Below are 51,906 nucleotides of genomic sequence, written 5' to 3' on the forward strand. Positions count from 1 at the left end.
GAGTGAAAGGCATCCGCTATTATCTTTCTTACAGTGTAAAAATTTATATTGGAGGAATGTAAAAATGGACTTATTAAAAAATGTGTTTTCTTTAGGATTAGGTGCAGCCGCTGCTACAAAAGAGCAAATTGAAAAAGCGGTGGACTCTCTTGTCAAAAAAGGCGATATCAGCAAAGAAGACTCCAAGATCCTTATTAAGCAATGGGTCGAAAAAGGGGAGCAAGCCCAAAAGCAGCTGGACGATTCCGTCAAGGCCAAAGTCAATCAAGCGCTCAATGGCCTAAACTTGGCAACTAAAGAAGAAGTCGAGGAATTGGAGCGCCGCATCGTAATTTTGGAGAAACAGAACCAAAACTTACAACCGTGACAGGAGGTACTTGAATGTTTCGCAAGCGACTGAAACACGCACATCGTTACCAAGAAATCATTAATGCCTTTTTGAAAAATGGGTTTGGTTACTTCATCTATCGCCTGGGATTATCCGAGAGTAAAGCGGGATCGAAACTCCAACCCGATGAAAACCTGAACCTCCGCTCAATCGGAGAGCGGCTGCATACGATATTACAAAGCTTGGGACCTACATTCATTAAACTTGGGCAGATTGCAAGTACGAGGCGTGATTTCGTACCTGAAGAAATCGTCCGCGAGCTTGAAAAGTTACAGGACCAGGTCACCCCCTTTCCATTTGATAGGGTCCGTAAAATTGTCGAGGCCGAATTGGGTGATTCTTTGGAAAACATTTTCCTTGAATTTAATGAAACCCCACTGGCAACCGCTTCGATTGGACAGGTCCATACAGCTCGGCTTCCATCACTGGAAGTCGTAGCAATCAAAGTGCAGCGGCCAGATATTCTTCCGACTGTGGAAACGGATTTGGAAATTCTCGATGATTTGGCAAGACTTATGGAAGCACGCATATCTTGGGCAAGACGCTACCAAATCAGAAAAATGATTGATGAATTCGCTAAATCACTCCGCGCAGAACTTGATTATAACTCCGAGGGTCGAAACGGGGAAAGAATAGCCAAGCAATTCATCGATGATCAAGGGTTTAAGGTACCAAGGATTCATTGGGAGTTTTCCACAAAAAGGGTCCTGACAATGGATTTCATTCAGGGAATTAAGATCAATCATTATAAACAGCTTGATGATGAAGGTTATGATCGCCGGCAAATCGCGGAAAGATTAGCGAACTCCATGCTTCATCAAATATTGATCGATGGCTTTTACCACGGTGATCCCCACCCAGGCAATATCATCATATTGCCTGGGAATGTCGTCGCACTCATGGATTTTGGAATGGTGGGACGTCTTGAGGAAGAAACGAAATATCAGTTCGCCTCGCTTGTCATCAATCTGAAACGCGGAAGCACCAATGGATTGATCAAGACGCTTTCAGATATGGGTCTCTTGACGGACGAAATCGATATGGCCCCATTAAGGGGGGATATTGATGAACTGCGAAATAAATATTATGATATCCCATTGAGCCAAATCAGCTTAGGCGGAGCAGTCAATGACCTGTTCACGGTTGCCAATCGTCACCAGGTCCAAATCCCACCCGAATTCACGATGCTCGGCAAGGCTTTGCTTACCATGGAGGCCATTGTCGAAGGATTAGATCCGAATTTCAGCATCATGAAGGCAGCTGAACCTTTTGGGGAAAGGCTTTTTAAAGAACGCTACAACCCAAAAAACATTGCGAAGAACGCCTGGAATCAATTCATCGAGTCTGCTGAAGCCATTGCCGAACTGCCCAAGGATATCAGGGAAGTGACAGGTATCATTAAAAAAGGGAAATTGCGGCTCGATATCAACATCCCCGAACTTCAAGTTTTTTTACATAAGCTTGATCAAATCTCGAACCGGCTGTCGTTCAGTATCATCCTGCTTGCATTCAGCATAATCATGGTCGGTCTCATTATCGGTTCTGCAATAGGCGGGGAAACCTTGATCCTTTGGAAGATACCGGTTATCGAAATTGGTTTTGTCGTTGCAACCCTGATGTTCTTACTCATGCTCTACACTATTTTCAGATCCGGAAAAATGTAACTCACTTAAAACGGGATTCAGATTGGTCTCATCCCGAACGTGGAGTAGGAGGCACTGGAAACCATAGCCTAAGAACCAACGGTAAGCCATATTTGTTTCAACATCTTCAATTGTTTTACGCATTGAACGAATTCCGAAGCCATATTGAATGAAAGTCAGTTTAACTAATATAACTGAATCAATACTTGGGCCTTCTACCTTTGAATACATGCCTCCAAATCATAAATGAAAGAGAAGTCAATGGCAGGCTCCATTTTAAGAACTAAGTTGCGCTGGCACCAGTTGATCTAGAGTAATCATTTCAAGTTGATCTCGCTGAATAGAATCATGTTTAGAAAGCATCCTCATCAAGGTTTTAATACTTCTATTTTAAAACAAAAATGACTCTAGGGAAAAGTGGTCTACCTAAAAGGTAAGACACAGTTAATTGGAGCGGGTGTATGAGACTCCTGCTTAGAAAAGCCCGTCTAGGGGAGAACCCGCAGGCGAAAGCCGAGGGCCGACCGCCCGCGGAAAAGCGAGTGCCCTACGTTCCAATCAACGTCCAAATTGTACAAGCCATAAAAATAGACAAACTCGATTTTCATCGAGTTTGTCTACATTCAAGGGAATCCCTTTGGAATAGGGGGCTTTTCTTGATTTGATTCATTGGTTATTTATCCGACGTTCATATGAAACGGCATACGCACTATGGCGAAAATGCAAAATCCGGTCTTCCGAGCACTCGATTCCTTCAGGAATATTGGTTGGATCAAACAATAAAGTATCTTTACACACTTCCGATTTTTTGGAAATCGTTAAATGCCCTATCGTGATTACCTGTTTATCTTCCGACCAAGCAATAGTCGGATCGTCAGTCGGGTCATTTTCCCCTCCTATTTGGATGTTCAATTTAAAGCCCACCGGTCCTTCTTTAAGCCTCTTTTCCATTTCTTCATCCAGATACTCCGGTGAATGCTCGGCAACCTCCCCTTTTTCTAACATACTAAGGCCGGCATCTGGCACCCACTCATACTTGATTGCCTGCCGCTTTCCTTCCTTGTTAATGAAATAGAATGCGTGAATAGAGTAATATTGGCACGTTGAAAAACTGGCTGGAGAACGCATTTCTTTAAGCATTTGCAAGCTTGCCTTGCTTTCAGGGTATTTCCACAGGATTTTTGCAAGCTCTTTCAGATTGGGGAAACCTTCCTTTACAGATTGGAAAAAGCCAGCAATATCAACAAACGCTTGCGGTGTTTTCGCAAAGAATAACGGAATGGTCACAGTAATAAGATCTGACACCTTTCCATTCGGCAAATGAAACTTGACTGCCATGCCCTTTACAGGGGAAATGGCATCAGGATGGCTTGGAATCGGTGAGCTATTTGAAAACCGAATGATCACCGGCACGGCTTCATCCTGAAGATGCGAAGCCACCGTTAATGGGGACGCTTTTCCGTTTGGGGTAAAAACCCCCTCATAAACATATCCCCTTGCATGCACACGACGATAACCAGGATGTGTTCCTGCTACATTTTCAATCACATTTACTGCTTCCCTGGCCAGTTCAGGTTTGTAGTCGTCGGTTCCTTCCATGATACTCACCCCACCTTTTCAGATTATTATCCATTATTACATGTACCCCTTATTCCATTAGCTTATTCTTTCTTGAATCACCGAAAGCATTGATTGCAAAAAAACACCTGGCGCTGCAAACATATGTCATATCTTTATGGACACGTGATTTTATCCTTTAATTCTAGAACCAATCAAAATGATCGGGATCTCTTTTTCTTCCACTATAAAAATACTCATTCCTGTTCCGGCTCCACCTGTGAAAGGATCACATGGGTAACCGTTGCTGCAAAAGGAATGGTCCGATTGATGAATTCCTCCACTTCTTCAAGGCTCCGAGTATGGATTTTCAGCATAAAGCAAGCCTGCCCGGCAATGCGATAACAAAAGTCAACATTCGGCACCTTGGAGATATACTTTTTGAATTTCTCATATTCCCCATTTTTTATCGTAGCTTCCACGATACACTCAATTGGAAAACCGATCTTTTTATGATCAATCTCGGCAACATACCCTTTAATGATCCCGAACGACTCCATTTGCCGAATCCGATCGGCAACGGTGGGGGCCGAGAGGTTTACTTTCTTTGCCAATTCCCTCATGGAGATTCGGCTATTTAACGTTAATTCGGCAAGGATGCTCTGGTCTTTCTCATCTATTTTCATTTTTAAATTATTTCCCTTCTTCTCTTTACATTTGTTCATTATTAAACCACATTTCTTTACAAATGGAATTAAAATTCCTGGATTTTTATATTAGGATTATCTCAAAGGAGAGATGTTCATGACAAGAATAAAAAAATCATCACAGGGCTCCAGTCCATTTCAAAGATTATTTCATTCTGAAGAGATTTCGCATAAATGGTCGGACCTCTCAGATTGCATATCTGCAGATGGGAAACTTTCGGAGAAATTGAAGGAAAACGTCAGAAGGGTGCTGGCATACGGTAATGGCTGCTCATACTGTCAGGCAAAAGGGACTCCGCTAAAGCCGGAAGATATGAAAGAAAGCTATGCAATTGCCTTTGCGGAAGTATTTCTCTTGCAACGTGAAAAAACGGAGGAAAAGTTTTTCCAAGTATTGAAGGAAGTGTTCAGTGATGAAGAGATTTCTGAACTATTGGCATTCATTTGTTTTACAACCGCCCAGCAATATTTCGGGGCTTTGATGGATTTAAAATAACACAAAAAAGGAACAGGCCTTCCGCCTCGTTCCTTTCTGTAAAAAACCTACATTCTACCCTTCATTAGTTTGAACGGTACCGAACCCCTTTACCAGCATCAGTTGAATGACCGCCTAGGATTTCGCACCATGATCCTCCATTTCATTGATCCTTGGAAGAATGGAGCGGGAAGGTACCGGGGATGTCAAAACCACAGATGTATTCAGATGTCCATAGGGTATTAATCGATCTATCAGTAATCTCATGCTGTCCATATCAGCTAAAGCCGCTTTCAAAAAATATCCAACTGTTCCTGTTACACGGTGGCACTCGATAATGTCTAAATCATTTTTCACTAATTGCTCAAAATCGGAAACAGGAACCTTAAGTTCACTCACCTGAATGAACACAAGTACACCCCTTCCTATTGCCAAAGGGGAAACCCTGGCGCTGAACCCCTCAATGATCCCCTTTTCTTGCAGGCGGTACATTCGTTCAGAGATGCTAGGTCGACTGAGAGCCAATTTCTTCGATAGTTCACTAATCGTAATGCGTCCATCTTTTTGTAAAAGTTCCAGTAAACTGACATCTATTTCATCCATGAAGCAACCGCCTTTCATAATGAAGGAATATAAGCATATATTTCTTTAAAATGTTGTATGGATAGCGAAAAATACGTTCTTTTTTGTATGTAATTTTAACAGTTAATATTCTATCATTAAAATAATCAAATAGAAAAAGAAAATTCAGAACTTTACCAAAGGGAGGAACCTGCATTGACCTTTACGAAAATCCCGGTTCGACAAAACATCGAAAGCATTAGCCCATATGTTTCCGGCAAACCAATTGAAGAAGTGCAACGTGAACTTGGTCTTGAAACGATCGTTAAATTGGCATCCAATGAGAACCCATTCGGTTACTCACCTCTAGCAAAAGAAGCCATGCTTAACGAAATGGAGCAAACCTCCTTTTATCCTGAAGGCATGGCGCCTGCATTAGCTGAAAAACTGGCAAGAAACTTGAATATCAATAAAGATTATATCATTTTGGGCAATGGATCTGATGAAGTGATACGTTTGTTGACACGAACCTATATCCAACAAAATGATGAAGTCATCATGGCTGATGTGACATTTCCACGCTATGAAACGAATGTATTGATTGACGGCGGCACACCTGTAAAGATTCCTCTTACCAATGGTGTACATGACCTTCAGGGTATGTATGAAGCCATAACAGAAAAAACGAGAATGATATTCGTCTGTAATCCCAATAATCCGACAGGAACGATCGTTCAAAAAGAAAAGTTACGCTCTTTCATCGAGAAGGTGCCGAAGCATATTTTACTGATCGTTGATGAAGCATACTATGAATATGTCGATGATGCAGAATATTTAGAAACCTTACCGCTTCTCAATATGCATTCAAATCTGGTTATCTTACGCACTTTTTCAAAGATTTATGGACTGGCTGCTTTAAGGATCGGATACGGTTTAATGGATGCTTCCATCATACAAGAGCTAGTTAAAGTGAAGGAACCCTTCAATACCAATCGTTTGGCACAGGCTGCGGCATTCGCATCCCTCGACGACCAACCATTTGTTGAGAATTGTGTTCGTAAGAATGAGGAAGAAAGAAGATATTTAGAAAATGAACTAAGCAAGATGGGTTTGACATTCTTCCCTTCACATGCCAACTTCTTGATGGTTAAATTGAACCAGCCTGGCAAGGACATTTTTGAGAAGTTATTAATTCAGGGTGTCATCATCCGTTCAGGTCATTTGCTAGGCTATGAAAATACCATCCGCGTGACAATCGGCACTCCGCTTGAGAACGAGAGATTCATAGCATCCTTACAACATATAATCAAGAAAAAATCTGGAGATGACCAATCGAAATGAAGTTGCAGAATATCAGTGATCAGTAATGAAAGACACGACATGGACGCCTTTGCCCATGTCGTATCTTTTATGTTGATTTATTTAGCGATATTTTTTTCTATTATAGGTGTTTCCTGTTTGTTCACTCTTTTAAATTTAAAAATTGAAATCAAGATTAAGGCAGCCAACACAATCAGGCAAGTAATGATACTGATTCGATTCTGATCACTGAATACGAACGTGACACAAATGATGCTTAACGTGATTACGGTGAACAAGGTTATATATGGAAATCCCCACAATTTAAAACTGGGAGCTTTGGGATATGAATTGCGAAGTTTAAGCTGCGCTAAACAGATGCTGATCCATACAAGTGATACTACAAAACCCGGAAACGCCATTAATAGAGTAAATGCCTTGTCCTGTGCAACGAAAGTAATCATGGAGCCGACGACCAATACACCTGCACTTAATAGCAAACTGTACAAGGGAACGCCATTTTTTGATACATAAGAGAACGACTTGGGAGCTTCCCCTTCTGCAGCTAAAGAATGCAGCATTCGGGTACACCCATATATTCCAGAGTTAGCGGCAGATAAAACGGCCGTAATCAAAATGAAATTCATGATATGTGCAGATCCCTGAAAACCTGACATTGACAAAACCTGTACAAACGGACTTGCCTGGTCGCCAATTTCATTCCACGGAATCAAACCGCAGATTACAAGTATCGGTAAGGTGAAGAATAATACAACTCTCCAAATATAGTTTTTAATGACCTTAGGTAAAATGCGTTCTGCATCCTTTGCTTCCGTTACCGTCACCCCTATTAACTCGGAACCGCCATAGGAGAACATGACGATCAGTAATGCCGAAAAGATGGACATCCACCCATTCGGGAAAAATCCTCCATGCCCTGTGAAGTTTTGCAGATAATTAGATCCGCCGCTTGGGATCACACCAAATAAAATACAGGCTCCCAATATGATGAATAAGATGATCATTGTAATTTTAATGCCGGCAAACCAAAATTCGAATTCACCATAATTTTTGACATTCATCATGTTAATCCCAATGATGAAGGCCGCACACCCTAAACTTAATATCCATAGCGGGATTGCCGGGAGCCAATACTGCAAAAAGCTTCCTGCCACCACTACCTCAATGACACAAACGGACAGCCACATGAAACAATACATCCAGCCTACGATGAAGGAAAGGCGCTTACCGAATGCTTTCTGAACGAAGCCTTTCATATTCGTATTTGGATAGACAATTGCCATTTCCGCTATGGCACCCATGACTACTAGCAATAACAATCCTGCAAAAATATAAGTGAATATGACTCCTGGCCCTGCTAACGATATGGTTTCGGCACTTCCTTTAAAAATTCCAGTACCTATTGCCCCTCCCATTGCCATCATGCTAATATGCCTCGGCAATAATTTCTTTTGCAATGACCCACCATTTGACTCCATTACATTTGCCTCCTTCATTCCATAATTTTCTCGTATAAATTAAACCCATTTAATCGTTGAATGGCGAATAGATTTGTTATCTCATCAACCGTTATGGTTTAGGAGTGGAAGGATCCAAAGCCTTATTGAAAACTCTATACTTCCCCAAAGTAAAAATGATATCAATATGCCGATGGTTTTACAAGAGGGAATCATTGCAGGCCAATACGGCCCCTGTTTGATCAAACGCCGGGACATAATTCCAAATGGAGTGAATTTACTGATAGAAGATAAAACATTCTAATCGGGGACTACATTGGTAATCCCCATGAATTTACCTTTTCCTATTTATTTACGATGTGAATTGCATGTCCCAAAACTGCTTCAGCCGCTTCCAGCCACCCCTCGGTCAAGGTCGGATGAGGATGCATGCTGAGGGCTATATCTTCGACCCGAGCCGCCAGCTCAAGGGCAAGGACCCCTTCACCTATAAGGTTGGAAGCATCAGCACCTACCATATGCATTCCAAGCAATATATGACTATTGGCATCCACGATGACTTCTGCAAACCCCTCCGTTTCATTCGTTGCAAGCGCCCTTCCGTTGGCACTGAACGGAAATTTGCCAACCTTTACGCTGTATCCCTGTTGTTCAGCTTCTTCACGGCTTAAACCAACACCAGCTATTTGTGGTTCCGAGAAGATTACATAGGGAACATAAGGCGAGTCAACGGCACTTGGCAGCCCCGCTATCACTTCAGCTGCCACGATTCCCTGTTTGGACGCTCGATGGGCAAGTGCCGGACCAGGCGTAGTATCACCGATGGCAAAGATGTGCGGCACATTTGTACGGCATTCCATATCCACTGCTATATGGCCTTTCTCACCAACCGTCACTCCAGCCCGATTCAGGCCAATTTCTTCCGTGTTAGGAATCCTTCCAATTGTAACCAGGGTCTTTTCGCTCACGACCGCTTCCGCACCCTGTTCTTCCGAGGAAACAAGAAGATGCACTTGACCATCCACTACACTCGCTTTCTCTACCCTCGAGGATGTTTTGATATTGATCCCAAGCTTCTTGGCATTCCGGGTGACGTCCTTTACCAGGTTTTCAGCAACTTGAGGGAGTATGCGATTGGCCATCTCAATGATGGTCACTTTAGTCCCTAACTTTGCAAATGCCATACCCAGCTCGATTCCAATATATCCTCCGCCAATGATCGACAAGCTCGCTGGAACTTCATTCAGCTGCAAAGATGATGTTGAATCCAATATATATTCTCCATCGACTTTTATGAAGGATGGAATGAAAGGCCTGGACCCTGTCGCAATAATTGCCTGTTCAAACTTGTAGGTTTCAAAATCGCCACCGGTTTCAACTCCAATGCGGTCATCAGATAAAAAAGTTGCTTGGCCTTTAACCACCGTCACTCCGTTTTCCTTACACAAATGGGCAATACCATGCCCCAACTGGGATGTGATGCCCCCTTTCCAATCCTGCCAAACCCCCAAGTCCATAGTGGTTCTTTCCTGAGGCAGCCGGATTCCCATTTTCCCTAAATCGTTAAGCCCATGGTATTGATCAGCTGCGTGAATCAATGCTTTTGAAGGTATACAGCCCCGATTAAGGCAGACCCCGCCCAACTTATCCTTTTCAACCAGCACGACAGATTTACCTAACTGGCCGAGACGGATAGCCGCAGCATATCCTCCCGGACCTCCTCCCATGATGACAACATCCGTCTCAACAGCAACTTCCCCTACTACCATTTATCTCATCTCCACAACTAAACGAATTGGATTTTCCAGCAATTCCTTGATTTTATTGGTAAAGTGCACCGCTGTTACCCCATCAATCAAACGATGATCGAAAGAAAGAGACATATTCATCATTAAACGGATAACACCTTCCAAATCGCGAACGACCATGCGATGTTCCATTTTATGCAAAGCTAATATGGCAGCTTCCGGATAGTTAATGATCGGGGTAGCGTGCATCCCTCCGATCGGTCCTACATTGCTGATGGTAAATGTACTGCCTGTGATTTGGTTTATACTCAACTTCCCTTCACGGGCTTGGGTTGCCAATTGCCTGATTTCATCAGCCAGTTGGAAAATGGTTTTTTGATCGGCATGTTTGATCACAGGAACAATGAGACCCTCTTTTGTATTCGTCGCAATCCCAATATGATAATAATTTTTCAGGATGATTTCATTGGTTCTTTCATCAATTGAAGCATTTAATGTTTTGAACTCCTTTAAAGCGATGACAATGGCTTTAACGAAAAACGGCAAAAAAGTCAATTTTATATCCTTATCATCCGAGTACTCCTTTAATTGACTTTTAAATTCCTTCAATCGGTCCATTTCCAATTCATCTACATGCGTTACATGAGGAATGGTCGAAACGGACTTTACCATATGTTCAGCGATTTTTTTACGAATGCCTTTAAGCGGAATCCGCTCTTCCCGCTCATTTTCCAAACCATTTGCCAGTACGGCATCCATCATCGGCGCCATCTCTTGACCAGTCTTGTCATCATGCTGTTTGGCATCTTCCCGTGTAATCGAATCATTTTCTTTAAACTGCTTCAGGTCACTTTCGGTAATTCGCCCAGCCGGACCGGAACCTTTAACCTTCTCGATATCAATCTTCATTTCCCTGGCCATTTGACGCACGAATGGGGTTGCCAACGCACGCACTGCCTGATGGTGCTGTTTAGTCGTAATATGCTCCGCATTTACTTTTACATCACCGGATTGCCCGACTTGGTTTTCTTCTTCACTAATGTTTGTATCCGGAACTGGCACATCGTTCTCTTCCTGAATTGTGAATATAGTGGTTCCCACTTCCACGATATCCCCAACGGAAAAAAATATTTTCTTGACCACTCCCGCTGCCGGGGCTGTCAATTCCGCATTGACTTTATCCGTTTGCACCTCAACAATGGGTTGGTCCTGTTTTACCGCATCCCCTTCTTTGATGAGCCATTGGATAATTTCCCCTTCATGCATCCCTTCCCCTACATCAGGAAGTTTAAATTCCATCATGCGTCATCCTCCTTCTCTTTCTCCCTAAATCAATTAAAATGATAACGTATCGACAATTCCTTGTTTTACACGGTCAACAGTCGGTAAATAATGATCTTCTATTGTAAACGGCGGAACCGGTACATCAAATCCTGTTACACGCTTAATCGGCGCTTTCAGGTAAATAAGAGCTTCATCATTAATGATGGAGATAATTTCCGCACCTAATCCGGCCGTCTTATGGGCTTCATGGACGATCAATGCACGACCTGTCTTTTTAATGGATTGCACGATCGCATCCCTATCTAAAGGGTATAAAGTTCTAAGATCGACCACTTCACACTTCCAGCCTTTTTCTGCTTCAATCTTTTTCGCGGCATTCAATGCCTCCCTTAACATGGCCCCCCATGCAAAAATGGTCAGGTCGCTTCCCTCCTGGACCACTTTTGCCTGACCGATTGGTATTCGGTACATTTCATCGGGAACTTCTTCCTTGAAGGCCCGATACAATTTAGTCGGTTCCAAAAAAATCACTGGATCTGGATCTTCGAGCGCTGAAATGAGCAGCCCTTTTGCGTCATATGGATTACTGGGTGCAACCACCTTTAAACCCGGAGTATGGGCAAAGAAGGTTTCGACACTTTCGGAATGAAGTTCAGGACCCCTGATTCCGGCACCATATGGCGTACGGATTACGAGGGGCACCCCAAATTGCCCACGAGTACGATACCTCATACGGGCAGCATGGGAAATGAGCTGCTCGAACCCCGGATAAATAAAGGCGAGAAACTGGATCTCCACTATGGGCAGCATTCCGTTAAGAGCCAAACCAATGGCAGAGCCGATGATTCCGGATTCAGCTAATGGCGTATCCACAACTCGATCTTTTCCATACTTCTCATAAAGTCCTTCCGTCGCTCGAAAAACCCCGCCATTCACACCAATATCCTCACCCAAGATCATCACGCGATCATCATGATCCAGCATTTGGTCCAGCGCTTCCGTAATAGCCTGGAGCATCGTTAAATTTTTGCCCATCATTGCCTCCCGCCTTTCCTTAAGATTTGGTTCAATTCCTGCTTCTGTTCCTTAAGATGCCATGTCTCCTCAGCATATACATGGTTAAACATTTCGAGCGGGTCGGATTTCGGATACGCTTCGGCCCTTTTAAGGTGAGCATCGATCAGTTCGTTGAATTGCTTTAACACCAATTCTTCCTGCTCTTCATTCCAATGACCCTCTTTATTCAAATACTTTCTAAGGCGTGTAATAGGATCGCGGTTTTCCTTCCAGAACGTTGAAATTTCGTCCTGATCGCGATATATGTTCGGATTGTCTGCAGTAGTATGGGCGCCATAGCGAAAGGTAACGGCTTCGATTAATGTAGGCCCTTCCCCTTTAAGCGCTCTTTCGACAGCCTCCTTTACAGTCATCCATACGGCAAAAATATCATTTCCATCCACCCGCACCCCATGGATGTCATAAGCAGCAGCACGCTGGGATATTGTTTTTGATGCCGATTGCTTTTCAAAAGGGACACTGATTGCGTAGCCATTATTTTGGCAGAAAAAGATTGTCGGGGTTTTATAAACGCCGGCAAAATTCAGTGCTTCATGAAAGTCCCCTTCAGAAGTCGCACCATCGCCAAAATAGGCGATGCTAACATTCTTTTCGCCTTTAAGCTTACTTGCCCAAGCCGTTCCAACTGCATGAACCATTTGAGTGGCAATTGGAACACTTGGAGGCAATATCCTTTTTCCTTCTGGACAAATCGAACCATCAAAATGCGCCATCCAGTATAGGAAAACACGGTATAATTCCTGTCCATGAATGATTGCCGCTCCATGATCACGGTATGTGGGAAACATCCAGTCCCCTGCCGACAATGCTAAAGCGCTTCCTGCTTGGGACGCTTCCTGCCCTTCGAAAGGTGCATAAGTCCCAATCCTGCCTTGGCGCTGGAGATTTATTGATTTTCGGTCAAATGTTCTGAGCAGGAGCATGCTCTCATACATCTTTAACATAAGTGATTTATCGATTTTTCCATCAATCGCTTCAATTATTTCCCCATCAGGAGTCAATACACGAAACATTTCCGGCTCAACTCCGCTTGAATGCGCTTTCATTATTGGGTTTCCCGTCTTTTCCATTTCATTTCTCCCCTTAAGATAGATTTGTTTCGCAAACTTACCTAGGTTTTGAACAGTCAAAATGTTTTTATTGGTCTTTCTGTCTGTGATTAAATGCTGTTTCATAAACTACATTTCTTATATAAAAGGATAATACATCCATGTTTTTAATAATATGTTAAATAGAATGAATTTTTTACATATTACCTTTATTTAGAAGATGTTTTCTGATACTTCGCCTTCATTTTGAAAATGAGAACCTTTAGTGGGGAATTTCATAATGATTCCCTTCAAAATGTGATATGCTCCCGACAGATTTAGAACCTTCATCAAAAAAAATCCAGCACAAAAAAGACCCATTATATAATATATGGGTCTTAGCCTGTATAAAAACTCCAAGAAATCAGTTGCCTACGTTTTTTCAACAGACAGTTGATTTCAGAAATCCGCTCCCTTTCCGCCGACTGTCTGCCAAGCCTCCTCGACGCAAGCGTCTGCGGGGTCCCGGCTAGCCAGTTTTTCGGCAGGAGTGTCGCATATTTCTTCCATCCATTAAGGAGTTCAGGGAAAAACATGAAGGATAAACTAGTCTAAAACTTGGTTCGGAATAGACGAACCTGCAGTTTTTTCAATAACACAAAGTTGATTGGAACGGAAGGCGCGAGACTCCTGCGGGAAAAGCGTGGCATGGGAGACCCCGCAGGCGCGCCGAGGAGGCTCCCGCCCGCCCGCGGAAAGCGAGTGCCTGGAGTGGAAATCAACGTTCCCATTTCACAAACCCACAAAAAAGCTGTCGGCAAACAATTATTATCTAGTTTGTAAACAAAAGTGCTCTATCTACAAAGTTGATTGGAACGGAAGGTAAGAGACTCCTGCCTGCAGGAAAAGCGCGTCAAGGGAGACCCTGCGGAAAGCGAGTGCATGAAGTTGAAATCATTACACATACCCTCTTTCAGAAATCCGAAATTAGATCAATGTTACCCTTTTTGCATTTCAGGATGGGGTAGGACCCGCAACGGGAATTGCACCCAAAGGTAGAAAAGGTCTATTTTTCAAATGTTCCTTTAACGACAGCATGGCCATCTTTGACCATCATCTGCCCCATTGCGATAACACTATTTATTTCTAAAGTTCGTTGATTCATCAGGATGATATCGGCGTCCTTACCTACCGAAAGCTTTCCCTTTGCAGAAAGCTTTAAAATGTTTGCCGGGTTTTCCGTCACAACTCGTAGGGCATCGGCAATTGCCACTCCATCCTCGAGGACCGCATCGACAACACAATCATATAACGACATGCATGTACCAATGTTCAAACCGCGCAGGTTACCGCTTCCATCGAAGTCAGGCAGGCTGGCTTGCCCATCTGAAGTTATGGTGATCTGCCCGATTTCAACGCCTTCTTCTAGTGCCATTTTAATTGCTGTACTTGCTTTGACCTCGCCTTCTTCAAGGAATTTCTGGATTGTACTTGTCGTAAAATCTATATACCCCCCTTTTTTTGCATATTCCACCCCTGCATTGAATAAATGCGGATTTCGGTTTATATGTGTAGGGTAGAACTGAGTGATCGGAATTTCCGTTGTCTCGACAACTTCTTCAATTACGTGCAAATGATCTAGACTGTCGCCGACATGAATATTGACGATACCGCTTTTCCCGGATAACAGACCTCCATTACGTGCCTGAGAGGCCAGTTTAGCGAGTTCGGCTGCAGTCGGCTGCGAAGAACGATGATCGGCAATGGCTATTTCGCCAACACCGATAATTTTATCCACAAGAATCAAATCATCCTCGATCTTGCCGGTTAACGTCTTGACTGGAACTTGATACGAACCAGTCTGAACGAAGCAGCTAATTCCTTCTTCTTCAAGCGCTCTCGCTTTAGCGAGCAGTGCAGGCATCGTCCTTGTCGTACCATCTGTGCCGATGACCCCTACCAAAGTCGTTATACCGGCTAAAGTGGCATCTGTTAATTGGATTTCAGGTGTCCTCGTTTTAAAACCCCCTTCCCCGCCTCCGCCGATAATATGTACGTGGGCATCTATAAAACCCGGAGCCACAATTTGACCACTCGCATCAATCACTTTCATTTCAACGAAATTGGCAGGTACATCAATCTGGTCCTCAATGAAGCCAATTTGCTTTCCAACCAAGAGGATATCTTTTTGGCCCATATATTCCGGTCCATAAAGCTCCCCATTTTTAATAAGTGTGAGCATTGTTCATTCCCCCTCCAAAAATTGAAATTTTCAAATAGGTTTCAAAATCTTTCACGCGGGTAAATATACAACATGACCCGCTAACAATTACATAAAAAAAGTCCAAAACATACTTGTTCATTTTAAACGTTGTAGCTGAATTGACATCTTGATTATGCTTTTCCAAAAGTATAAAAACAAAAGGAGTAAACGACATGAATAAAGTGATTTCTTCTGACATTCAAACAAATAAAAGATTATCCATGCGACAAATCATGAACCTATATCAAGTTACAAAAGAATTTAAAGGGAATATATATTTTATCTGCAACCATAAATTGGTCGATGCCAAGAAACTTTCGACTTTCGTATCCTTCGTGCTCATTCTTCAAGAGTGCGCAACGATGAAAGTCATACTTGAAGGCGAGAATGTACACGCCATGCTTGAAAAAGTACAGGCTATTTGTAAAGAAAATGATGAAAGTGCATTTCGTTTCCAATCGAACCAAACCGTAAATATTTAAATGATTCCAACTACGTTGAAGAGGGTGTAATTATATGAGAACCATTTTAATGGTGATAGGCGCAATCGTCGTAATCGGCATAATAGCAAATCTCATTTTTTAAGAATGATGAAAGACTGTCAATGATTGACAGTCTTTTTTTGTTGATTTGATTTAGAAAGGCTTGATCATGCTCCCGGACCTGGGAATCACCACGGAACCTCCCAGTCCCTCCATTTATTCAAGCCTTCTCGTATTTCATTTCCTTTGTCAATCCAATATTGTCTCTTCTTCTCCTCTTCTTCCTTCTCCTGTTGCTCAGCTATAAGTGCCTGTTGTTCTGCTATAAGCGGACCGATATCTTGAGCTTTAAAAGATTGAGCAGCTTGATTCTGTAAGGCTTTCGACATTATTTTTTGAAAGATGATTGCACTTCCCTGACTGCTGTGTGTCGTTAGATAATGTTTTGCGTCCGTCTTATCATATCCCGCCCAAACAGCACCGACCAGCGAAGGTGAATAACCGATGAACCATTGATCTTTAACCCCTGATACTCCTTCGATGGGAACTTGTGTAGATCCTGTTTTACCTGCTATTTCATAACCGGAAACAGCCGCGTTTTTCGCTGTGCCATATTCCACTGTTCCAAGCAGCATGGCATTCATTTTGTCGACGGCGCCTACAGAGGTCACTTTGGTGCTTTTCTCTTTCCAGGCGGCAACCTCTTTTCCATCGGCATTTTCTATCCTTACAATGGCGTGGGTTTCCATCCGTTCCCCTTCGTTGGCGAAAGCAGAAAAGGCTCCTGCCATCTGCAGCGGGGACACACCTTTTTTCATCCCTCCTAAAGCGATAGACAGGTTTCGATCATCCTTGTCATATGGAATCCCAAACCGCTTAAGTGAATCAAGCCCCCTATCGATTCCAATCTCATTCAATAGCCAAACCGTCGGTACATTCAAGGAATTCATCACCGCTTCATACATGGGGACTTCTCCTTTATATTGACCACTCAGGTTTGTTGGCTCATATTCACCGAAGCTCATTTTTTCATCCTTTAAAGGGTCAGTGATATCATATCCCTCTTCAACAGCCGGCGTGTAAACGACAAGCGGTTTAATGGATGAACCAGGAGACCTTGTCAGTTGGGTTGCTCGGTTATATCCCATGAATTGGTGTTCACCCCTCCCGCCGACAAGTGCTTTTATGCCGCCTGTTTCAGGATCAAGAAGGACAGACCCGCTTTGAACCAGTTCCTCTGTACTCGTTCCAACCGGAAAATTGGCTGAATTCTCATACACGCTTTCTGTAGCCTGCTGCATGGACTGGTCCAGGGTCGTGTAAATTTTATACCCCTTTGAAAGCAGCTCCTCAAGCTTAATTCCATATTTACTCGATGCTTCCGATAAAACATGATCGACATAATAAGGATACTTACCTCTTAATGGATCGGTTTCCTTCTCCCCCATAAGCAGTGTCACCGAATCTTTTTTTGCGGCCGCTTCTTCATCTTTCGTCAAATAACCATGTTCCGCCATTCGCGAAAGAACCAAATCACGCCGCTTCACTGCACCGTCCAAATTCTTGTATGGATCAAGTTTGGATGGCAAGTTAATGACTCCCGCCAGCAAAGCTGCCTCGGCAACGGTCAATTCAGAGACCTCTTTGGAAAAATAAATATTTGCAGCCTTTTTGATTCCCCATGCCCCATGGCCAAAATAAACTTGATTCAAATACATTTCCAGGATTTCATCTTTTGTATATTTATTTTCAACTTCCTGGGCTAGAAAAAACTCTTCTATCTTCCTCTTCAGTGTTCGATCTGATTCCAGCATCGTGATTTTCACAAGCTGCTGGGTGAGCGTGCTCCCGCCTTCAACAACACTTCCAGCCTTCGCATTTTTAACCAAAGCCCTCATGATCCCTTGATAATCTATGCCGTGATGTTCATAAAAACGGTGATCCTCAATGGAAACCACCGCTTGTTTCATATGTTCCGGTATTTCATCTATCGAGACGCCCTCGGATTTATTTGCCGTGATCGTACTGGCTAGATTCCCATCCAGATCATAGATCCCTGTCGGTTGCTGAAGACTATTTTCAAGATGACTTATATCAGCACCCTGCCTGAAATACAATAGTGAACCGGCGCCTAAAACCACAATCGCCAATATTATAATTAGACCTAATTTCACTAACCCTCTCATTTGTACCCCCATTTTTCCATCTGCGACATGTTTCATTAAAAATATTTTACCCTTTTTGTTAAAGAAAACTCGTCGATTGAATAAAAGGCGCTCTTTTCTTGTAGCACTTTACACGTGAATCGGCATCCTTACCGATGATATCCCTTCATCGTCTGAGTATTCCAATTAACTGAAGGACCATTTTCATCCTACCATTTTAACTATGCTCGTATCTATCCTTTACCCGTAAAAGGCAATCTATATACCGATTAAAGGCGTGAAGCCATTTAAAAGCGGGTATAACACTATTAAGGTCTTATACAGGGGAGAGATGATAGTAATGAAAGACTTAAAACATATTGTCGTCGCTTTTGATGGAAATGAAGAAAGTAAACGGGCCGTCGAATATGGAGCAACATTGAAAAAGGCCTTTCCAAAAGCTGAGTTGACCGTAGTTCATGTCCTAAATGATAAGGTTGAACAGCGTATCATGGGTAACGCCTCCGCGCCGGGGTTCGTGCCCTCCGCCGGATTTTATGTGGATCCAGTCCAGACACATCCTGTTGTTGAAGTTGACCAGCCAAGAAATCAAAAGGTAAATGACACCCCCTCCGCCCTCGAGAATAGTATTCAAAACGCAGAAAGTAATACGTTGAGATTATTAAGTGAATGTCAAGTGACGGGAAAATTTGAACTATTGGAAGGATATGCGCCAGATAGCGTATGTGACTTTGCAGCGAGAACTTCAGCTGATCTTATCGTTGTCGGCAATAGCGATAAAAGCGGTTTGGAAAAATTCTTCCTTGGCAGTACAAGTAGTTCCATTGCGAAAAACGCACCATGTTCGGTATTCATTGCAAAATGAAGAATGAGCGGTTTCTACCTGAATGGTTCGAGTCATACATTCTCCGAAAAAGGCCGGATTCATATAGAATCCGGCCTTTTTGTTAATAGGATTTTTTCAGTATTACATTCGGAGCAGCCGAATAACGGGTTGCTAATTGCTGCCCAAAACCACATCCTGCTTCAGTGCTGACTATCAGGTTCAAAATGGCTGAACCAGAACCGTTCACTCCCAGCCTTTAGGCTCCCCTTGTGGAAGTATTTAATTTTCGATCATCGGTTAGAATATCTATTAGTTTCTTTAAATGCCAATTAAAGAAAAACTGTACATGTCATCGAAACTCACCTTTTTACCATGTAAATATCATTTCGTTTATCCAACTTCTTTACAGACTTTCAATACACCTGCTGATAACCAAGTTAGAATACGACAATTTTTCTATAGACTCACTAAGGTTTGATTTTATTAAGCCTAATTTACATTGGGGAGGGAATGGACATGGATAAACATTCGATATCAGCTGAAAAAGGCGCCTACATAAGCATTGCCGCTTACATATTCTTGTCTGCTCTTAAATTGTCATTTGGTTATTTCGGTGATTCTAAAGGGCTTTGGGCTGATGGTTTAAATAATACGACCGACATCATCGCTTCCATAGCCGTTTTGATTGGTTTGAAAATTTCAAAGAGACCTCCTGATGATAATCATTCATATGGTCATTTACGGGCGGAAACCGTAGCGTCATTGGTAGCTGCCTTCATCATGATCACTGTGGGCCTTCAGGTTGTATACAGTGCCATTGAATCCTTCTTTCACCAAGATTCAACAACCGTACCCAGTATGCTGACCGGTTATGTCGCTCTATTCTCTGCAATCTTCATGTACGGAATCTACCGTTATAACCTTACATTAAGTAAAAAAATCAACAGCTCTTCCATCTATGCCGTTGCTCAGGATAATCGTTCCGATGCCCTTGTCAGTGTTGGTGCTTTCATTGGAATCATCGGTACTAAGTTGGGAATCCCTTGGCTGGATGCGATAGCTGCAGCAGTCGTTGGGGTCATCATATGCAAAACGGCCTGGGATATCTTTCGTGATGCGTCCATCTCTTTAACCGATGGTTTCGACGAGCAGCTCCTGCAAAAGATCGGACAAACGATTATATTGACAGAGGGTGTTAAAGACATGAGTGAAATTAAAGCACGGATGCACGGAAGTGAAATCCTGCTCGAAACTACCGTTCATGTCAACCCTCTTTTGACCGTCATTCAAGGTCATGATATTACAGTTAGAATCGAAGAAAATCTTTTGAAGGAATATAATATCCAGCATGTGATCGTACACATCGAACCATATGCATTTCATAAAAAAGGTAACCGTCATTAACTTTACGGGTACCTTTTTTTGTTATTTATTCCTGTAATTACTGTAATAAAACTGTGTCAAAAAAAGGTATTTATTGATTGATTGCCGAATATTTATCCAATTGACACATGTTAAAGGAACAGTAATCTGTTATCATGAAAACAAGTTGTAATTATTTTGATATTTTGTAATTTTATTCAAATAAAGCACTTTCTGGGTCAAAAGTAAATTCATTTTCCTACAGTATGGAGGGCAAAATGGTATCTAATCGAGAAATGACCATTCACTTTTTATCTTCTCAAAAAAACAGTATCATTTCCAAATGGAAAGATGAGTTGCTGCATTTACCGGACGGATATCTGGGGTATTTTAAAGGAGAAGTGGAAAATATTTTTAATTTGCTAATGGAGCAGGTTGGAAAATCGGATACTGACATAGACGATGTACTGAAGGTCGTAGGGGAAAAAATTGCGGCTGATCGCGTTACTAAGCAATTGGATATGGAAAATTTCTTTTCCACTGCAACCATCGGGAGATCCGTCATCATAGAGCACATTTTGAATTCCGGAGCACACAAAGAGGAAATATCGGCTCTAATAAAACGGGTAAACGTTTACTTCGATAAACTCATTCATTTTGCATTATCCCATTATACCGAATTGAAAACGATGGAACTTGAAGAACGCTATCAATTCATAAGCCCAAACCATAAAGACCGTTTGACGCTCCTTGGCCAAATGACCTCAAGCTTTGTCCATGAATTCAGAAATCCACTGACTTCCATCATGGGATTCATACAATTATTACAGGCAGAACAACCTGAGATAAAGTACCTTGATATCATTTCAAAGGAATTGGATCAGCTCAATTACCGGATCACTCAATTTCTTAATATTTCCAAAAAGGAGACTTCAACAACACAACCTGATCTATTTTCCATTGCTCAGCTTGTGAATGAGGTGATCGAATTTTTATATCCCAGCATTTTGGAAGTTAATGCTTCCATTACATGCAATATTGCCGAGGATGCCGTAATTTCGGGTTCTAAAGAAGAATTCCGTCAAGTTTTACTAAATATTATATTAAATGCTCTTGATGTGGTTGCAGGGATGCCTTCCCCATCCATTTACATTTCAGGCTCTGAATCGCCACCCGGCATTCTTACTTTAAATATATCGAATAATGGGCCGAAGATACCTGACGACGTCCTGCCGAATATTTTTGAGCCATTCATCACCACAAAAAAAAGAGGAACGGGATTGGGATTATTCGTCTGTAAAGAAATCGTTTTAAAGCATCAAGGAACATTATCCTGTCACTCTACCGATTTCCTAACGACCTTTTCCATACAATTAAAAACTAAATAATGGATAAATATCCTTTTTTCCTTAGGGTTTTAGTGTGAAATTTTTGACTGATTGACGTCCAGTTACTTATACTAATAGGAAGGTTCCACTACTGATCGAGGTGAATGATCCTATAGATTGAAAATAAAAACCAGATTTTATACAAGATAGCGAATTATTTTTCCATCTAACATTTTATATACTAATATCATTTCATTCATTATTGGTTTTGGGAGGTGACTGGGATAATTAAATCGTTCGGCACATCTGGCGATTCAATAAAGTCCCACACTAATTGGACATATTAAGTTTTTTATTTGTCATTATTTTAATTGCTTTAACAGCCTTTTTTGTAGCTTCGGAATTTTCGATCATAAGGGTTCGCAGCTCCAGGATCGATCAACTGATTGAAGAAGGAAACAAAAAAGCCATTGCGGCAAAGAAGGTTACATCCGATCTTGATGAATACCTATCCGCTACACAGCTAGGAATTACCGTTACTGCCCTTGGACTGGGGTGGCTAGGACAACCGACCGTCCTCAAATTGGTTGGGCCCTTATTCAATGCCTTGAATATCCCACAAGAAGTTACAAGCATTCTGACATTTGTCATTTCATTTTCCCTGATTACGTTCCTGAATGTGGTTGTAGGTGAATTGGCTCCAAAGACGGTTGCCATCCAAAAGGCTGAGCAAGTGACCTTGGCAATTGCCGGCCCGCTGATTTTTTTCCATAAGATAGCCTTTCCCTTCATCTGGGCCTTGAATCATTCTTCCCGATTCGTTGTCGGATTATTTGGCTTTAAGCCAGCATCCGAAAGCGAAATAGCCCATACGGAAGAAGAATTGCGTTTCATCCTGTCAGATAGCTATAAAAGCGGGGAGATTAACCAGTCGGAATTTAAATATGTAAATAACATCTTTGAATTCGATGATCGAGTTGCCAAGGAAATCATGGTTCCACGGACAGAAATCATGACCATATCCAAGGATGAAACGGTACAGGAATTCGTCGATGTGGCCAAATTGGAAAAATACACTAGATATCCTGTTGTCGAAGGTGATAAAGACCATGTCATCGGCCTAGTGAACTTAAAGGAAGTTTTCTCGGATCTTATCAAGAACCGGGAAATCCATATCAAAGCGATTGAAAATTACGCTCGTCCGATCATTCGGGTAATGGAAAATATACCAATTCACGATTTGCTGTTAAAAATGCAAAAAGAACGCATTCATATGGCTATTTTGATGGATGAATACGGCGGAACTTCCGGACTTGTCACAGTCGAGGATATCCTCGAGGAAATCGTTGGGGAAATTCGTGATGAATTCGATATCGATGAAGTTGCCTCAATCAGGAAAATTAAAGAAGGACATTATATTTTGGACTCTAAACTTCTTGTAAAGGAAGTGAATGATCTCCTTGGCATTCACTTGGAAGAAGATGATGTCGATACTATAGGCGGATGGGTCCTTACTGAAAACTATGATGTGAAGGTAGGGGACATCATGGAAAAAGACGGATTCTGCTTTAAAGTGATTGAAATGGAAGATCACGCCATCCGTTCCATCGAGGTCACAAAAAAGGTCGTACATCTTCCTCTTGAAGGTACCCAAGGTTAATGGATCAAAAACAGCCACGTAAAAGGTTATTTTACGTGGCTGTTTTTTAACGATTTGTTCATTTATCGGGAAACCGTCCCATTTTTTTGACCGTTACGATTGGAGGTGTGCTCTTTTTTTTCCATAAGATATACAGCATGATGAGGATAAAGGAAAAACCAGCAGCCGGTATTAGATAAGGTTCAGTTATTTCCCGGATTTGCTGCCAATTCTCGCCGAGGATCCTTCCTAAGGTCAGGAACAATATGGTCCAAGGTATGACAGCCGCAACCGTATAAAATATAAACTTCCATACTGACATCCTCGCAATTCCGGCAGGGATGGAAATGGCATGGCGAACAACCGGAATGAATCGAGCCGTAAAAACCACGCCCACGCCATACCGCTTAAACCACTCTTCAGCATGTACAATATGATTTTCTTTAATTAGAATATATTTTCCATATTTCAAGAGAAAGGGCCTTCCTCCATAATACCCCGCCCAATAGAGAAATAATTGTGCCATCGTCCCGCCTGCCACACCGGCAAGAACAGCTCCCCAAAAATTCATTTTCCCTAGGCCTACCACATAACCACCGTATCCAAGAACAAGCTCACTCGGGATGATTTCAACCATCAGCCCCAATAAAATCCCCATATAGCCCATTTCCGCAAACCAATTCAATATCGTCATAATAAGCTGTGATATCATGCTATCGGACTCCCCTTACGCTAATTTCAAATTGTTTGTCCTTCTATCCTATTCAGCTCATAACGTTCTATTCGATTTTTCATGTCCAGTTTCACAATGCACCACATTCAGGATTGCACAAAAAAAGACCAGCTGCTATGTACTCCGGTCTCTTTACATCAATATTCTTTTAGCTCCCCTTTTTGGGAAATTTGAGAAAAAACAGCGGCAGTGAGTAAGGATGAATCATTTTGTGAAACATTAGTGAAAATCTCCTGCCGTGATTTCGTTTTTTCAATATGAATCCCGAGATCTTTATACTTGTTGATTATTTGATTATTCATGCTTACCCTCCTTTTCTGCTGTACCGTTATCCTTTAACTTCCCATTTAACGAAGTAATAAAACCTATTTAAACGATTCGATCCAAAAAACAATCAATTGACATGAATAGTTTGCAGTTGGTGTTCATGCACTTCGTCTTTTTCAACATGGACCTGGACCTTATAGGTTCCCGCTTCTTCGAAAGATACCTTATTTAGATATGTTCCATTCCCATCTTCTTCAGCCTTGGTGAAATGACTCTCTTCGCTGCCTTCCTTCCACACCTCGAAATTCACATCTGCATTTGTCAGCGGCTTCCCATTCAATTCAACCGTTGCTTCAAAGTTCGAACTGTTTCCTGCCTTTACAGGGTTACTTTGAAACCCGATAGATACATCCGTACTAGGGTGAACCGATGCACCTTCACTTTCATGTCCTGGAACGACAACTTCCTTTTCAGGCATTACATGAAGGCCTTTAGCCGTTACATGGGACACTACAATATATTTGCCTTGTTCCTCAAAAGTATGCATCACTTGATACATGCCACTTCCAGTATTCTTTGCTTCAAGCATTTCCCGTTTATCCTGTCCGGACTTTCTCACTTCAAACAGCACCTCATCAGCTTCATTCACCAATTGGCTTCCCTGTTTCACTGCCGTTTCAATAATGACTTCTTTTCCAGGCTCCACTTTCCCTTTAATGACAATTGATGCATCCATCGATACTGGAACAGCACTGTTCACTTCCTTATCCTCTGGCATTTCAGACTCTTGACACCCTGCCAGCATAACTAACAACGCAGTACACATATAAAGTTTTTTCATATGAACTTCCCTTTACTATTTATTAGACTAAAAATCTGTCCTCTTCATATTGCCCATCCTTTCCTTTTTTCAGATTTTTATACATAATTTCACATCAAATGGTTCGCATTACGGTGACTGAAGTCAGCATGCCTACCGCGATGATCGTTAAAAATGAATATAAAAAGATTGAAGTCCCCACAACGCTCAATCCGCAAAGCAGTACACACCCATCAATGAAAAAAATCAGCAGACCTACATTGAGTCCACTTTTCCTGGAAAGGATCTGTGCCAACATATCGGTTCCGCCTGTAGAGGTCCCATACCGAAGCATTAAACCGATTCCAAGTCCAATCAACCCTCCCCCGATTATCGCACTTACATAAATGGGGAGGTTCCATCCTGAGACAGCGTCGGAAAAAATATCGATGCATAAAGAGGAAAAAAGCAAGCCATGCAAGCTGTTCAGGAATAATTTTTTTTCAAAGTACCAAGCATATATATATAATGGAATGCTGCTCAATATCACACCCAGTCCTGTCGGAAGTCCTATATAGTAATGAAAAATCAGCCCAATCCCTATCATGCCGCCATCCAATAAATGATAAGGTATCAGAAAAAAATTGATTCCCACACCTACAAGCATGCTGCCGGCAATGATCGCTGCCATCCGTTCCATGATTTTCATGGCTGCCACCCCCTTTAATTCTTGCATTTAAAACTTGTCTTGGTTTCTATAGAATATGTTTGTACCATCAAAAAAATAATGAAACTGAGCAATTTTTTATGAAACGGCCCTCAGTTTTCTGAATATTCTATAATATGTTACAATAAAGTAGAGAAAACAGTCAAAAACAGCTATTTATTAGCTCAAACTGATCCTTTACAAGCAATTTACCGGATTTAAGGTGCCGTAAGCTGTTTGACTGAATGATTAACTCTTTCTATAATGAAAGTATTTAAATTAATTAGATTGAGGTGATTTGATGGGGCATTAAAGAATGTTCGTTGTGACGGACAGGCGCTGCTTTGCGTAACGGATATTTGTCCTTTTGGAAAATGGCTGCACTCCTTCAGACAGAAATTCTTCTATTTCCCGTCTACGCATCGCTAATCGGCATATACTATTATTCTCTTCATCACTAAAAGAAATGGGAGTTCAAGCGGCTGCACATCTATGGCCACAGAAGCAATCCCGAAAATATTCAGCACGGCAAAAAAAATATACTTGTATATTTTAAAAATGTAGGAGGTGTACTCCTTATTCGTCTCGAAGGCGAGTTAAGGGAGACTATTTGGACATAATAAACTTGGTTCTTATTGCCATTTTAATTGCTTTAACAGCATTTTTTGTAGCTACGGAGTTTGCGATTGTTAAAGTGAGAAGCACGAGGGTCGATCAATTAATTGAAGAAGGAACGAGGAATGCCATTTCAGCAAAGAAGGTCATCTCCAACCTGGATGAATACCTCTCAACTTGTCAGCTCGGAATTACCGTTACAGCCCTAGGGCTTGGATTCCTTGGGGAACCGACAGTTGAAAGCATTTTGCACCCACTCTTTAATCAATTGAATCTTCCAAATTCAGCTTCACATGCACTCTCGGTTGCAATTGCCTTTTCTTTCATTACGTTCATACATGTCGTTGTTGGAGAATTGGCACCGAAAACATTGGCGATTCAAAAAGCGGAGCAAGTAACATTATTGGTTTCGAAACCTTTAATTGCCTTTAACAAAGTCATGTATCCATTCATCTGGGTACTGAATGGCTCTGCAAGGACGCTTACAAGAATGCTAGGATTAAAAGCGGTTTCCGAACATGATTTGGCTCATACAGAAGAAGAGCTTCGAATCATTGTTTCCGAAAGCTACAAAAGTGGCGAAATTAACCAATCAGAGTTTAAATATGTGAATAAGATTTTTGAATTCGATGATCGGATCGCAAAAGAAATCATGGTTCCACGTACAGAAATTGCAACGGTATCCAAAGATGATACGATCCAGCAGTTTTTCACCGTAATGGCGGAAGAGAATTTTACGCGATATCCTGTCATTGATGGTGATAAGGATCATGTTATCGGAATGGTCAATATCAAAGAGCTATTCACTGAAATGATAGACAGAAACAATCAGGCAGCGTCAACGATCGACCGATATGTTCGTCCGATCATCCGTGTCATTGACAGTATCCCGATTCACGATTTACTTTTAAAAATGCAAAAGGAACGGATCCACATGGCCATCCTCATGGATGAATACGGCGGTACCTCAGGTTTGGTTACCGTTGAAGATATCCTTGAAGAAATCGTTGGCGATATCCGCGATGAATTCGACCTGGATGAAGTTCCCGATGTCCGCAAATTAAAAGAAGATCACTACATCATCGATGCCAAGGTATTAGTAAGTGAAGTGAATGATTTACTCGGATTGGATATCAATGATGAAGATATTGATACGATGGGCGGATGGATTCTTACAGAGGATTATGAGGCCAAACAAGGTGATATCCTGACTTATGGTCCCTATAACTTCAGGATAAAGGAAATGGAAGATCACCATATTCGTTATATTGAAATATATAAACAAGCAAAAGTCGTAAGCGAAGTGAAAGAATTCCCGATCATATCACAAACCGAAATCGTTTCATGATAATAACCCCCGTTCCTAATACAATAGGAGCGGGGGTTATTTTTTTTTCAACTGGTACATGAAATAAAATAAATACATATTATATAAAACCTGCTTCATTTAACATTGGATGATTACATGAAGTATAGTTCTACCTTTATTGTTTCATACTGTTAAAAAAGCGATACTTTTTGAAGGAGTGAAGAATCATGAAACTCATAACCATTTGCCAGCACTGCAAAGGGAAAGGGAAAACCCGTTATCTTCAATTCTTTTCCCGGGACTGCAATCATTGCAACGGTCAAGGTAAAGCGGTAAAAGATATGTCAAATTTAAGAAATCAGGCCAAAAACATCTAATAATCTTTCATATTTTGAAGTTGGTTTTAATGACACCTGCCCTCTTTAGCGTATCATAAACAATCAGTATCGAAGGTCCAAGGAAAAGCCCAAGGAAACCAAGCATCTTAAACCCTAAATAAAGACTGACCAACGATGCCAATGGGCTCAACCCCATATTTGCTGAATAGATTTTTGGTTCAATGGTCCTTCTTATGATGGTAATGACCAGGAATAGAATGATGAGGCCAACACCAAGATGATGATTTCCTTGAGCCCAAACGATCGCTGCCCAAGGAACCAGCACAGATCCCGTCCCCAAGATAGGAAGAATGTCCACCACCACTATTAACATTGCCAATGGAATCATATACTTCACATGTAACAACCATAGTCCTCCATAAGCCATGATGAACGTTATTAAACTCAAGAGGATTTGTGCCTTTATGAAGCCTACGGCTGCCATCCTTAAATCTTGATAAACTAGCGAAATTTTTTGATAGGTGGATGTCTGTAAATAAAGGACTGCCTTTTTTCTTAATTTAGGCAATTCAAGACTGAATAAGAATAAAGCGATTAAGTAAATTAAAAAGTCAATGAAAAATCCAGGAATGAGTGTCACGAACTGGACCATATCCTGAACAAAGCCCTCTGTGAACCCCTCCAGAGCCATGACTCCCTTTTCCATCGTCTGTTCTACCGATTGAATGAGGTTTGTCGGCAAAGTTTGCGAATACCGTTCCCATTGCCTAATGACTGGCAATATAGCCGTCAAATACACTTCACGTATGAAACCGGGAAATTCTTCCGAATAGACAATGACCTTCTTGATTAATACCGAAAAAGAATAATAAGTGATGCTCATAAGCCCGCCTACATATAAAATAAATGAAATTAACACTGCCCAAAAACGATGCAGCTTTGCCGTTTCACCAATCATGCGGACCAATCCATCCAAAAGAATGGCTGTGAGCAGCGCTAAAATCAACGCCCATGAATACGGAATGACGATTAATATGACTAGAAGGAGTATTCCCCTCCAGAACCAGCGAAAAAAGACGGCGACATTCACTGAACAAACCCTCCTTGCACCTTCCTGTTCTCCTTATATTTATGAAACGGGGACACATATATTTCGCTTATACGTTTTATTTTCTCAATAAGGGGAAAAAGAGATACAAAGAGATGGAGGGATTCACATTGGATAATAAAGATAAAGAAAAGTATCTTGAGGAGCGTAATGATAAATCCAAGGCCTTCAAGAAAAATCAGGAGAAACAGCTGGAACGTGATCAAGTGGTCATGCCCATTGATGATTTACCAATTGATGAAATTAAATATGAACATCAAGAAGAACGAAATAAAAAAGAAACAAAGCACCGCTCCACCAGCGAGAAGTTTTAAACAAAAACCAGCCACTTTTTAGAGGCTGGTTTTTGTTAGCAGGATATACTGCATTCAGCGCGTTTTATACTTTTACCAATTTCGTCGGCACTTATGGACCATTTCAAAGAGTAATATATTCTTCCCATCATATATTACAAGCAGTAGACTAAAAGGGGTCCGGAAAGTGTATCTATCTTTAATTGATGTACCGGCAGCACCTTCAACTCCTTAGGTATGGTTTCTAACTAAATGTTATAACAAAGTTGATTGGAGCGGGTGTTCGAGACTCCTGCGGGAAAAGCGCGTCAAAGGGAGACCCTGCAGGTGCAAGCCGAGGAGGCTCCCCGGACCGCCCGCGGAAAGCGAGTGCCTGGAACGGAAATAAACGCCCAAATGGACAAACCACAAAAAAACTGTAGGTAAACATGAATTCTCGACTTTGTCTCTAGGCTGAAATATATTCCATCATGATTAATGTTCTTCTTGTGATTGTGCAGATGCTTCCCTCTTTGTTGTTTGAGATTTGGGAAGACTGAGCTTTCCCTCAATTCATTCATATTGCCAGAATTTTACCCTTCCCCGCTTTGCTTCCAAAAATAAACATTGACTGAAATAAATGATTCTTTACAATAGACTTTTAAGAATTAAAGAATATAATGGACTGGTCGACCATTATAAAGGAGAATCATATGACGAACCCTACTCAATTATTTCATCAATATTTACAAGTATCGAGATCATTAGTCAGCAAAATGAATGAACAAATTACAGCCCTTGAAATTTACCATAATCAGTGGACAATCCTGAATTACTTAAAGAACTGTGGCTATTCCACAATCCCCGATATTTGCAGTTACCTGGATGTAGACAGTGTGATCATCACACGTTCGGTCAACAGCATGGAACAGAATAATATGATTAAACAAGTTCCTGGTAAAGATGAACAGGAAAAACGAATCGAACTGACCCCCCGGGGCAAAGAGGTACATACAAAATGTCTTAAGATTGCAGAAAAAATCGAAGGAAAAGCCTTGGAAGGCATTACTGAAGAAGAACAGGAAGTATTTTTCCAGACGGTCCTTAAAATCCTCAATAATATAAGAAACTAAAATGGGTAGCTTGTATCATTTTAGAATAAGTGTGAAGCAAGGAGTTTCCTTACTTTCACACTAAGCTATAGCCATGCCTTTTTTAAAAGCCGGATTCCAGCTTCGATTTCCCTTTCGGTTAAACCACTGTACCCAATCAAAATAGTCGGATCTTTCACTTTCTTTGAATGATAAACCGATGTTGGGTGGACTTTAACCCCCACACTGGCAGCCCTTTGGATGAGCTCTGCCTCACTGCTGCCGTTTTTTACGTTTAAAAGAACGTGCAATCCTGACTTTTCACCGATTATGGCTACACGATCATGGAAGCTCTCTTCCATTGCGTTCAGCAGCACCTTATTCTTTTTACGATAAATCGTTCGCATTTTATTCAGATGGCGTTCCCAATGTCCATTTTTCATAAAAAGACAGAGCGTTTCCTGAATCAGTCTGGAAACGGTCTGTTTATATCCGATTAACTTCTGCTGAAATCGGCAAGACAACTCCATGGGTAACACCATAAATCCCACCCTGATCGATGGGATGAACGACTTTGAAAACGTGCCTAGGTAGACGACCCTTCCATTTGTGTCCAACCCCTGCAACGACGGAATCGGTTTGCCTGCATGTCGGAATTCCCCGTCATAATCATCCTCAATAATATAACCTTTTTTTTCCACCGCCCAATTCAATAATTCCACCCGTCTAGTTATCGGCATGATCATACCGGAAGGAAATTGATGGGAAGGTGTGACATAGGCTACATCCGCTGTACTCTCTTTCAATGAGTCCACACTCATTCCACTTTCATCCAAAGGTATGAATTCCGTAACCGCCCCCTCCAGCCTCAGTACCTCCCTTACCCGATGAAATCCAGGATCTTCCAACCCAAATACCCGCTCATTTCCAAGTAGTAACCGCAGAAGATGGATGAAATACTGGGTACCTGCCCCAATGATGATTTGATCAGCCCCGCAGCGAACTCCTCTTGATTGGAATAGATAGGATGAAATCTCAGCCCTAAGCCCCCATTCCCCTTGTGGATCACCGCTCATGAACATTTCCCTTTCCTGTAGATACAACGTATTATTCAAGCACTTTTTCCATACGGCATGCGGGAAAGAATCCACGTCCACCCGGCCATGATTGTAATCTATCTCATTTCTTTCATTCAGAGGGTCCATTATCCCTTCTGTTACAGGCAATGGCTCATTCAAAGCTGAAATCGGTTCTAAATCGGCTACGTAGTAACCTTTCCTTAATTGACTTTCCACATATCCTTCTGCCATCAACTGCTGATAAGCCGTATCAACTGTATTCAGGCCTATCCCTAAATGCAAGGCCAGTTTTCGTTTAGAAGGCAGTTTCATTCCGGCCTTTATTTGTCCATTCTGGATTTCCTTTATAAAGTATTTATACAATTGCACATATAAAGCTTCTTTGTTCGTTTTATCTAGGGTTAAAGTGATTTCAAACATTTGGTCCTCCTTCAAACTGGTTCCATAAATTATATCAGCATTGGTCCTTATTGCAGAACCAGAATATTTTTATAATTAAGATATCAATCAAGAGGAGGAAACTATGGAGGATTTCGAATTATACGGTAAACACGTGATACTCACCCCGATGATGGAACATCATATCGAACCGCTTTACGCCGCTTCCCTGCCATCTGAAATATGGAAATGGAGTGCAACAAAGATTTTGTCATATGAAGAGGCGATCTCCTATGTAAAGGAAGGCATTCGAGCAAGGGAACAGGAACTTCATCATCCATTTGTCGTTATCGATCGGACAGATGATTCGGTAGTTGGCAGCACGAGCTTAAGGAATATTCACTTTCATAATCAATCGCTGGAAATCGGCGCGACTTGGTATCATCCCGACAAATGGCGAACAGCCATTAACACTGAATGTAAGTACTTGTTATTGCAGCATGCTTTTGAAAAGTGGCAAATGAAACGGGTTGAATTCAGGACGGACGAATGCAACAAAAGATCACGTGCCGCAATAACCAGGCTCGGCGCCCTTGAAGAAGGGATTTTGAGGATGGAGAAAAAGCTGCAAGATGGGAGGATCAGGAATACGGTGGTCTATAGTATTCTCGAGCATGAATGGCCCAGTGTGAAAAGGAATTTGGAAGCTTTTTTAGAAAGGTGAAAATGAGAAAAAGAGTGCCATTGTTTTGCACTCTTTTCTCTTGCTGCTATTTTTCATGTGAGTCTTTACGAATTTCCGATAAAGAATCCTTTTGCCTTTTCGTTGATCGAATGAATATGAAAACACCAATCGCAAATAAAAATGGCATTAGTAAAGCAAAAAGAAGATAAATCATATCACCAATGAACAAGTTCATTACCCCCTAAGCAATTCGACGCACACTTTTGTCTGTAAAGCTTTTCCGTCAGACTTGAATGATCCCTGCTTAGTCCAAGCTTTGTGACAAGCGGATCATATCCTGGCACTGAATCCCATTTTCATAAATGGCCTCGGAATAGTTTCTAGTAAAAAAATCCCGATCGACCCCAGTTATTCTAAAACCGCATTTTTGGTAAAGGGCAAGCTGCCCTATCCCCGAATTCCCCGTTCCGATTTCAATCATTTTATATCCCTGTTCCCTTGCATGGCCTATCGCATGTTCAATCAATTGCCTGCCGATTCCTCTTCCATGGTACTGTTCATCGACCGCGATGTTCATTATCTCTATCAGTTCCGGGTCTTTTTGCAGTAAAACACAAACGCCGATCATCCGGTTATCACCCATGGCAACAAAGCACGTTCCACTTCCCAAATATTCCTCGACCAATTTCCTTGAAGGATCTGCCAAAAGCAATAAATGCATCGGGGGTGGCTCATCCAAGAATAATTCCCTTATCTCCATCAGCATCCAAACCCTCCTCAGTTTAATTCATCCACAAGCAGTTCAACCAATTCCGATGCAGGAAGTTCCCTGCTCAACTTATAACCCTGTCCTGCCCACAAAGCCATCAATTCAGGATTGTTCTTTTGTCCGGCTGCTTTTCGCATTTGTTTGGTCATGTGATGGACATAAGGATAGGCGACCGGTGCAACGCTATCATATTCCGTTAAAAAGTGATTCACCAACCCGCGTGCCCTCCGGCCGCTGAAGGCTCGGGTAACAGCAGTCTTAGTAAATCGGGGATTTCCCAGCGCCGCCTTATGGACCGGACTAGCCCCGCTTTCGGGACAGCGAAGGAAAGCGGTACCCAATTGCGCCGCTGTTGCTCCCGCTTCGAGCACGGCTGCGATATCCTTTCCATGCATCAGTCCGCCCGCGGCAATGATCGGTAAGTCCAGCTCAGCCCCTATCATCCGAATCAATACTAAAAGGCCGTAATCATCTTCTGTGCGGTCATCAAAACTGGCCCGGTGCCCCCCTGCTTCAAACCCCTGCACACATAGAACGTCCGCGCCTGCTCCCGCCGCCTTTTTTGCTTCCTGAAGGTTGGTTACTGTCACTGCTATAAGGGAACCGACATCTTGGAGCTCCCTTATTACATCTTCCGTTGGACATCCAAACGTAAAACTGACGACCGCGACCCCAGCCTCCTTCAATACATCTAGTTTATTTCCCCAATCATCGTCATCACTATCGGCTTTTCCAATCTCAGCCCCGACGCTCTCGGCCTCTTTTTCGATCTTTTCACGATAGCCAGATAATATATTTTCATCCGCCGGCTCGTTGCCTGGCACAAATACATTCACGCCAAAAGGGCGTTCAGTCAACTGACGGGTCTGCCCTATCTCGTCCTTCATCTCTTCCGCAGTCTTATAGCCAGCTGCGAGAAAGCCCAATCCTCCTGCATTGGATACTGAAGCCGCAAGCTTTGGAGTGGAAGCTCCTCCTGCCATCGGTGCCTGAATGATTGGATATCTCATTAACTCTTTCAACATTCGATACAACTCCTCTTGATTTTTCTTCATGCCCTTATCATTTTTACGTTTTCTTGGTATAATGATTATCTGTAAGAGAAAAGTGTCTAAATGATCACCCTTTATATCTTGCAAATATAAAACATAGGTGGTAAATAAAAAATGGAAACAAAACCATATAGAGTATTACTTTATTATTTGTATGTACCTATCGAGAATCACGAAGTATTCGCAGCCGAGCATCTTGCGGCATGTAAAGCCCTTGAATTGAAAGGCCGTATCTTGGTGGCTTCAGAAGGTATCAACGGAACGGTTTCAGGTACGATCGAACAAACCGACAAATATATGGACATGATGAAAAGCGATCCCCGCTTTGCCGATATCGTGTTTAAAATAGATGAAGCTGAAGGCCATGCTTTCAAAAAAATGCATGTTCGTCCACGCAATGAACTTGTAACACTTCGCTTGGAAGACGACATCAACCCGAACCAGACGACAGGCAAATACTTGAGCCCGAAGGAATTCTTCGAGCAAATGCAAGATGAAAACACCATCGTCCTTGATGCCAGAAATGACTATGAATTTGATTTAGGACATTTCAGGGGTGCAATCAAGCCAGAAATCACGAATTTCCGTGAACTTCCGGAATGGGTACGGGAAAATAAAGAAATGTTCGAAGGCAAAAAAATCCTAACGTATTGCACTGGCGGTATCCGCTGTGAGAAATTCTCCGGCTGGCTTGTCGAAGAAGGCTTTGAAGATGTAAGCCAGCTGCACGGCGGCATCGCAACATACGGGAAGGATCCCGAAGTCCAAGGTGAGCTATGGGATGGCCAAATGTATGTTTTCGATGAAAGGATTGCCGTACCTATCAATCAAAAGGAACATGTAATCGTCGGACGCGATATTTATTCCGGCGAACCTTGTGAACGCTATGTCAATTGCGCTAATCCTGAATGCAACAAGAAAATCCTTTGCAGCGAAGAGAATGAACACAAACATATGCGCAGCTGTACCCATGAATGCCGAGTGCATCCGCGTAATCGCTATGTAGTCGAGCATAACCTTTCTGATGAAGAAGTGGCTGAGAGATTACAGCTAATCGAAGATTCCATTACGGCAAAATGATTTTAGCAAACCCGAATCAGTGGACATGATCCCTGTTCGGGTTTTTTTATCGATTAAACCAAATCTTATTTTTCTATATTAAACTTATGCCTTGGACTTCATTCCACTGTAAGAATTAACTTTGATCTTTAATGCCATCTGCTTTTACTGCAATATTACTTCCATTCTTACTTCTATATTACAATAGAAAAAACCTTCTTAATACGTAAAAAGAATGGTTTCCGCTTTTAGATTTTAGCGGTCATCAGTCTTACCTACATGAAAAGAGCGATTCCTTTTTAGGGGAATCGCTCTTCATTCATGTTATTTTGCATCTGCACTTACAACAATCCCGCAAGCTTGTCTATCGCCTGCATCACCAGTTTTCAAAGTATCTGCATCCGGTCCTTTTTCTCCATTGGCTTCATAGCGGTCAGGAATATTGGCAAAGTTGTCTGGGTTAGCATGAACGATTACAGCCAGCTCTTCTTTCTTCAGTTGGTCTATTGTCATGTTATCCAATGTTGCCGTATATTTTGCTGTCCCATCTTCTTTTACATATAAAGGGGGCATATCACCTGCGTGTTTAGAATGCGTTTCATCAGTTGGGTTGAAGTGTCCTCCCGCTGTAGTGAAAGGGCCATCCTTGGCATCCGGCTCACATGCTGCGTTCTCGTGCACATGGAATCCATGGTAGCCTGGCTCAAGACCTTCCAAAGCGGTCTCGATCACTACAGAATTCTCTTCAGCGGTAAAGTTCACCGTTCCAAGTGTTTTACCTTCTACATCTTTAACTTCCGCTTTCACCTGCGGATCAACCTCTGTATCTGTTCCTTGTCCCGCTGTAGTCATGTCCTCGGCATTATTATCGGCCTGATTTGAATCATCCGCTGAATTGCATCCATACAGTAAAAAGGCAGCACACATAGGCAGTATAAGCTTTTGTTTATAGTTCATGATAACTTCCCTCCACTCTCTTATATGTATCTTCCTCTTATTACTTTCCACTATTATGGAAGAATAAACAGATAGCGGCATAAATAGGAAAATAGATTACACCAATGAGAGTGAACACCTTACTAAATTCACAGACAAGGATATTACACTATAGCTTAATGGGCTCACATTTTTACAAAGTGATGACCCCGAAAGTAATGGCCGCGATCGTCATGATGATGGTTGTCCCAAACGCCCATTTAAACAGGAATTTTTGATGATCCCCAAAATCCACGCCTACAAGGCCAATCAATATGAATGTTGCAGGCACCAATGGCGATAAGGGGAACCCTGCGGTCGAATGACCTAATAATGCCGCCCTTCCGATTTCTACAGGGGCAATGCCGAAGTTCGATGCCGTTTCACTTATGATTGGCAGAATGCCAAAATAATAGGCATCAGGTGAGAAAATGAACCCCATCGGTATGCTCGTCAGCGCTACCACCAGTGGCAAATGTGCCCCGAGCCACTCCGGAATGACAGTTACGATTGAAGCAGCCATCGAGTCCATCATCTTTGTTTCCGTGAATACACCCGTAAAAATCCCAGCTGCGAAAATGAGTGTACAAATCATCACGAAACTATTGGCATGACTTAAAATCCTTTCCTGCTGTTCTTTTGGGTTCGGAAAGTTAACGAATAGTGCAATCGCAAAAGCGGAGGCAAATAAGATTTGGATCGGCAGCATTTCCATCACCAGCAATACCATCAGTAAAATCGTCAAGAACCAATTAAACCAAAAAAGCCTGGATGTTCCTTGAGGTGCGGTTTCAACAGCTGCAGCCTGTTCGCCCATACCAGGTTGGATGTTCGTCTCCAAGGAGCCGACTCCCAATCTCTCCCTTTCCTTTTTGCCAAGTATATATGCCGAAAAAAGCGTCCATAAAAGACCGCAAACCATGACCGGAATAAGAGGAATGAATAACTCCGAAACTTCAACCTGAAGGCTCGCGGCCGCCCTGACCAAAGGACCGCCCCATGGAATCATGTTCATGACGCCAGCGGCCAAACCAACGACACAGGCCAATACGAGCCTGTTCATCCCTAATTTGATATAAAGCGGCAGCATGGCCGAAACAGTGATCATGAATGTAGAAGAACCGTCTCCGTCCAAACCTACCAATATGGTTATAATGGCGGTTGCCATGACAACCTTTAGCGGATCTCCTTTTACAAAACTCAGTATTTTAGCGATCATGGGCTCGAATAAACCAACGTCAATCATTAAACCAAAATACAGAATAGCAAAAACGATCATGACTGCTGTCGGTGTCACCTTTAAAATACCCGCAACCATCATATCTCCCATTTCCGAGGCAAACCCACCAATCAGACCAAAAGCTATTGCCGTGAAGATAAAAGCGACAACCACTGATAACCGCTTCGTGATGACCAAGACCAGAAACGTTAAAATCATACAAAACCCTAAAATCGTCAACATGTTTAAAACTCCTTTAATTGGAAAAATGAATACCTTTTGTTTATTTAACTTTTCTGAAAAATCAGTATTTTCACATTATACCATTTGCCCATTCATTAAAAAACCTGTTAAACAAATTCGTTTAATAAATTAATTAATTTCTGTATACTATTATTTAGGAACCCGAAGTTTTTTTTGGAGGAAAGAAGTGTTGTATGTAAAATGAACGCTCATAAAATAGCTAAACGGAACCTTTTCATCATGTGGTTCGCCAATTTCTTCATAGGCGGGAGCATGACGATGGTTCTCCCATTCATATCCTTATACATTGGTACATTCGGAGATTATTCGACTCAATATATCCAGCATTGGTCCGGATGGACTTTTGGAATCACTTTCGTGACAGCCTTTTTATTTTCCCCCATTTGGGGACGGATTGGTGACCGGTATGGCAGAAAGAAAATCTTGATTGCCTGCGCCTTTGGGATGGGCCTGTCCATCTTCCTGATGGGATTCGTCGAAAATGTTTGGCAGCTATTCGTCCTAAGGATGTTCACAGGAATATTCACTGGCTTCATTTCCATGTCCCAGGCCTTCATATCAACGCAAACACCAAAAGAAATTGCCGGACGTGTACTGGGAACCTTACAAACGGGAAATATAACCGGTTCCCTTTTCGGACCATTGCTTGGCGGCGTCCTTGCAGACACACTCGGCTATTCAACCGCCTTTAAATTCACCTCCATCACCATTTTCATCTCTGGTCTTCTTGTTTTTGCAACCAAGGAGTACCGAATGGAGCGGCAGGAGGGAACGAAGTCGAGCTATACAAGCAGGGAGGTTCTCTCACATATCTTAAGGAATCCCATCTTGGTGAATGTCATGCTCATCTCCACGCTTGTCCAAGTTGCCCACTTCAGCATCCAGCCCATTCTTTCTTTATACGTTGGTGAGCTGCATGGAACTTCCAATCTTGGTTTTTATTCAGGAATCGCCTTTTCTGCAGCAGGCCTGGGGAATTTATTGATGGCGCGTCACTGGGGCAAGATAGGTGATCGGCATGGACATGTGAAGATACTTGTGCTGCTTCTTTTTCTGACAGCTCTTGTCTACTTGCCCGGTGCCTTCATCAATCATTTTTGGCAGCTTGTCTTTGTACGTTTCATACTAGGCATGGCAATAGGCGGCATCATCCCTGTAAGGATTGCCTACATTCGCCAAGAAGCGCCTGTCGCAATGCAGGGGGAAGTGCTTGGGTACAATACGAGCCTGCGCTTTTTAGGCAATATCATCGGACCCGCAATGGGCGGAATGGTTGCTGGTTTCTACGGATTCTCTGCCGTCTTCATCACGACAAGCACGTTACTCCTCATAGCCGGACTTGTCCTCTATTTCGCGATGCACCGCAATCCGGAGTTGGCCAGATCACATTAATCACATTTTTGGCAAGGAAGCCTGCTTCCATCTGGAAGCAGGCTTTCTCATGTTTAATGGTCATACAGCTGTAGTGCTCGATACTTCTGGAGCTTTTTTATATGGGGAATGATAGAAGAGAAATCAAGGAAAAGAGATTTGAAGGGGTCACGTTCATGCCTATCCGTAAAGTCCACCAACCCTTATGACACACCCACAAACTGATAAGTATTTTTCCAGCACTTCATAACACATCGAACTTTATGTTAAGATTAATTCAGGCAAATTTTATGAAAGTAAAAGACGCAAAGCCACGGGCCTAAACCAACAACTTAGTTGTCACGGCAGCCGGGTTGCCAAGATTTTTCTTGAATGGATCACTTTATAATTAATTTTCTTGCCCCTTTTTAATTTGCCTAAAATTAAAACAAGGAGGGTTATATATGTTCTTTCCAACCATTTATTCAGCTACTACGGATGAGAGACACATAGTTAAAGATAAAAATACTTGTGCATGCGGCACAAGATATAATGCATTCGCAATGTTATCCAGAAGCGACCTTCGAAAGATCAGGTTCAAGCATTATAAAGAAGTAACATGTCCTTTATGTAAATCCAGTATCATTGATGAGGAATAGCCTCTTAACACAAGGACGGTTCATACTCCCAAACTTTGATAGAGCTGGCTTTTCATCCTCACCACTTCCATATATGGTAAAACGGGAAAATATCATTCCGGTAAAAAAACTCTCTTACTTCCTGCCCACATATTGACACAGTTAGAGCACGATCTTTTTTTCATTATATGAATGGTAAAGGTACGGTCACCCTATAGGGCTCGATAAGATATAAATCAAGTAAGCGTAGAATGTCATGAATCGGTTCCAATCGGTGGCGTAAAGCTAGCAGGAAAGGGATATCCATGTTTTTGATTTTTAATTATGAAATAGATCTCTACCGTTTTACTCCACTCCCCCTTAGCGGGAATTTCACAAAATCCTATAGGGGCCCCTTACGTCAAAAATGGCCAAGCCATTAACGGAAATCCCATTCGACTGACTTTATTACAAGCTTTACCTGTATGCATTCGCCTACCTCGATATAATTGACTTCCCTCACATGATAGCTCAATCACCTTTTATACCAATTATTCTCTCTTAAAGCATTTTCCTTCGTAAGATAAGAAATGAATAGCCCTCGATTTGTCGTTTATATTATCCATATAGATAGAATAAAGGACTCATGCTATAATTTAGTGCGTTAAAAAAGAAATGAACACACATATATAAAAGAAGGAGTGTTTCTTTGAATACATCTGCTTACAAAAAGGAATGGTTCGGCAACGTTAGAGGAGATGTTCTTTCGGGTATTGTCGTTGCCTTGGCATTGATTCCAGAGGCGATTGCCTTTTCGATCATTGCTGGCGTTGACCCAATGGTTGGTCTATATGCCTCATTCTGCATTGCCATCGTCATCTCCTTTGTCGGCGGAAGGCCGGGAATGATATCGGCTGCCACTGGCGCAATGGCACTCGTCATGGTCGACCTTGTTAAAGATCATGGCTTGAACTATTTACTTGCTGCAACCATATTGACTGGTTTGCTGCAAATTTTACTAGGGGTTTTAAAAATCGGGAAATTAATGAAGTTCATTCCGAAGCCAGTCATGACTGGTTTTGTGAATTCTTTAGCCATCTTGATTTTCACGGCACAGCTCACCCATTTCGTGGGCGAAACATGGATCATGTATGTCATGACAGCCGTTTCATTAGCTATCATTTATCTTTTTCCGCTAATCACGAAAGTCATACCTTCACCACTTGTCGCCATCATATTCATGACGATCGTTGCAGTTACCACGGGGGCTACGGTGCGGACGGTTGGGGATATGGGGCAATTGACCGAAGCGCTTCCGATGTTCATGCTTCCAGACATCCCTTTGACCTTCGAAACTTTGGCGATCATTTTCCCTTATTCCATTGCCCTTGCGTTTGTTGGACTGCTTGAATCGTTATTGACGGCTCAAATTGTCGATGAGATGACTGACACGGACAGTAATAAGAATAAGGAAGCCAAAGGCCAGGGGATTGCGAATATCATCGCCGGATGTTTTGGCGGCATGGCAGGATGTGCGATGATCGGCCAATCCGGTATCAACATTAAATCTGGTGGAAGAGGCCGGCTCTCGACATTTGTAGCGGGCGCATTCCTTATGGTATTAATCGTTGTATTGAATGATGTCCTTATCAAAATACCGATGGCTGCACTTGTCGCAGTCATGATCATGGTTTCAATCGGGACATTTGACTGGTCTTCCCTAAAGAGGCTCACTAGAGCTCCTAAGTCGGATGCAGCCGTGATGATCGTGACGGTCCTCATTGTCATTTATACACATGACTTATCAAAAGGCGTATTTGCCGGAGTGCTTTTGAGCATGATTTTCTTCTCGGCTAAAATTTCTAAAGTGGCAGTAGAGAAATCGGCAGACATCCAGGCTAAGAAAATCACTTATCGTATCAGCGGACAAATATTTTTCGCTTCTGTCCAGGACTTTGTTTCAAAGTTCGACTTCAAGGAAAAAGCCGATGCAATCGTCATTGACTTCTCCCATTCCAAGATCTGGGATGCTTCAGCAGTTGGTGCTGTCGATACGGTTATTCTTAAATATCAGCTCTTGGGAATACCTGTCCAAGTCCAAGGACTCGATGAAGAAAGTTCGACATTGCTTGAAAAACTCGCCACCTCAGAAAGTAAAATATCTTAAAGAAGTAAAATTCTGCTGAATAGAAACTTTTCAAACCGACAAAATAGATAACATGAATCATTTCCTTTTGAAAGGAGCGAAAAGCATGACACCCGAGCAGGATTATACGGCAGCAAATCTGTCACCGGATTTATTGAATGAACTGAAAAGCTTTGAAAGCAAACTTGGCGAGGAAGCCAATAAAGAATTGATTGTCATCGCCTATGAAAAAGAAAAGGAATCTTTAAATTAAGAAAAAAGACTCAAACACCCTTAATGGGATGGTTGAGTCTTTTTTTGAATGTACAAAAAAAGGCTGCCCAAGTTTTAATGAGCAACCCTTTTCCTGAATTATTTGCTGAATACGTCGGTTAAGACCGGAACGATTTGTTTTTTACGCGATACAACGCCTTCCAAGACGGCGATGTTATTGTTTAATGAAACGTCATATGCCTTTTCAACCGCATATGCCGCTTTACCAAGGGCCAAGGCAACGGAATCATTAGTCAGGATATCCGTAACGACGAATAGGAACAAGTCCAATTCCTTCACTGCGATGACCGCTTCAATCGCTGCTTCCAATTCTGCTTGCTTAGCAAGGACTTCGTTCGGATCAACGGCATTGACCTGTGCTATTTCCACTTTAGCCATTCCCATGGAGAATTCCTTGGCATCAAGAGTGATGAGCTGGGCAATCGTTTTGTCGCTTAAGTCAGCTCCCGCTTTCAACATTTCCAAGCCATATTTTTCAGCGTCGACTCCAGCAATGGCAGCGAGTTCCATTGCTGCTGCAACGTCCTGCTCCGTGCAAGTCGGCGATTTGAACAATAAAGAATCGGAAATGATGGCAGACAGCATAAGACCTGCGATTGCTTTAGGGACTTCAATGCCGTTTTCTTTATAAATTTTATTTAAGATGGTTGCCGTACAGCCAACTGGTTCCGCACGGTAATATAATGGATCGCTTGTTTCAAAGTTAGCGATACGGTGATGGTCGATAACTTCCAACACACGGACTTGGTCAATATCTTCAGCGCTTTGCTGACGTTCGTTATGATCGACCAGGATTACGCCATCAGCTTCCCCTGCAACTTTTTCCACAAGACGGGGAGCATCGAATTTGAATTGGTCCAATGCATATTGAGTTTCACCATTCACTTCACCCAGACGAACTGGTTCAGCGTTGATACCTAGCTGTTTTTTAAGATCTGCATAAGCGATTGCTGAACAGATTGTGTCTGTATCCGGGTTTTTATGTCCAAAAACTAATACTTTTTCCAAGATTTTATCCCCTTTTTCATAAATATTTTTCCGCGAATCCCCTCAGTGCAATAACGGAGAGCCACCTTTACTAGACACTTTATTTTAACACAAAATCCCGTAAAATCAGCGCTTGATTTATCCATTCCCCCATAAAATCTTTCATTCCCCCACCCTCTTCCATCACTTTGTCAATAGATAAGGATTGGTTTTTTTCAAATATATTAGTTGAATTATCATCGTATATGGCTTACGATAATATAAGCAGAAATACTAGATATTGATTACATAAACAATTCCAATAACTATATATAGAATTTTTATAATCCAAGGTGCCAGTGATGGCTGAAAAGGGAATCCGGTGTAAACCCGGAACTGTCCTCGCAACTGTAAATGTGACGAAATGAGAAAACCACTGTATAGCTCTCTATACGGGAAGGACTCAAAGTAGGATGATCATGAGTCAGGAGACCTGCCTTGAATTTTTCACGTTTCTTATTCTTCGGGGATTGAGATGATGAAACGATAGTATAACGGCTATTTTTTCATGCCTCTTTTATTCTATCGTTTGATCCGCTCAATTCTTTGGGCGGTTTTTTTATTTTAGCGGAAGTTAACAAGGAGGATTATTAATGACTCAAACATATAACTCTACCATAAGTGAAAATGACACAGAAGCGAAATCCATCCAGCTTGAGATGTTATCGAAGGAATTCGAAGGCCGTCTCGATATGGAAAAGTTCAAAAAGCGTTTTACAAAATGGCTTGATCGCAAAAGTGACTCAACCGAAGAACAGGCTTCAAAAAAACTGATTCAGCTCGCTCTTGAAGGCGTGGATATCGATGCCCCGGATTGGACTTTCGTTGCTGCAGCAGAACTGTTGAATACAATGTATAGGGATGCACAGGCCAATCGAGGTTATGAAGGCAAGAGTTATGGCCCATTCTATGAGCTGATCACAGAACTCTCCCAGCTATCGGAAGGTCAGCGTTATCCCATTTATAAACCAGAACTGCTATCTTCATATACAAAAGCGGAAATTGAGGAATTGGGATCGGTGATCGACCCGGAAAAAGATAAATTATTCTCTTACATAGGCATCTACTTATTGAATGACCGTTATCTGGCCCGCCCAAAAAAGGACAAGGTCTTCGAACTGCCGCAAGAACGTTTCATGATCATCGCGATGGAAATCATGCGAATGGAAAAAACGGAGCACCGCCTGCAACTGATAAAAGAAGCATACTGGGCCATGTCCAACCTTTATATGACCGTTGCGACTCCTACACTCTCCAATGCAGGTAAAACACATGGACAGTTAAGCTCCTGCTTTATCGACGCAATTGAAGATTCCATCGACGGAATTTACCTATCAAACTACGATGCGGCAAAAGTATCTAAATTCGGCGGCGGTGTTGGTCTTTACGTCGGTAAGGTTCGCTCGCTTGGTTCCGATATCCGCGGTTTCTCTGGAAACAGTTCCGGCACGACGCCCTGGATTCGACTATTCAACCAGACAGCTGTAAGTGTCGATCAATTGGGGCAACGTAAAGGCGCCATCGCGATTTACTTGGATGCCTGGCATAAAGATATCATGAGCTTCCTCGATTTGAAGACTCAAAACGGGGATGACCGATTAAAAGCACATGATATTTTTACAGGTGTATGCATACCGGATTTATTCATGGAGGCTGTACGCGACAGAAAAGAATGGTATCTTTTCGATCCGCATACCGTTAAGCAAACCCTTGGATTTTCACTTGAAGATCTTTATGACGAAAAGAAAGGCGAAGGAAGCTTCAGGAATCATTATGCACTTGCTGTCGAGGCCGCAGAAAATGGCACGCTTCCAAACTATAGCTTTGAAAAAATCAATGCGATGGACATCATGAAAAGCATCATGATTTCTCAATTAGAAGAAGGCGTACCGTATATGTTCTACCGCGATGAAGTGAATCGGAAGAATCCGAATAAACATAAAGGTATGATTTATTGTTCTAACCTTTGCACGGAGATTGCCCAAAACCTAAGCCCTTCGACGATCACGGATGAATATGAAACAGAAGATGGAGATGTTGTTGTGGTTCGTAAAAGCGGCGATTTCGTTGTCTGCAACCTTTCATCCATTAACTTGCCCCGAGCGGTGGGCAGCGATGTTCTGGAAAGATTGATTCCCATTCAGATCCGTATGCTGGACAATGTCATTGATGTGAATAATCTTCCTGTCAAACAAGCATCCATCTCGAACAAACGGTACCGGGCAATTGGTTTAGGAACGTTTGGATGGCATCATTTACTTGCCACACAGAATATTTATTGGGAATCCGATGAGGCTGTTCGCTATGCAGATGCTTTATACGAAAAGATCGCTTACTTAACTATCAAGGCATCCAACGAACTGGCCAAGGAAAAAGGATCTTACCCATACTTTGAAGGTTCTGATTGGCATACAGGGGACTATTTCGAACTGCGTGACTATACAGATCAAAAATGGCTGGATTTAAAAGCAGACGTGCAGGAGCACGGAACCCGTAATGGCTATTTAATGGCGATTGCCCCCAATTCATCGACAGCCAAAATCGGTAATTCCACGGATGGAATCGATCCTTTGTATGAAATTGAATTTTACGAAGAAAAGAAAAACTTCAAATTCAAGGTGACCGCACCAGGCTTGACGCCAAATACGTATGAATATTATAAAAAGACGCGATTCAATTTGGATCAACTGGAAAGCATCAGGCAAAATGCAGCCCGCCAACGCCATATTGACCAAGCAATCAGCTTTAATCTGTATGTACACAATACAATCAAAGCGAAGGTCCTTTTGGACATCCATTTAACGGCATGGGAAAGCGGGTTGAAATCAACGTATTATGTTCGTTCGACGTCTTCCGAATATGACAATGCCTGCGAAAGCTGTTCAAGTTAACGTCAATCATGACCCAGTAATCTATTCTTAAAGGAGTTTTCACGAATGACCAATCATATAAAAAAAATTCGGATGCTCGAACCGACGCATCCAACAAAGGCAACCGGTGTTTTCAAAGGAGAAGCTTCAGGCTTCCTCCTTTGGAACGATATACAGTATGAAAAATTCTATGATACCTATACACAGCTCATCAATAACTTTTGGAAGCCTTCGAGCGTGAACATGATTCAGGATAAAAAGCAGTGGGGCGAATTGGATGAAGATATCCAGGACGCTTTTCTCGAAATCCTTACGATGATTGCTGGAATGGACAGTCTTCAAACGCCCACTTTAGTAGAGATCCTCCGGTACATAAAAGATCCGGCGGCAAAAGCTATCTTGGCCAACATGGCCCAGCAGGAATCGATCCATAATGAGTCTTATTCCTATATCCTTGCTTCCTTGATTCCGGTAGGCAAGCAAAAACAGCTTTTCGACCGCATCAAAGAACATCCTGAAGTGATTAAGCGTAACCAACCGATCGTTGATGCTTATCAAACGTTCGTGGACGATCCCAGCCCTCAGCATTTATTCGAGGCACTGATCCATTCAACGAACCTTGAAGGGATTTATTTCTATTTGGCTTTCGCCTTTTATTATAATCTAGGACGCCAAAATCTAATGACCGGTTCAGCTACGATGATATCCTATATTCATCGCGATGAAATGGTCCATTTCGATTTCATTGGCATGCTCGTTCAAATCTTGATGTATGAATATCCTGAGTTAAATAATGAAGAAAACACGAAGTTCATCTATACAACGATTGAAAAAGCAGTCGAACTCGAAAAGGAATGGTCTGAATATATGCTCGAAGATATCCAAACGAAAGCCGATCTCGATTTGGAAGAATTCAATGAGTACATCGAATATATCGCCAACAAACGGTTACGTATGCTAGGCCTTGAAAATTTGTATAAAGAGTATGGCGAGAACCCGATGCCATGGATCAAAACGTTCGATGATGAATCCATCGGCCTTACCAAAACCGATTTCTTCGAACAGAAGTCAAGGACATACAGTCAAGTAAATGCCAGCAATGGGTTCGATGAGCTGTAAAATCGCCATTGTCTATCATTCTGCCGGCGGCAATACAAAAGCGCTTGCCGAAGCCCTCGCTGCCCTTTTACCTGAGGCTTTCTTATATCGAATGAATGAATTCGATTTACGTACATTGCCGGATTACGATGCCTTGATCGTCGGCACCTATACATGGGGCAATGGGGAGCTTCCCGCTAAATCAGCAGCCTTTTATAAAGAACTGGAACAGTTGCCTATCGCTCGCCTGAAAACGGGAGTCTTCGGCACTGGCGAAACCAATTATAATCATTTTTGTGGGGCGGTCGATCATTTCCGGGATATGTTATTTGCGAAGAGCCAGTTATTGGTGACATTGAAGATAGAACAGATGTATCAAGAATCAGACCTGCACAGACTTCAAAAGTTCGCTTCGCTATTCCAGAACTGACTGAAAGGGGATTGCGTTTTCGCATATCCCCTTTCAGTGTTTTTTTTAAAACTTGGCTCCCTCAATCATAGCAACGGTAAGCATGAAGTATAATGGAGAAAAAAGGAGATGATATCCAATGACTGAGAATATAACCCAGTTCCTTCCTATCCTTTTCATGCTAGTGCTTGTCGCATTCGTTATATTCATCGTGTTTTTCCTGTCAGGGCATTTTAATCGTACTAAACGGATCGAAGAAAAATTGGACAAAGCATTAAAGGAAATCGCCGAAAAAAAGGAAAAATAAAAAGACTCCAAAATCGGAGTCTTTTTTTTATATGCGTTCAATTATTTTTGAACGTTAGCAGCTTGTGGTCCACGAGCGCCTTGCTCGATTTCGAAAGAAACTTCTTGGCCTTCTTCAAGCGTTTTGAAGCCTTCACCTTGGATAGCTGAGAAATGTACGAATACATCGTCTTGGCCTTCAACTTCGATGAAACCGAAACCTTTTTCTGCGTTAAACCATTTTACTTTACCTTGTACCATGATAGTTCCTCCTGTGTTTGGAAAAATCCATTTTATTACTATTTTTGGTTCTGGATAATGTTTCAAGAGGAATCCTATTACAGTAAATCCTTCTATCAAACTTTTCCGAACAAAAATAATTACTCATATTATATCATGGAAAATCCTAAAAAAACAAGATTATCGCCGTAAATCAACCGACAAATTATCCTAAAATTCTACATATTCCTCTTCTTGCTTTGTCGGAAGCCTTCGTCCAATAAGTAGCGCTCCGCCTCAACCGGACTTTCGAAACATTCCTCAAGATTCGACCCTGAATAAACATTCCAAAGCAGGTCTTCCTTTTGAAGTGTAAGCTCTTGCTTTTCAGGGCCAATCCATGCCCCTTCCAACCTAGCGAACTCGTTTTCCTCTTCTTCAATTTCAGCCGGAGGTTCAGATAGGTAATCCACGCTTCTTTGGATCAATTCTTTTAATTCGGCTTCATTATAGTCACGTATATTGATAAACCCTTTACGGTCAGTGTCTTTTTTTCTCATATGCCCTGCGTAAACGAACCCATTTCCATTGGGATGCAAGTGCTGAACGACGATCTTTTTCTCCTGGACGCTATCTGGATAATGGAAGTTCACACGTCCCAATGAAACGTCTTTTCGCTGTAATTCCGGAAAAGTTTCAATGATGCTCAATTTTTCTTCAAATGTTAACAAATTTCTTCCTCATTTCATTAGTTCATATTGTTTGTCGATTATAACACAGACTGATTAGAAACAATAATCCCCCTCTTCCATTATAATGTAATGAAAAGGAGTGATAGGATTTGATCATGAGAATTCGGGACCTGGAATCAGACTATGGCCAGCAGCTATTTAAACTGCAGAAAGAAGCCTATAAGGTGGAAGCGGAAATGATCGGTTTTGCCGATATACCTCCTCTATTGGAAACATATGAACAATTCATACATTGCCATGAAACGTTTTTATGCTATTTAAAGGGTGATGCCTTAGCTGGTGCCATATCTTATACAAAAGAGAATGGCCAATTGCTGATTTGCCGAATGGTCGTCCATCCTGATTATTTTCGGCAGGGTATTGCGGACGCATTGTTACATGCTCTCCAATTACACGTCGACTGGGAAAAGATATCCGTTTCGACCGGTAAAATGAACCTTCCCGCACGAAATCTTTACGAAAAAAACGGATTCACCCATAAAGAGGACGTAGAAGCCGCACCTCGCTTATTCATAAGCATATACGAAAAACAGCATTCATTTTATGTATGTCACGATAAAAAGCATAATGAATGAAATGACAATGATTACGGCAACCCATAGCCAGGCCAATGTCATATTCCCGGAGTCCATGGCGATATAAATCGCGGTCGGTATGGTTTGTGTCTGTCCGGGAATGTTTCCGGCAAACATGAGTGTGGCCCCGAATTCCCCCAACGCACGCGCTGAACTTAGGATGGCACCTGTGACGATCGATTTGACCGCCAATGGGAGGGTTACAAACAGGAATAACCTCCACTCCCCGGCCCCGTCAACCCTTGCTGCATTTTCAATTTCTTCATCTATACCTTCAAAGCCCGTTTTAGCGGATTGGTACATTAGCGGAAAAGCTACCACGGTAGATGCAATGACCGCAGCCCACCACGTGAACATCAAGGGCTGGTCAAAAACCCTTTCAATGAATTGTCCCGGCAGTCCATTCTTGCCAAAAATCACGATCAATAAAAAACCAACGACGGACGGCGGCAAAACAAGCGGCAATAAAAACGCTGTTTCCAACAGGACTCTTCCCCTGAATTGCTTTTTAGCCATCATTCGCGCAAGGAAAATTCCTAAAATGAAAACAAGGATACCCGCCAGTCCCGCTACTTGTATCGATAGCCTGACTGGTGACCAAAAATCCCCTGTCATGATACTTCTCTCACTCCACTATTAAATATCGGCATATGCAGGTCCTTATTCGGTTTCATTACCCAAACCGTTTCTTTTTCATTAAAGGCAGATTTCATTTCATTTTCTCCCTTTCCTTTTAAAATAACATTTAAGTTTATTTTTCTTGACATCTTGCTGACACAAAGAAACGTTAAAGTAAGAGTATCACAAATATAAAAATAATTTCATTCCAATAAACTTGAAAACTTTGAAGGAGTCGATTTTAATGGTAACAATTTATACTACTCCAAGCAGTTTAGCCTGTCGTAAAGCAAAAGCTTGGCTTAAGAAGAACGAAATTTCCTTTAATGAACGTAACCTATATTCCCAGCCTCTTTCTATAGAAGAAATAAAAGAGATTTTACGTAAAACGGAAGGCGGGACAGATGAAATCATCTCAACCCGTTCCAAAAAATTCAAAAGCCTGAATATCGATATAAATAATACACCGCTTAATGATCTTTGCAAGCTTATTCAAGATAACCCGGATTTACTTCGCCGGCCGATCATTTTCGACCATAAGAACTTGCATGCAGGATATAATGAAGAGGAAATGGGACGCTTCCTTCCAAGGAAGGTCCGTCATGTACAATTATGGCGGGCAATCAGCCAATTAGCTTAATTAGTTAGCATTCTGCATAATAAAAGGGTTGTCCATTACCAGGACAACCCTTTTTTATATTTGATCCGCTTTTTCTATGACAATCGTGAAGATGGTGCCTTGTTCATTGCTATCCTTAAGCACAAGATCTCCCTTTTGCGCTTTTGCGAGCATCTTACTGAATGGCAGTCCCAAACCTAAACCGCGTACCTTCAACTTTTTGTTTTCGCCTCGATAAAATGGTTCGAACACATATTGCTGTTCATGCTTTGGAATCCCCCGCCCGCTGTCCAGAACATCAATGCAGATTCGTTCTTCATCCTTTTCATAAAGATGAATCGCTATTTTGCCTTTGCCGTCAAGTGCATGTCTGGCATTATTCAAAAGGTTAATGACGATTTGCTGCATCCGCAAAGAATCAATTTGACCAAAGACCGGTTCATCAGGAACGCTTATCTCCAAAGCGAACGCTTGATCATCATCTTGGGTCACCTGCCAGCGATAAGCGATTTCCTTGATGAATATATTGATATTCTCTTTTTGCACCCGGATTTTAAAAGCGCCTGCCGATATGGCATTATAATTGAGTAAATCCTCTATCATACCTTGTAAACGCTGAGTTTCCTTTAATGAAATATCGAGGAATTCCTTACTTTGCTCTCCCTTGACGACATCATCTTTCACCGCTTGTATCAGTCCGCTAATGGAAGTGACTGGCGTTTTCAAATCATGGGTTACGCCCGCGAGCAATTCCGCCCGCAACTTCTCCATGACCTTCAATCGATTGGTCATTTCCTTAAATGATTCTATCAGTTCATAGATTTCTTCTTCCTTGATTTCCTCTTCCTCTTTGAAATGGATATCATAGTTGCCTTCACGAACCTGGACAGCTGCGTTAGCTACGTCTTGGATGGGGCGCGAAATCTGCCTGGAAAGAAAATAAATGACGCCCGTTCCGAGAATCAGAAGTCCTCCAATCATTATCGCCAACAAACCATGATCTTGGTTGATTTCCTTCAAT

49 protein-coding genes, 1 pseudogene and 2 riboswitches are annotated in these 51,906 nt (G+C 42.0%); of the genes and pseudogenes, 23 read left to right on the top strand and 27 right to left on the bottom strand.

The features are described 5' to 3' along the window. Positions 1 to 64: 64 nt before the first annotated feature. Together AC1DVB_RS10845 and AC1DVB_RS10850 are read left to right on the top strand one after the other, a co-directional pair. On the top strand, positions 65 to 367 hold the full coding sequence (locus AC1DVB_RS10845; RefSeq protein ID WP_098187558.1) for a phasin family protein: 303 nt from the start codon (positions 65 to 67) through the stop codon (positions 365 to 367). Positions 368 to 381: 14 nt separating this feature from the next. Further along, on the top strand, positions 382 to 2,052 hold the full coding sequence (locus AC1DVB_RS10850; RefSeq protein ID WP_063577144.1) for an ABC1 kinase family protein: 1,671 nt from the start codon (positions 382 to 384) through the stop codon (positions 2,050 to 2,052). A gap of 39 nt (positions 2,053 to 2,091) precedes the next feature. Here AC1DVB_RS10850 and AC1DVB_RS10855 read toward each other — a convergent pair. From AC1DVB_RS10855 to AC1DVB_RS10865, 3 genes and pseudogenes are all read right to left on the bottom strand, one after another. Continuing rightward, a pseudogene (locus AC1DVB_RS10855) lies at positions 2,092 to 2,394 on the bottom strand (transposase); the annotation flags it as partial. Positions 2,395 to 2,697: 303 nt separating this feature from the next. Then, a complete protein-coding gene (locus AC1DVB_RS10860; RefSeq protein ID WP_230135081.1) occupies positions 2,698 to 3,630 on the bottom strand; it encodes a catalase family peroxidase in 933 nt (310 codons plus the stop codon). A 215-nt stretch (positions 3,631 to 3,845) separates the two neighbouring features. After that, the gene (locus AC1DVB_RS10865) at positions 3,846 to 4,274 is read right to left on the bottom strand and encodes an Lrp/AsnC family transcriptional regulator (RefSeq protein ID WP_057275759.1); all 429 of its coding nucleotides are present in this window, start codon (positions 4,272 to 4,274) and stop codon (positions 3,846 to 3,848) included. Between the two features lie 118 nt (positions 4,275 to 4,392). Between AC1DVB_RS10865 and AC1DVB_RS10870 the strand changes: the two genes are divergently transcribed. Continuing rightward, positions 4,393 to 4,791, top strand: a complete 399-nt coding sequence (locus AC1DVB_RS10870) for a carboxymuconolactone decarboxylase family protein (RefSeq protein WP_057275758.1) — start codon at positions 4,393 to 4,395, stop codon at positions 4,789 to 4,791. 114 nt (positions 4,792 to 4,905) lie between these two features. On the opposite strand, the gene AC1DVB_RS10875 is transcribed toward AC1DVB_RS10870, so the two are convergent. Then, complete coding sequence (locus AC1DVB_RS10875; RefSeq protein WP_034314805.1) at positions 4,906 to 5,373, bottom strand: Lrp/AsnC family transcriptional regulator; 468 nt, start codon at positions 5,371 to 5,373, stop codon at positions 4,906 to 4,908. Positions 5,374 to 5,547: 174 nt separating this feature from the next. Here AC1DVB_RS10875 and hisC point away from each other — a divergent pair, with 174 nt between their 5' ends. Beyond that, complete coding sequence (hisC, locus tag AC1DVB_RS10880; protein WP_477589226.1) at positions 5,548 to 6,672, top strand: histidinol-phosphate transaminase; 1,125 nt, start codon at positions 5,548 to 5,550, stop codon at positions 6,670 to 6,672. A 77-nt stretch (positions 6,673 to 6,749) separates the two neighbouring features. Here hisC and AC1DVB_RS10885 read toward each other — a convergent pair whose 3' ends face one another. The 6 genes from AC1DVB_RS10885 to iadA form a co-directional block, all read right to left on the bottom strand. Further along, a complete protein-coding gene (locus AC1DVB_RS10885; protein WP_095678219.1) occupies positions 6,750 to 8,129 on the bottom strand; it encodes an amino acid permease in 1,380 nt (459 codons plus the stop codon). A 323-nt stretch (positions 8,130 to 8,452) separates the two neighbouring features. After that, positions 8,453 to 9,877 (bottom strand): dihydrolipoyl dehydrogenase, encoded by a 1,425-nt coding sequence (lpdA, locus tag AC1DVB_RS10890; protein ID WP_095678220.1) that lies wholly within the window; start codon positions 9,875 to 9,877, stop codon positions 8,453 to 8,455. Then, complete coding sequence (locus tag AC1DVB_RS10895) at positions 9,878 to 11,158, bottom strand: dihydrolipoamide acetyltransferase family protein (RefSeq protein WP_477589229.1); 1,281 nt, start codon at positions 11,156 to 11,158, stop codon at positions 9,878 to 9,880. It abuts the gene before it with no gap. A 33-nt stretch (positions 11,159 to 11,191) separates the two neighbouring features. Next, positions 11,192 to 12,175, bottom strand: coding sequence for an alpha-ketoacid dehydrogenase subunit beta (locus AC1DVB_RS10900; RefSeq protein ID WP_477589231.1), 984 nt, complete (start codon positions 12,173 to 12,175; stop codon positions 11,192 to 11,194). Further along, entirely contained in the window at positions 12,175 to 13,287 is a 1,113-nt protein-coding gene (gene pdhA / locus AC1DVB_RS10905) for a pyruvate dehydrogenase (acetyl-transferring) E1 component subunit alpha (RefSeq protein WP_477589233.1), read from the bottom strand. The genes AC1DVB_RS10900 and pdhA overlap by 1 nt, the downstream gene beginning before the upstream one ends. Before the next feature lie 1,024 nt (positions 13,288 to 14,311). After that, a complete protein-coding gene (iadA, locus tag AC1DVB_RS10910; protein ID WP_098865913.1) occupies positions 14,312 to 15,487 on the bottom strand; it encodes a beta-aspartyl-peptidase in 1,176 nt (391 codons plus the stop codon). A 194-nt stretch (positions 15,488 to 15,681) separates the two neighbouring features. On the opposite strand from iadA, the gene AC1DVB_RS10915 reads away from it, so the two are divergent. Beyond that, positions 15,682 to 15,990, top strand: coding sequence for a hypothetical protein (locus AC1DVB_RS10915; RefSeq protein WP_034314818.1), 309 nt, complete (start codon positions 15,682 to 15,684; stop codon positions 15,988 to 15,990). Between the two features lie 188 nt (positions 15,991 to 16,178). Here the strand turns inward: AC1DVB_RS10915 and AC1DVB_RS10920 are convergent, their stop codons facing one another. After that, positions 16,179 to 18,176 (bottom strand): transglycosylase domain-containing protein, encoded by a 1,998-nt coding sequence (locus AC1DVB_RS10920; RefSeq protein WP_318269785.1) that lies wholly within the window; start codon positions 18,174 to 18,176, stop codon positions 16,179 to 16,181. A gap of 319 nt (positions 18,177 to 18,495) precedes the next feature. Here AC1DVB_RS10920 and AC1DVB_RS10925 point away from each other — a divergent pair, with 319 nt between their 5' ends. The 4 genes from AC1DVB_RS10925 (at position 18,496) to AC1DVB_RS10940 (ending at position 23,331) form a co-directional block, all read left to right on the top strand. After that, a complete protein-coding gene (locus AC1DVB_RS10925; protein WP_057275747.1) occupies positions 18,496 to 19,020 on the top strand; it encodes a universal stress protein in 525 nt (174 codons plus the stop codon). Between the two features lie 477 nt (positions 19,021 to 19,497). Next, a complete protein-coding gene (locus AC1DVB_RS10930) occupies positions 19,498 to 20,385 on the top strand; it encodes a cation diffusion facilitator family transporter (RefSeq protein WP_095678222.1) in 888 nt (295 codons plus the stop codon). A gap of 236 nt (positions 20,386 to 20,621) precedes the next feature. Beyond that, positions 20,622 to 21,731 carry a sensor histidine kinase gene (locus tag AC1DVB_RS10935; protein ID WP_057275745.1) on the top strand — a complete coding sequence of 370 codons (1,110 nt, stop codon included), beginning with the start codon at positions 20,622 to 20,624 and terminating at the stop codon, positions 21,729 to 21,731. Between the two features lie 274 nt (positions 21,732 to 22,005). Continuing rightward, positions 22,006 to 23,331 carry a hemolysin family protein gene (locus AC1DVB_RS10940; RefSeq protein ID WP_057275744.1) on the top strand — a complete coding sequence of 442 codons (1,326 nt, stop codon included), beginning with the start codon at positions 22,006 to 22,008 and terminating at the stop codon, positions 23,329 to 23,331. A gap of 58 nt (positions 23,332 to 23,389) precedes the next feature. On the opposite strand, the gene uptA is transcribed toward AC1DVB_RS10940, so the two are convergent. The 4 genes from uptA to AC1DVB_RS10960 form a co-directional block, all read right to left on the bottom strand. After that, positions 23,390 to 24,019 carry an undecaprenyl phosphate transporter UptA gene (gene uptA, locus AC1DVB_RS10945; protein ID WP_063592651.1) on the bottom strand — a complete coding sequence of 210 codons (630 nt, stop codon included), beginning with the start codon at positions 24,017 to 24,019 and terminating at the stop codon, positions 23,390 to 23,392. Between the two features lie 161 nt (positions 24,020 to 24,180). After that, complete coding sequence (locus tag AC1DVB_RS10950; RefSeq protein ID WP_153246081.1) at positions 24,181 to 24,345, bottom strand: hypothetical protein; 165 nt, start codon at positions 24,343 to 24,345, stop codon at positions 24,181 to 24,183. Between the two features lie 92 nt (positions 24,346 to 24,437). Continuing rightward, complete coding sequence (locus AC1DVB_RS10955; RefSeq protein WP_477589237.1) at positions 24,438 to 25,151, bottom strand: FixH family protein; 714 nt, start codon at positions 25,149 to 25,151, stop codon at positions 24,438 to 24,440. Positions 25,152 to 25,245: 94 nt separating this feature from the next. Then, a complete protein-coding gene (locus tag AC1DVB_RS10960) occupies positions 25,246 to 25,818 on the bottom strand; it encodes a YitT family protein (protein ID WP_477589239.1) in 573 nt (190 codons plus the stop codon). Positions 25,819 to 26,425: 607 nt separating this feature from the next. Between AC1DVB_RS10960 and AC1DVB_RS10965 the strand changes: the two genes are divergently transcribed. Beyond that, positions 26,426 to 27,778, top strand: coding sequence for a hemolysin family protein (locus AC1DVB_RS10965; RefSeq protein WP_187050562.1), 1,353 nt, complete (start codon positions 26,426 to 26,428; stop codon positions 27,776 to 27,778). A 345-nt stretch (positions 27,779 to 28,123) separates the two neighbouring features. Here the strand turns inward: AC1DVB_RS10965 and ytvI are convergent, their stop codons facing one another. Beyond that, the gene (gene ytvI, locus AC1DVB_RS10970; protein ID WP_377332688.1) at positions 28,124 to 29,167 is read right to left on the bottom strand and encodes a sporulation integral membrane protein YtvI; all 1,044 of its coding nucleotides are present in this window, start codon (positions 29,165 to 29,167) and stop codon (positions 28,124 to 28,126) included. A gap of 128 nt (positions 29,168 to 29,295) precedes the next feature. Between ytvI and AC1DVB_RS10975 the strand changes: the two genes are divergently transcribed. Both AC1DVB_RS10975 and AC1DVB_RS10980 read left to right on the top strand, forming a co-directional pair. Beyond that, entirely contained in the window at positions 29,296 to 29,499 is a 204-nt protein-coding gene (locus tag AC1DVB_RS10975; protein ID WP_057275739.1) for a hypothetical protein, read from the top strand. Positions 29,500 to 30,170: 671 nt separating this feature from the next. Continuing rightward, on the top strand, positions 30,171 to 30,590 hold the full coding sequence (locus AC1DVB_RS10980) for a MarR family winged helix-turn-helix transcriptional regulator (RefSeq protein ID WP_034314851.1): 420 nt from the start codon (positions 30,171 to 30,173) through the stop codon (positions 30,588 to 30,590). Between the two features lie 65 nt (positions 30,591 to 30,655). Here AC1DVB_RS10980 and pdxR read toward each other — a convergent pair whose 3' ends face one another. Next, a complete protein-coding gene (pdxR, locus tag AC1DVB_RS10985) occupies positions 30,656 to 32,047 on the bottom strand; it encodes a MocR-like pyridoxine biosynthesis transcription factor PdxR (RefSeq protein ID WP_377332690.1) in 1,392 nt (463 codons plus the stop codon). A gap of 103 nt (positions 32,048 to 32,150) precedes the next feature. Between pdxR and AC1DVB_RS10990 the strand changes: the two genes are divergently transcribed. Beyond that, the gene (locus tag AC1DVB_RS10990; protein ID WP_454862082.1) at positions 32,151 to 32,729 is read left to right on the top strand and encodes a GNAT family N-acetyltransferase; all 579 of its coding nucleotides are present in this window, start codon (positions 32,151 to 32,153) and stop codon (positions 32,727 to 32,729) included. Positions 32,730 to 32,775: 46 nt separating this feature from the next. On the opposite strand, the gene AC1DVB_RS10995 is transcribed toward AC1DVB_RS10990, so the two are convergent. The 3 genes from AC1DVB_RS10995 to AC1DVB_RS11005 form a co-directional block, all read right to left on the bottom strand. After that, positions 32,776 to 32,919 carry a hypothetical protein gene (locus AC1DVB_RS10995; RefSeq protein WP_170946858.1) on the bottom strand — a complete coding sequence of 48 codons (144 nt, stop codon included), beginning with the start codon at positions 32,917 to 32,919 and terminating at the stop codon, positions 32,776 to 32,778. Between the two features lie 75 nt (positions 32,920 to 32,994). After that, entirely contained in the window at positions 32,995 to 33,450 is a 456-nt protein-coding gene (locus AC1DVB_RS11000; protein ID WP_057275887.1) for a GNAT family N-acetyltransferase, read from the bottom strand. A gap of 17 nt (positions 33,451 to 33,467) precedes the next feature. Then, positions 33,468 to 34,481, bottom strand: coding sequence for a nitronate monooxygenase (locus tag AC1DVB_RS11005; protein ID WP_477589253.1), 1,014 nt, complete (start codon positions 34,479 to 34,481; stop codon positions 33,468 to 33,470). Positions 34,482 to 34,625: 144 nt separating this feature from the next. Here AC1DVB_RS11005 and trhO point away from each other — a divergent pair, with 144 nt between their 5' ends. Beyond that, the gene (trhO, locus tag AC1DVB_RS11010) at positions 34,626 to 35,591 is read left to right on the top strand and encodes an oxygen-dependent tRNA uridine(34) hydroxylase TrhO (RefSeq protein WP_057275737.1); all 966 of its coding nucleotides are present in this window, start codon (positions 34,626 to 34,628) and stop codon (positions 35,589 to 35,591) included. 303 nt (positions 35,592 to 35,894) lie between these two features. Here the strand turns inward: trhO and AC1DVB_RS11015 are convergent, their stop codons facing one another. Together AC1DVB_RS11015 and AC1DVB_RS11020 are read right to left on the bottom strand one after the other, a co-directional pair. Then, entirely contained in the window at positions 35,895 to 36,527 is a 633-nt protein-coding gene (locus AC1DVB_RS11015) for a superoxide dismutase family protein (protein ID WP_057275736.1), read from the bottom strand. 172 nt (positions 36,528 to 36,699) lie between these two features. Further along, positions 36,700 to 38,007, bottom strand: a complete 1,308-nt coding sequence (locus AC1DVB_RS11020; protein ID WP_477589243.1) for a CitMHS family transporter — start codon at positions 38,005 to 38,007, stop codon at positions 36,700 to 36,702. A 201-nt stretch (positions 38,008 to 38,208) separates the two neighbouring features. Between AC1DVB_RS11020 and AC1DVB_RS11025 the strand changes: the two genes are divergently transcribed. The 3 genes from AC1DVB_RS11025 to AC1DVB_RS11035 all read left to right on the top strand — a co-directional run bounded on the left by AC1DVB_RS11025 (position 38,209) and on the right by AC1DVB_RS11035 (position 42,394). Further along, entirely contained in the window at positions 38,209 to 39,420 is a 1,212-nt protein-coding gene (locus AC1DVB_RS11025) for an MFS transporter (protein ID WP_034314861.1), read from the top strand. 249 nt (positions 39,421 to 39,669) lie between these two features. Continuing rightward, positions 39,670 to 39,760, top strand: a riboswitch (cyclic di-GMP riboswitch). Between the two features lie 944 nt (positions 39,761 to 40,704). Next, a complete protein-coding gene (locus AC1DVB_RS11030) occupies positions 40,705 to 42,162 on the top strand; it encodes a SulP family inorganic anion transporter (RefSeq protein WP_328118145.1) in 1,458 nt (485 codons plus the stop codon). A gap of 85 nt (positions 42,163 to 42,247) precedes the next feature. Next, entirely contained in the window at positions 42,248 to 42,394 is a 147-nt protein-coding gene (locus AC1DVB_RS11035) for a hypothetical protein (RefSeq protein WP_153246080.1), read from the top strand. A gap of 98 nt (positions 42,395 to 42,492) precedes the next feature. Here the strand turns inward: AC1DVB_RS11035 and AC1DVB_RS11040 are convergent, their stop codons facing one another. Then, on the bottom strand, positions 42,493 to 43,422 hold the full coding sequence (locus AC1DVB_RS11040) for a manganese-dependent inorganic pyrophosphatase (protein ID WP_034314865.1): 930 nt from the start codon (positions 43,420 to 43,422) through the stop codon (positions 42,493 to 42,495). A gap of 292 nt (positions 43,423 to 43,714) precedes the next feature. Further along, positions 43,715 to 43,895: riboswitch (cobalamin riboswitch) on the top strand. A 138-nt stretch (positions 43,896 to 44,033) separates the two neighbouring features. On the opposite strand from AC1DVB_RS11040, the gene AC1DVB_RS11045 reads away from it, so the two are divergent. The 4 genes from AC1DVB_RS11045 (at position 44,034) to AC1DVB_RS11060 (ending at position 48,124) form a co-directional block, all read left to right on the top strand. Continuing rightward, positions 44,034 to 46,331, top strand: coding sequence for a ribonucleoside-diphosphate reductase subunit alpha (locus AC1DVB_RS11045; RefSeq protein WP_082609198.1), 2,298 nt, complete (start codon positions 44,034 to 44,036; stop codon positions 46,329 to 46,331). A 45-nt stretch (positions 46,332 to 46,376) separates the two neighbouring features. After that, positions 46,377 to 47,429, top strand: a complete 1,053-nt coding sequence (locus tag AC1DVB_RS11050; RefSeq protein ID WP_477589247.1) for a ribonucleotide-diphosphate reductase subunit beta — start codon at positions 46,377 to 46,379, stop codon at positions 47,427 to 47,429. Further along, the gene (locus AC1DVB_RS11055; RefSeq protein ID WP_057275730.1) at positions 47,401 to 47,838 is read left to right on the top strand and encodes a flavodoxin domain-containing protein; all 438 of its coding nucleotides are present in this window, start codon (positions 47,401 to 47,403) and stop codon (positions 47,836 to 47,838) included. The genes AC1DVB_RS11050 and AC1DVB_RS11055 overlap by 29 nt, the downstream gene beginning before the upstream one ends. A gap of 118 nt (positions 47,839 to 47,956) precedes the next feature. Further along, positions 47,957 to 48,124, top strand: a complete 168-nt coding sequence (locus AC1DVB_RS11060; RefSeq protein WP_162604450.1) for a hypothetical protein — start codon at positions 47,957 to 47,959, stop codon at positions 48,122 to 48,124. Between the two features lie 41 nt (positions 48,125 to 48,165). On the opposite strand, the gene AC1DVB_RS11065 is transcribed toward AC1DVB_RS11060, so the two are convergent. Both AC1DVB_RS11065 and AC1DVB_RS11070 read right to left on the bottom strand, forming a co-directional pair. Continuing rightward, a complete protein-coding gene (locus tag AC1DVB_RS11065; protein WP_028393295.1) occupies positions 48,166 to 48,363 on the bottom strand; it encodes a cold-shock protein in 198 nt (65 codons plus the stop codon). 197 nt (positions 48,364 to 48,560) lie between these two features. Next, entirely contained in the window at positions 48,561 to 49,052 is a 492-nt protein-coding gene (locus AC1DVB_RS11070) for a hypothetical protein (protein WP_034314870.1), read from the bottom strand. A 116-nt stretch (positions 49,053 to 49,168) separates the two neighbouring features. Here AC1DVB_RS11070 and AC1DVB_RS11075 point away from each other — a divergent pair, with 116 nt between their 5' ends. After that, positions 49,169 to 49,648, top strand: a complete 480-nt coding sequence (locus AC1DVB_RS11075; protein ID WP_230135396.1) for a GNAT family N-acetyltransferase — start codon at positions 49,169 to 49,171, stop codon at positions 49,646 to 49,648. On the opposite strand, the gene modB is transcribed toward AC1DVB_RS11075, so the two are convergent. Further along, a complete protein-coding gene (gene modB / locus AC1DVB_RS11080) occupies positions 49,610 to 50,263 on the bottom strand; it encodes a molybdate ABC transporter permease subunit (protein ID WP_048678036.1) in 654 nt (217 codons plus the stop codon). The genes AC1DVB_RS11075 and modB overlap by 39 nt on opposite strands. 247 nt (positions 50,264 to 50,510) lie before the next feature. Here modB and spx point away from each other — a divergent pair, with 247 nt between their 5' ends. Then, on the top strand, positions 50,511 to 50,906 hold the full coding sequence (gene spx, locus AC1DVB_RS11085; protein WP_034314875.1) for a transcriptional regulator Spx: 396 nt from the start codon (positions 50,511 to 50,513) through the stop codon (positions 50,904 to 50,906). Between the two features lie 54 nt (positions 50,907 to 50,960). Here the strand turns inward: spx and AC1DVB_RS11090 are convergent. Then, on the bottom strand, positions 50,961 to 51,906 hold a 946-nt coding region (locus AC1DVB_RS11090; protein WP_477589250.1), incomplete at its 5' end, for a sensor histidine kinase.

The sequence above is a fragment of the Peribacillus sp. P4_D6 genome (assembly GCF_056401795.1).

Bases quoted from the DNA above. Each gene is read 5' to 3' on its own strand.
- AC1DVB_RS10845 (WP_098187558.1), top strand. From the start codon at position 65: ATGGACTTATTAAAAAATGTGTTTTCTTTAGGATTAGGTGCAGCCGCT.
- AC1DVB_RS10850 (WP_063577144.1), top strand. From the start codon at position 382: ATGTTTCGCAAGCGACTGAAACACGCACATCGTTACCAAGAAATCATT.
- AC1DVB_RS10860 (WP_230135081.1), bottom strand. From the start codon at position 3,630: ATGGAAGGAACCGACGACTACAAACCTGAACTGGCCAGGGAAGCAGTA.
- AC1DVB_RS10865 (WP_057275759.1), bottom strand. From the start codon at position 4,274: ATGAAAATAGATGAGAAAGACCAGAGCATCCTTGCCGAATTAACGTTA.
- AC1DVB_RS10870 (WP_057275758.1), top strand. From the start codon at position 4,393: ATGACAAGAATAAAAAAATCATCACAGGGCTCCAGTCCATTTCAAAGA.
- AC1DVB_RS10875 (WP_034314805.1), bottom strand. From the start codon at position 5,373: ATGGATGAAATAGATGTCAGTTTACTGGAACTTTTACAAAAAGATGGA.
- AC1DVB_RS10885 (WP_095678219.1), bottom strand. From the start codon at position 8,129: ATGGAGTCAAATGGTGGGTCATTGCAAAAGAAATTATTGCCGAGGCAT.
- lpdA (WP_095678220.1), bottom strand. From the start codon at position 9,877: ATGGTAGTAGGGGAAGTTGCTGTTGAGACGGATGTTGTCATCATGGGA.
- AC1DVB_RS10895 (WP_477589229.1), bottom strand. From the start codon at position 11,158: ATGATGGAATTTAAACTTCCTGATGTAGGGGAAGGGATGCATGAAGGG.
- AC1DVB_RS10900 (WP_477589231.1), bottom strand. From the start codon at position 12,175: ATGGGCAAAAATTTAACGATGCTCCAGGCTATTACGGAAGCGCTGGAC.
- pdhA (WP_477589233.1), bottom strand. From the start codon at position 13,287: ATGGAAAAGACGGGAAACCCAATAATGAAAGCGCATTCAAGCGGAGTT.
- iadA (WP_098865913.1), bottom strand. From the start codon at position 15,487: ATGCTCACACTTATTAAAAATGGGGAGCTTTATGGACCGGAATATATG.
- AC1DVB_RS10915 (WP_034314818.1), top strand. From the start codon at position 15,682: ATGAATAAAGTGATTTCTTCTGACATTCAAACAAATAAAAGATTATCC.
- AC1DVB_RS10920 (WP_318269785.1), bottom strand. From the start codon at position 18,176: ATGAGAGGGTTAGTGAAATTAGGTCTAATTATAATATTGGCGATTGTG.
- AC1DVB_RS10925 (WP_057275747.1), top strand. From the start codon at position 18,496: ATGAAAGACTTAAAACATATTGTCGTCGCTTTTGATGGAAATGAAGAA.
- AC1DVB_RS10930 (WP_095678222.1), top strand. From the start codon at position 19,498: ATGGATAAACATTCGATATCAGCTGAAAAAGGCGCCTACATAAGCATT.
- AC1DVB_RS10935 (WP_057275745.1), top strand. From the start codon at position 20,622: ATGGTATCTAATCGAGAAATGACCATTCACTTTTTATCTTCTCAAAAA.
- AC1DVB_RS10950 (WP_153246081.1), bottom strand. From the start codon at position 24,345: ATGAATAATCAAATAATCAACAAGTATAAAGATCTCGGGATTCATATT.
- AC1DVB_RS10955 (WP_477589237.1), bottom strand. From the start codon at position 25,151: ATGAAAAAACTTTATATGTGTACTGCGTTGTTAGTTATGCTGGCAGGG.
- AC1DVB_RS10960 (WP_477589239.1), bottom strand. From the start codon at position 25,818: ATGAAAATCATGGAACGGATGGCAGCGATCATTGCCGGCAGCATGCTT.
- AC1DVB_RS10980 (WP_034314851.1), top strand. From the start codon at position 30,171: ATGACGAACCCTACTCAATTATTTCATCAATATTTACAAGTATCGAGA.
- pdxR (WP_377332690.1), bottom strand. From the start codon at position 32,047: ATGTTTGAAATCACTTTAACCCTAGATAAAACGAACAAAGAAGCTTTA.
- AC1DVB_RS10990 (WP_454862082.1), top strand. From the start codon at position 32,151: ATGGAGGATTTCGAATTATACGGTAAACACGTGATACTCACCCCGATG.
- AC1DVB_RS11000 (WP_057275887.1), bottom strand. From the start codon at position 33,450: ATGGAGATAAGGGAATTATTCTTGGATGAGCCACCCCCGATGCATTTA.
- trhO (WP_057275737.1), top strand. From the start codon at position 34,626: ATGGAAACAAAACCATATAGAGTATTACTTTATTATTTGTATGTACCT.
- AC1DVB_RS11015 (WP_057275736.1), bottom strand. From the start codon at position 36,527: ATGAACTATAAACAAAAGCTTATACTGCCTATGTGTGCTGCCTTTTTA.
- AC1DVB_RS11020 (WP_477589243.1), bottom strand. From the start codon at position 38,007: ATGTTGACGATTTTAGGGTTTTGTATGATTTTAACGTTTCTGGTCTTG.
- AC1DVB_RS11025 (WP_034314861.1), top strand. From the start codon at position 38,209: ATGAACGCTCATAAAATAGCTAAACGGAACCTTTTCATCATGTGGTTC.
- AC1DVB_RS11035 (WP_153246080.1), top strand. From the start codon at position 42,248: ATGACACCCGAGCAGGATTATACGGCAGCAAATCTGTCACCGGATTTA.
- AC1DVB_RS11045 (WP_082609198.1), top strand. From the start codon at position 44,034: ATGACTCAAACATATAACTCTACCATAAGTGAAAATGACACAGAAGCG.
- AC1DVB_RS11050 (WP_477589247.1), top strand. From the start codon at position 46,377: ATGACCAATCATATAAAAAAAATTCGGATGCTCGAACCGACGCATCCA.
- AC1DVB_RS11055 (WP_057275730.1), top strand. From the start codon at position 47,401: ATGCCAGCAATGGGTTCGATGAGCTGTAAAATCGCCATTGTCTATCAT.
- AC1DVB_RS11060 (WP_162604450.1), top strand. From the start codon at position 47,957: ATGACTGAGAATATAACCCAGTTCCTTCCTATCCTTTTCATGCTAGTG.
- AC1DVB_RS11065 (WP_028393295.1), bottom strand. From the start codon at position 48,363: ATGGTACAAGGTAAAGTAAAATGGTTTAACGCAGAAAAAGGTTTCGGT.
- AC1DVB_RS11075 (WP_230135396.1), top strand. From the start codon at position 49,169: ATGAGAATTCGGGACCTGGAATCAGACTATGGCCAGCAGCTATTTAAA.
- modB (WP_048678036.1), bottom strand. From the start codon at position 50,263: ATGACAGGGGATTTTTGGTCACCAGTCAGGCTATCGATACAAGTAGCG.
- spx (WP_034314875.1), top strand. From the start codon at position 50,511: ATGGTAACAATTTATACTACTCCAAGCAGTTTAGCCTGTCGTAAAGCA.